General features: G+C 60.3%; 43 protein-coding genes, 4 tRNA genes and 1 riboswitch (1 of these 48 only partly in view). Of the genes, 28 read left to right on the top strand and 19 right to left on the bottom strand.

Translation table 11 applies throughout. From position 1 onward, the window contains the following. The first annotated feature begins 458 nt into the window (after positions 1-458). Complete coding sequence (locus tag ACB035_RS17245; RefSeq protein WP_033138874.1) at positions 459-950, top strand: RNA-binding protein; 492 nt, start codon at positions 459-461, stop codon at positions 948-950. Positions 951-957: 7 nt separating this feature from the next. Here ACB035_RS17245 and murI read toward each other — a convergent pair whose 3' ends face one another. From murI to ACB035_RS17230, 3 genes are all read right to left on the bottom strand, one after another. After that, positions 958-1761: a glutamate racemase gene (murI, locus tag ACB035_RS17240; RefSeq protein WP_371167787.1), complete on the bottom strand. Its 804-nt coding sequence runs from the start codon at positions 1759-1761 to the stop codon at positions 958-960. A gap of 108 nt (positions 1762-1869) precedes the next feature. Further along, the gene (locus tag ACB035_RS17235) at positions 1870-3735 is read right to left on the bottom strand and encodes a TonB-dependent receptor domain-containing protein (RefSeq protein ID WP_371167786.1); all 1866 of its coding nucleotides are present in this window, start codon (positions 3733-3735) and stop codon (positions 1870-1872) included. A 51-nt stretch (positions 3736-3786) separates the two neighbouring features. Continuing rightward, positions 3787-3965, bottom strand: a riboswitch (cobalamin riboswitch). A 35-nt stretch (positions 3966-4000) separates the two neighbouring features. Further along, complete coding sequence (locus ACB035_RS17230; RefSeq protein WP_371167785.1) at positions 4001-4903, bottom strand: LysR family transcriptional regulator; 903 nt, start codon at positions 4901-4903, stop codon at positions 4001-4003. 109 nt (positions 4904-5012) lie between these two features. Here ACB035_RS17230 and ACB035_RS17225 point away from each other — a divergent pair, with 109 nt between their 5' ends. The 4 genes from ACB035_RS17225 to ACB035_RS17210 all read left to right on the top strand — a co-directional run bounded on the left by ACB035_RS17225 (position 5013) and on the right by ACB035_RS17210 (position 7940). Further along, positions 5013-5939: a sodium-dependent bicarbonate transport family permease gene (locus ACB035_RS17225; RefSeq protein WP_064334980.1), complete on the top strand. Its 927-nt coding sequence runs from the start codon at positions 5013-5015 to the stop codon at positions 5937-5939. 4 nt (positions 5940-5943) lie between these two features. Next, positions 5944-6246 carry a P-II family nitrogen regulator gene (locus ACB035_RS17220; RefSeq protein ID WP_005321666.1) on the top strand — a complete coding sequence of 101 codons (303 nt, stop codon included), beginning with the start codon at positions 5944-5946 and terminating at the stop codon, positions 6244-6246. A gap of 63 nt (positions 6247-6309) precedes the next feature. After that, positions 6310-6819, top strand: a complete 510-nt coding sequence (purE, locus tag ACB035_RS17215) for a 5-(carboxyamino)imidazole ribonucleotide mutase (RefSeq protein ID WP_064334981.1) — start codon at positions 6310-6312, stop codon at positions 6817-6819. Then, positions 6816-7940: a 5-(carboxyamino)imidazole ribonucleotide synthase gene (locus ACB035_RS17210; protein WP_371167784.1), complete on the top strand. Its 1125-nt coding sequence runs from the start codon at positions 6816-6818 to the stop codon at positions 7938-7940. The genes purE and ACB035_RS17210 overlap by 4 nt, the downstream gene beginning before the upstream one ends. A 73-nt stretch (positions 7941-8013) precedes the next feature. Here ACB035_RS17210 and ACB035_RS17205 read toward each other — a convergent pair whose 3' ends face one another. The 6 genes from ACB035_RS17205 to fabV all read right to left on the bottom strand — a co-directional run bounded on the left by ACB035_RS17205 (position 8014) and on the right by fabV (position 15082). Next, positions 8014-9204, bottom strand: coding sequence for an MFS transporter (locus ACB035_RS17205; RefSeq protein ID WP_371167783.1), 1191 nt, complete (start codon positions 9202-9204; stop codon positions 8014-8016). A gap of 109 nt (positions 9205-9313) precedes the next feature. Then, positions 9314-10057 carry a LytTR family DNA-binding domain-containing protein gene (locus ACB035_RS17200; RefSeq protein WP_047439826.1) on the bottom strand — a complete coding sequence of 248 codons (744 nt, stop codon included), beginning with the start codon at positions 10055-10057 and terminating at the stop codon, positions 9314-9316. Positions 10058-10186: 129 nt separating this feature from the next. Then, positions 10187-11860: a sensor histidine kinase gene (locus ACB035_RS17195; protein ID WP_005339222.1), complete on the bottom strand. Its 1674-nt coding sequence runs from the start codon at positions 11858-11860 to the stop codon at positions 10187-10189. 81 nt (positions 11861-11941) lie between these two features. After that, complete coding sequence (locus tag ACB035_RS17190) at positions 11942-13126, bottom strand: NAD(P)/FAD-dependent oxidoreductase (RefSeq protein ID WP_005355716.1); 1185 nt, start codon at positions 13124-13126, stop codon at positions 11942-11944. Positions 13127-13277: 151 nt separating this feature from the next. Further along, the gene (gene ftnA, locus ACB035_RS17185; RefSeq protein WP_005339225.1) at positions 13278-13802 is read right to left on the bottom strand and encodes a non-heme ferritin; all 525 of its coding nucleotides are present in this window, start codon (positions 13800-13802) and stop codon (positions 13278-13280) included. A gap of 92 nt (positions 13803-13894) precedes the next feature. Beyond that, positions 13895-15082: an enoyl-ACP reductase FabV gene (fabV, locus tag ACB035_RS17180; protein WP_371167782.1), complete on the bottom strand. Its 1188-nt coding sequence runs from the start codon at positions 15080-15082 to the stop codon at positions 13895-13897. Positions 15083-15483: 401 nt separating this feature from the next. Here fabV and ACB035_RS17175 point away from each other — a divergent pair, with 401 nt between their 5' ends. Next, a complete protein-coding gene (locus ACB035_RS17175; protein ID WP_005339229.1) occupies positions 15484-15921 on the top strand; it encodes a universal stress protein in 438 nt (145 codons plus the stop codon). Between the two features lie 192 nt (positions 15922-16113). Continuing rightward, complete coding sequence (gene trpS, locus ACB035_RS17170; protein WP_371167781.1) at positions 16114-17127, top strand: tryptophan--tRNA ligase; 1014 nt, start codon at positions 16114-16116, stop codon at positions 17125-17127. On the opposite strand, the gene ACB035_RS17165 is transcribed toward trpS, so the two are convergent. Continuing rightward, complete coding sequence (locus tag ACB035_RS17165) at positions 17106-18065, bottom strand: LysR family transcriptional regulator (RefSeq protein WP_005357110.1); 960 nt, start codon at positions 18063-18065, stop codon at positions 17106-17108. The genes trpS and ACB035_RS17165 overlap by 22 nt on opposite strands. 91 nt (positions 18066-18156) lie before the next feature. Between ACB035_RS17165 and ACB035_RS17160 the strand changes: the two genes are divergently transcribed. Then, a complete protein-coding gene (locus tag ACB035_RS17160; RefSeq protein WP_005357113.1) occupies positions 18157-19056 on the top strand; it encodes a DMT family transporter in 900 nt (299 codons plus the stop codon). Beyond that, on the top strand, positions 19041-19202 hold the full coding sequence (locus tag ACB035_RS17155) for a hypothetical protein (RefSeq protein ID WP_005339236.1): 162 nt from the start codon (positions 19041-19043) through the stop codon (positions 19200-19202). Before ACB035_RS17160 ends, ACB035_RS17155 begins: the two co-directional genes overlap by 16 nt. A gap of 123 nt (positions 19203-19325) precedes the next feature. Here ACB035_RS17155 and ACB035_RS17150 read toward each other — a convergent pair whose 3' ends face one another. After that, positions 19326-19787: a DUF6314 family protein gene (locus tag ACB035_RS17150; RefSeq protein ID WP_013723349.1), complete on the bottom strand. Its 462-nt coding sequence runs from the start codon at positions 19785-19787 to the stop codon at positions 19326-19328. A 39-nt stretch (positions 19788-19826) separates the two neighbouring features. Between ACB035_RS17150 and ACB035_RS17145 the strand changes: the two genes are divergently transcribed. Beyond that, a complete protein-coding gene (locus ACB035_RS17145) occupies positions 19827-20681 on the top strand; it encodes a carboxylate/amino acid/amine transporter (RefSeq protein ID WP_236297222.1) in 855 nt (284 codons plus the stop codon). 6 nt (positions 20682-20687) lie between these two features. Here the strand turns inward: ACB035_RS17145 and ACB035_RS17140 are convergent, their stop codons facing one another. Together ACB035_RS17140 and ACB035_RS17135 are read right to left on the bottom strand one after the other, a co-directional pair. Further along, positions 20688-21551 (bottom strand): sensor domain-containing diguanylate cyclase, encoded by an 864-nt coding sequence (locus tag ACB035_RS17140; protein ID WP_201998725.1) that lies wholly within the window; start codon positions 21549-21551, stop codon positions 20688-20690. Positions 21552-21621: 70 nt separating this feature from the next. After that, positions 21622-22335 carry a 3-deoxy-D-manno-octulosonic acid kinase gene (locus tag ACB035_RS17135; RefSeq protein WP_257700680.1) on the bottom strand — a complete coding sequence of 238 codons (714 nt, stop codon included), beginning with the start codon at positions 22333-22335 and terminating at the stop codon, positions 21622-21624. A gap of 222 nt (positions 22336-22557) precedes the next feature. Here ACB035_RS17135 and ACB035_RS17130 point away from each other — a divergent pair, with 222 nt between their 5' ends. The 8 genes from ACB035_RS17130 to ACB035_RS17095 all read left to right on the top strand — a co-directional run bounded on the left by ACB035_RS17130 (position 22558) and on the right by ACB035_RS17095 (position 30524). Beyond that, on the top strand, positions 22558-23610 hold the full coding sequence (locus tag ACB035_RS17130) for a glycosyltransferase family 9 protein (protein WP_371167780.1): 1053 nt from the start codon (positions 22558-22560) through the stop codon (positions 23608-23610). 303 nt (positions 23611-23913) lie between these two features. Further along, the gene (gmk, locus tag ACB035_RS17125; RefSeq protein ID WP_371167779.1) at positions 23914-24540 is read left to right on the top strand and encodes a guanylate kinase; all 627 of its coding nucleotides are present in this window, start codon (positions 23914-23916) and stop codon (positions 24538-24540) included. Between the two features lie 79 nt (positions 24541-24619). After that, positions 24620-24895 (top strand): DNA-directed RNA polymerase subunit omega, encoded by a 276-nt coding sequence (rpoZ, locus tag ACB035_RS17120; protein WP_005307060.1) that lies wholly within the window; start codon positions 24620-24622, stop codon positions 24893-24895. A 131-nt stretch (positions 24896-25026) separates the two neighbouring features. Further along, entirely contained in the window at positions 25027-27144 is a 2118-nt protein-coding gene (spoT, locus tag ACB035_RS17115) for a bifunctional GTP diphosphokinase/guanosine-3',5'-bis pyrophosphate 3'-pyrophosphohydrolase (protein WP_005339255.1), read from the top strand. Between the two features lie 44 nt (positions 27145-27188). Further along, positions 27189-27920: a tRNA (guanosine(18)-2'-O)-methyltransferase TrmH gene (trmH, locus tag ACB035_RS17110; RefSeq protein ID WP_371167778.1), complete on the top strand. Its 732-nt coding sequence runs from the start codon at positions 27189-27191 to the stop codon at positions 27918-27920. Further along, positions 27920-28579 carry a CatB-related O-acetyltransferase gene (locus ACB035_RS17105; RefSeq protein WP_064334995.1) on the top strand — a complete coding sequence of 220 codons (660 nt, stop codon included), beginning with the start codon at positions 27920-27922 and terminating at the stop codon, positions 28577-28579. The genes trmH and ACB035_RS17105 overlap by 1 nt, the downstream gene beginning before the upstream one ends. Further along, complete coding sequence (locus ACB035_RS17100; RefSeq protein WP_371167777.1) at positions 28579-29619, top strand: alpha/beta fold hydrolase; 1041 nt, start codon at positions 28579-28581, stop codon at positions 29617-29619. Before ACB035_RS17105 ends, ACB035_RS17100 begins: the two co-directional genes overlap by 1 nt. An 89-nt stretch (positions 29620-29708) precedes the next feature. Beyond that, positions 29709-30524: a Cof-type HAD-IIB family hydrolase gene (locus ACB035_RS17095; protein ID WP_005339262.1), complete on the top strand. Its 816-nt coding sequence runs from the start codon at positions 29709-29711 to the stop codon at positions 30522-30524. Between the two features lie 34 nt (positions 30525-30558). Here ACB035_RS17095 and ACB035_RS17090 read toward each other — a convergent pair whose 3' ends face one another. The 5 genes from ACB035_RS17090 to ACB035_RS17070 all read right to left on the bottom strand — a co-directional run bounded on the left by ACB035_RS17090 (position 30559) and on the right by ACB035_RS17070 (position 31716). Next, a complete protein-coding gene (locus ACB035_RS17090) occupies positions 30559-31074 on the bottom strand; it encodes a ricin-type beta-trefoil lectin domain protein (RefSeq protein ID WP_199415681.1) in 516 nt (171 codons plus the stop codon). Positions 31075-31253: 179 nt separating this feature from the next. Continuing rightward, positions 31254-31330: transfer RNA gene (locus ACB035_RS17085), tRNA-Pro, on the bottom strand. 76 nt (positions 31331-31406) lie between these two features. Then, positions 31407-31492, bottom strand: a tRNA-Leu gene (locus ACB035_RS17080). Positions 31493-31512: 20 nt separating this feature from the next. Beyond that, a tRNA-His gene (locus ACB035_RS17075) sits at positions 31513-31588 on the bottom strand. 51 nt (positions 31589-31639) lie between these two features. Then, positions 31640-31716, bottom strand: a tRNA-Arg gene (locus ACB035_RS17070). A gap of 232 nt (positions 31717-31948) precedes the next feature. Here ACB035_RS17070 and ACB035_RS17065 point away from each other — a divergent pair. The 10 genes from ACB035_RS17065 (at position 31949) to ACB035_RS17020 (ending at position 48712) form a co-directional block, all read left to right on the top strand. Further along, a complete protein-coding gene (locus ACB035_RS17065) occupies positions 31949-32545 on the top strand; it encodes a TetR/AcrR family transcriptional regulator (RefSeq protein WP_005339267.1) in 597 nt (198 codons plus the stop codon). After that, on the top strand, positions 32542-33675 hold the full coding sequence (locus ACB035_RS17060) for an efflux RND transporter periplasmic adaptor subunit (protein WP_005355753.1): 1134 nt from the start codon (positions 32542-32544) through the stop codon (positions 33673-33675). Before ACB035_RS17065 ends, ACB035_RS17060 begins: the two co-directional genes overlap by 4 nt. A gap of 15 nt (positions 33676-33690) precedes the next feature. Further along, positions 33691-36771: a multidrug efflux RND transporter permease subunit gene (locus ACB035_RS17055; protein ID WP_128815628.1), complete on the top strand. Its 3081-nt coding sequence runs from the start codon at positions 33691-33693 to the stop codon at positions 36769-36771. 118 nt (positions 36772-36889) lie between these two features. Further along, positions 36890-38857, top strand: a complete 1968-nt coding sequence (locus ACB035_RS17050; protein ID WP_371167776.1) for an ATP-binding protein — start codon at positions 36890-36892, stop codon at positions 38855-38857. Positions 38858-38933: 76 nt separating this feature from the next. After that, positions 38934-40283: a glutathione-disulfide reductase gene (gorA, locus tag ACB035_RS17045; protein ID WP_371167775.1), complete on the top strand. Its 1350-nt coding sequence runs from the start codon at positions 38934-38936 to the stop codon at positions 40281-40283. Positions 40284-40845: 562 nt separating this feature from the next. Beyond that, positions 40846-42540 (top strand): potassium-transporting ATPase subunit KdpA, encoded by a 1695-nt coding sequence (gene kdpA / locus ACB035_RS17040; RefSeq protein ID WP_371167774.1) that lies wholly within the window; start codon positions 40846-40848, stop codon positions 42538-42540. Between the two features lie 67 nt (positions 42541-42607). Next, positions 42608-44665, top strand: coding sequence for a potassium-transporting ATPase subunit KdpB (gene kdpB / locus ACB035_RS17035; RefSeq protein WP_047439857.1), 2058 nt, complete (start codon positions 42608-42610; stop codon positions 44663-44665). A 62-nt stretch (positions 44666-44727) separates the two neighbouring features. Next, positions 44728-45255, top strand: coding sequence for a potassium-transporting ATPase subunit C (locus ACB035_RS17030; protein ID WP_371167773.1), 528 nt, complete (start codon positions 44728-44730; stop codon positions 45253-45255). A gap of 126 nt (positions 45256-45381) precedes the next feature. Further along, positions 45382-47970 (top strand): ATP-binding protein, encoded by a 2589-nt coding sequence (locus ACB035_RS17025; RefSeq protein ID WP_371167772.1) that lies wholly within the window; start codon positions 45382-45384, stop codon positions 47968-47970. 58 nt (positions 47971-48028) lie between these two features. Next, on the top strand, positions 48029-48712 hold the full coding sequence (locus ACB035_RS17020; protein WP_047439862.1) for a response regulator: 684 nt from the start codon (positions 48029-48031) through the stop codon (positions 48710-48712). 4 nt (positions 48713-48716) lie between these two features. Here the strand turns inward: ACB035_RS17020 and ACB035_RS17015 are convergent, their stop codons facing one another. Next, positions 48717-49523, bottom strand: partial view of a multidrug effflux MFS transporter gene (locus tag ACB035_RS17015; protein WP_371167771.1) — the 3' portion only. It continues 321 nt past the right edge of the window; the window shows 807 of its 1128 coding nt (coding positions 322-1128); the start codon falls outside the window, past its right edge; the stop codon is at positions 48717-48719.

The raw sequence follows: 49523 nt of genomic DNA, 5'->3' as shown, positions 1-49523 counted from the left end.
TCAAATTGTTAAAGAGCGTCACGCTTGTCGCGTTGAGGAGGCGCATATTACGCTTCTCACTTCGAAAGTCAAGCGATTGTTTTCGCTTTTCTTTCGGCGCCCACTTCGCTACGAAGCTGGCTCATCAGTTCGGCGTGTTCCGCCGTGCTGGTAGGGGCGCATTATAGGGAGCGGCGCTGCGATGACAAGACTTTTTTTGAAGAAAATCACGAAAATTTCAAATTATTCAATTAGAAACAGCTTATTCAGTGTATATATACAATGTTATCCACAATCCGGTTATTTCACTCCCATTTTAGCGTCATTTATGTCGCCTTCAGTGACCTTGGGAATGCCATACTGGAGCCGATAACCTCTCCCGAGTGGTCCATGGTAGCGCCAATCAGGAAAGCTGGTTACCATGGAGGTGAATATAGTGTTGCACCTTTTTTGCTTTCATTTACAAAAGGTCTTTTAAGATGAATTTATCCAAGTTTCCCGTATATATGCAGGCCGCAATCCTTGCTCTGGTATTGGCAGTGGTTGGCTACCTGGTTGCCCAGGCCCTGCAGTTCTCTTTGAAAGCGGAAGTGATTTTTGCAGCAGGTCTGGCCATTGGCGGTTTCGTGGTACCGCTGTTCCTGAAGCGAACCCCGGCTAATGTCGCCGAGTCGATCGCCAATCAGGAGACTTGCACCTTATATGTAGGCAACCTGCCCTATCGCGCCAATGAGATTGCAGTGCGCGAATTGTTTGCCGAACAGGGCCAGGTCATTTCCGTACGGTTGATGAAGGACAAGGCAACCGGCAAGCGCAGAGGTTTCGGTTTCGTGGAGATGCCCGCCGCCGATGCCGCCAAGGCGATTGCCGCTTTGAATGATAAAGAGTACCAGCAGCGCACCCTCAAGGTACGTGAAGCGAATGACAAACGTGATAAAGAGGAAAGGGAAGGTAGCGAAGCTGACGTCTAACCGCTCGTCAGTACCTCACCTCTTCCAGTGATGACAGCCCCCATGCTTGCAAGGGGGCTGTCAGTTTTTGGGCCTCCCCATCCAGCCGGGTACAGTAAGCCCTGGCAATCACCTCTTCTATATGTACAGGCTGCACGGCGGCGTGCCCGCCATTGCTCAGCAACCAGGCCACCCGTTTGGCAACGGCACTGCCCGAGTCAATAAGCTGACATTGCGGCATCAGTTGCCCAATCTCTTCATTAAGTAGCGGGAAGTGAGTGCAACCGAGCACCAGCGTATCCGGTTGCTCTTCCCCCTCCAGCCAGTCGGCCAATACCTCGCGCAGCAACGCCATATTGACCGGCAGGCCCGCCAGCTTGTGTTCGGCTTCTATGACCAGCTCGGTGGTGCCCTTGAGCAGCACCCGCTTGCCAGGGGCAAACTGGGCGATCAGCTCGTGGGTATAGTCGCGGCTAACGGTGCCTGGCGTAGCCAGCAGACCGATACAACCGTTGCGAGTCTGCGCAGCTGCGGGCTTGATGGCTGGCACCACCCCCACCACGGGAATATCCAGTGCCTCGCGCAGGGCCGGCAGCGCTATGGTGCTGGCCGTGTTGCAGGCTATCACCACCAGATCGATATGATGACGGGCCACCATGGTGGTCACCAAGCGGGTGCAGGCAACAATCAGGGCGGGCTCGCTCAATTCACCATAGGGGAAGTTGGCATTATCGAAGCAGTAGAAATAGTTGTGTGCCGGCAGGACGCGGCGGATCTCGCGGTAGATGGTCAGGCCACCCATACCGGAATCAAACACGAGAATATTGGCCACTTGAGCTCCCCTTTGGTGCAAGGCGGCGATCATACTCCCGCCTGCCGCCAATAGAAAAGGCCCTGCCAATGGCAGGGCCCCTGATTTTTCCGCTTGGCCGGGTCCGGCTTAGAGTGAGTAATCCATCGTCACGTAGTAAGCACGCTCATCGGCAGGATAACCCACCGCAGTCTGATACTCCTTGTCCAGCAGGTTGTTGATCTTGCCAGATACCTTGAGCGCCGGAGTTACCTTGTAGCCAACGGCCAGATTCCACACGCTGTAGCCACCAAGTGTTGTGGTGTTGGCTACATCGCCATAGCGCTCACCCTGATAGATCCAGCTCAATGAACCATCAAACTGCTGCCACTGCGCCTGAGTCACCCACTTGGCCCCTTTGCGGGAGATCAGCTGCAACTGCTTGTCAGTCACCTTGTCTTTGGGATCCTTGTATTCGGCAGAGACCCGATGACTCAACCAGCCGGTATCAAACTCCCCTTCCAGCTCGATCCCTTCAATGCGCGCCTTGCCAACGTTTTGTGGTGTCCACATCCCCTGACTGTTGGGTGCCCACTGGATCATCTGCTCGAAATCATTGCGATAACCGGTGGCCCGCCACTCGACACCCGCAGTTTGACCATCCAGCATCAGCTCGCTGCTCTTCGACTCTTCCGGCTTCAGGTTGGGATTGCCAGAGCCCGGATAGTAGAGGTCATTAAAGGAGGGGGCGCGGAAACCGGTGCCATAGCGGGCGCTCAGGCGGTAATCCTCGACAAAACGCCAGCCTGCGCCGGTTTGCCAGGTGTTGTGACGACCAAACTGCTCGTTGTCATCACTGCGGCCGCTCAGCTCGGCCTGCCAGGTCTGGTTGTCGAACTGGGCAAGGGCATAGAGGCCGGTATTGTCCCGCTCTTTGGCGTCGGCCGGATATGTGGCGCCGGAGGAGCGGGAGCGATCATCCAGTCGATCACTCTGCCAATCGGCCCCGCCTCCCAGCGTCCAGCTCTCGTTCAATTTCAAGCTGTTGACCCAGTTCAGGCTGTACTGGCGGGTGTAGGTCCGGTTATTGGCCTGATCGCGGCCACTGTTGTCCTGATAGTCATACGCATCCTGTTTGGAGAAGGCGCCACGCAACTCACTCAGATAGCGATCATCGTGATAGCGCGACCCCAGCTGATAGCTCTGGTTTTCAGTCCAGGTCTCGTTGCGCTGATGGGTGGCAGGCCCCCAGGCGGAAGCCGCAGAAGAGCGGTCGTACTGGGCGACATTGCGGAACCAGCGGGTTGTACCGAACAGATCCCAATTGCTGCCGAGCGCCTGCTGGTAGTCCAGCATGGCGTTGTAGCCCTGATGCCCGTGACGGTCACCATCGTTGATGCCGGGCAAGGGGTGTACGTTGTAACCCTCTTCATCATCAAAACCGCCAGCCACCTTGAGCTGACCCGCCTCACCTACCTGGCTGGCACTACTGAAAGCGGCCTGACGCTGTTGATGGGAACCAGCACCGATATTGAACTTGTGCTGATTTGTCCCCTTGTCGGGACGGGTAATGATGTTGATCACCCCACCGATGGCGTCGGAGCCGTAGATGGTGGCGCGCGGGCCGCGGATATACTCGATCCGCTCGACCTGATTGAGTGGCAGATTGTTCAGTTCGGTCATCCCGGCGGTCAGGGAGGCACTGCGTACCCCATCCACCAGCACCAGCGTCTGGGAAGAGGTGCCACCACGCACCCGCAGCGAGCTGAGCTGGCCTCGGCCACCATTGCTGACCACTTCCACACCGGGCAGGGTCTTGACCACATCGGTCACGGTCTGGGCTTGCAGGCGATCGATCTCGTCCCGGGTCACCACATTGACCGGGGCAAGCACGCTGGAGGCAGGTTGGGCGACACGGGTAGCGGTCACCACCATGGTGGGATTGACGGGAATGGTCAGCTGCTGGGCAAACGCCGCCGTCGGCAACAGGGCAGCCGCCAGAAATTTCTTCGACATGAGAGATCCTTAAGTTCGCGTAAGTATCTACTTCGTGGCCGGTTTCTCTCGGCCCGAAATACGAACTCTGGCAGGTCTTCGGGCTCGGGGGCTGATAGCCTACGGCGACGGCTTCCCGCCTGACGGCAGTGCCCTGATGTCGCTTCGTTCCCCCTTACCGCTGCGCGCCAGCTCCGGATTCTCACCGGATTCCCTATTAAGCATGATGCGCCAAAGCGGGAGGATTATAGGCAGAGCCAAGCTGGATGTATAGCCATCCAGATTTCTATTTGTTACCCGCCAGCGCCGCCAGCCGCTGTTGAGCCCCCTCCATCACCGCCTGCACCCCGGGATGAGAGAGATGGCGCCCTGCCGAGACCAGATAATAAGAGAGGGTAACATCGCTCAGAGTCGCAATCCGCTCCACTCCGTAGAGGCGACCAATCTCGTCAGCCATCGCCAGCGGCGCCGGGAAGATCCCCATCCCCGCCTTGCCGAACGACTTCATAAGGGTGGAGTCATCAAACTGCCCCACCAGATGGGGATGAATACCCTGCTGGCGATACCAGGCCAACAGCCGATCGTGGGTAGCCGACTTCTCTCCGGGGATCAGCAACGGCAACCCCTCCAGCGAGGCGGGAAAGCCATCCCGCGCCCGCGCCGCCAGCTCCGGGCTGGCAAACAGCGCCAGCGGGCTGCGCCCCAGCTCGTGGTTATAGCCACGCACGCCGCTGTCGGGAGGAAGCGGGCGATCGATCAGCACCATGTCGAGCTTGTGGCGGGCCAGCTCGCTGAACAGCTGCTCGGCCCGCTCCTCGTGACACACCAGCCGCAACGGAGTCGCCAGCGCCATGGCGGGGGCCAGCAGCTCGAACGCCAAGGTGCGGGGTACCGAATCGGCGATCCCCACCTGCATAGTCAGCTCCTGACTGGCGTGGCGCAGGGTATGCTCCAGCTCGGCACCGAGCGAGAAAATGGCCCCCGCCTGCTCCTGCGCCTGCCGACCCGCAGCAGTCAGCACCAGACGCCGCCCCACCCGGTTGAACAGCGCCACCCCGAGGGACTGCTCCAGCTCTGCCACCTGACCGCTGATGGTCTGCGGCGTGAGATGCAGCTGTTCGGCGGCCTGCGTCACGCTGCCGCTGCGTGCCACATGCCAGAAGTAGTAGAGCTGTTTGTAGTTGAGCATGCCGTTCCCTATCAATTTTTACCGAACAACCATCAGCGAGAATCTGATTTTATCGAAACATTGCGGGCTCTAGCATGCAACCATTATCTGAACTGCCCTGCGAACCATCATGCTGGACGTTGTTGTACTCTTCTTTCTGTTTGGTCTGCTGGCCGGTCTGGTGCGCTCCGAGCTCAAACTGCCTCCTGCCCTCTACGACACCCTCTCTCTCTTTCTGCTGCTGGCCATCGGCCTCAAGGGCGGCGTCGGTCTGGCCCAACAATCCCTGCAACCTCTGCTGCCACAACTGGCGTTGGTGATCCTGCTCGGCGTGGTGCAGACCCTGCTCGGCTTTGCCGTGCTGCGCCTCAAGATGAACCGGGTGGATGCCGCCGCCACCGCCGCCCACTATGGTTCGGTCAGCGTCGCCACCTTTGCGGTCGGGGTGAACTGGCTCACCGAGCGGGGCATCAGCTTTGAATCCCAACTCTCGATCTTCCTCGCGGTGATGGAGATCCCGGCCATTCTGGTGGGCATAGTGCTGGCCCGCGGCATCAGTCGCGAGACTCGCTGGCGCATGCTGGCCCACGAGACCTTCCTCGGCAAAGGGGTCACCCTGCTGCTGGGCGGCATGGCCATCGGCTATCTGGCCGGGCCGGACGGAATTGCCCCACTCAAACCGCTGTTTGTCGACCTGTTCAAGGGGGCGCTGGCGCTGTTCCTGCTGGAGATGGGCCTCATCGTCGCCCGCCAGAGTCAGGACTTACGCAAGCATGGCTTCTTCCTGCTCGGCTTCGCCCTGTTGATGCCGCTCGCTTCAGCGGGACTGGGATTGGCTGCTGGCCAGCTGATGGGGCTCTCCCTCGGCGGCCTCACTCTGCTGGCCACCCTGGCGGCCAGCGCCTCCTATATTGCCGTGCCGGCCACCCTGCGCATCGCCCTACCCCAGGCCAACCCGGGGCTCTCCCTCAGCGCCGTGCTGGGGGTCACCTTCCCGTTCAACATCATGCTGGGGATCCCGCTCTACCACAGCTGGGCCCGCCACTTCACGGAGTAGCCACATGCAGACCGAGACCCGCACCCTGCTGACAGTCATCACGGAAGCCAATCTGGAGCCGACCCTGCTGCGCACCCTCACCCGCGAGGGGCTGCGCGGCTACACCATCACAGATGCCCGCGGCAGGGGGGATCATGGCGAACGCAATGCCAGCTGGAGCGAGAGCGGCAACATCCGGCTGGAGGCGATCTGCAGCCGGGAGCAGGCGGAGCGGCTGCTGGCCCACCTGCAGAGTCGCTACTACCCCGATTACGCCATGATCGCCTTTCTGCAACCGGTCGAAATCGTGCGACCCGAGAAATTCTGAGCCGGCTTGCCGGCTCTTTTTGTTTACCAAAAGCAAACGTTTGACAGCAAGGAACCAATACACATGAACACCCCTCCCCTGATCGGCCTGGTAATGGGCTCCGACTCCGACTGGCCCGTGCTGCAGGCCGCCGCCCGCATCCTCAAGGAGCACGGCGTGCCCTACGAGGCGCAGGTAGTCTCGGCCCATCGCACCCCGGATCTGCTGTTCGAGTATGCCGCCACTGCCCGCGAGCGCGGACTGCGCGCCATCATCGCCGGGGCCGGTGGCGCTGCCCATCTGCCGGGCATGGTCGCCGCCAAGACCACTCTTCCGGTGCTGGGGGTGCCCATCCCATCACGCCATCTCAAGGGAATGGACTCGCTACTCTCCATCGTGCAGATGCCCAAAGGGGTGCCAGTCGCCACCTTCGCCATCGGCGAAGCGGGGGCTGCCAACGCCGCCCTGTTTGCGGTCTCTCTGCTCTCCGTTGCACAAGACGACGACGCCCCACGCTACCGGCAGCAGCTCGACGACTTCCGCACCCACGAGCAAGATCGAGTGCTGGCACTGCAACTGGAGGAGCCGACATGATCCTGCCCCCCGCCACCCTCGGCATGCTCGGCGGCGGTCAGCTTGGCCGCTACTTTGTGATGGCCGCCCACCGCCTCGGCTACAAGGTGGTGGTGCTGGATCCCGATCCCGCCAGCATCGCCGGTGCCGCCGCCGATCACCATATTGTCGCTTCCTATGATGACCAGACCGCCCTGCATGAGCTGGCTAACCGCTGCGAGGCCATCAGCTGCGAGTTCGAGAACGTGCCCGCCGCCACCCTCGCGCTGCTCGAAAAACAAAAACCGGTACGCCCGGCCGCCAGCGCGGTGCGCATCTGTCAGGATCGCAGCGAGGAGAAAGCCTTTCTGCGCAGGGCCAACATCCCGGTTGCCCCCTCTCTGGCGCTACTGCCGGAAGAGCCCATCCCCGCACAGGCCAGCGAACTCTTCCCCGCCATCCTCAAGACAGCCCGCGAAGGGTACGACGGCAAGGGGCAGTGGCAAGTGAACAATCTGGATGAGCTGGCGACGGCGCTGGCAGCCAGTGGTGTGCCCTGCGTGCTGGAAAAACGGTTGGCGCTGGAGGGGGAGTTTGCCCTGACTCTGGCCCGCAGTCCGAGCGACACCATCAGCGCCCTGCCGCTGGTGCAGAACTGGCACAGCAGCGGCATTCTCGATCAGACCCGCTCCCCTGCCAATGTGCCGGCGCTCGAGAGCGAAGCCAAAGGGATCGCCGAGCGGCTTATCGCAGCCCTCGATTACGTGGGGGTGCTGACGGTGGAGTTCTTTCTGGTGGAAGGCAGATTGCTGGTCAATGAGCTGGCACCCCGCCCCCACAACTCGGGTCACCCCAGCCTCGACAACACCGCATGCAGCCAGTTCGAGTTGCAGGTGCGGGCCCTGTGCGATCTGCCGCTGCCGGAGCAGATCGCCGTGCGCCCCGCCCTGTTAATCAACCTGCTGGGGGATCTCTGGCAGAACGGCACGCCAGACTGGGCCGCCCTGCTGGCGCTGCCCGGCCTGCATCTGCACCTCTATGGCAAGGGCGAACCCCGCCCCGGCCGCAAGATGGGCCATATCACGGTGACCGGTGACGAGTGGTCAACGGTGGAAGAGAGCTGCCGTCAGGCCCGCCAGCTGCTGGGACTGGCGCCACGCTGATCGAGCATCGGAAATGCAAAGACCCGGGCATGGCCCGGGTCTCTGTTTTTGCTTGCTGTGGCAGGGAGACTTATCAGGCCCGCTCGACCGCTACCGGTGCTGGCAGGCGGATGGTGAGGGAGAGCACCAGCGCCACCACCAGCAACACCAGGATCAGGTGGAAGGTCGCCATAAAGCCGCCAAACAGGGAGGCCACGATGGAGCCGATGATGCTGCCCAGACCAAAGCCCAGATAGATGACGCCGTAGTTCTTGGTCAGGTTGTTGAGACCGAAGAAGTCGCTCACCAGCGAGGGGTAGACGGTGATGGTGCCACCGAAGCTGAATGCCACACAGGCGACCGCCACAAAGAACAGGTTGGCGTTGAGCGGCACGAACAGCAGCAGCGCCATGCCCGCCAGGGTAATCAGCTGGGCGATGGTGATAACCCGGATGCGGGACATCTTGTCGGAGAGGATACCCAGCACCAGACGGCCACCCAGGTTGGCCATGGCAATGATGGCGACGGCATTGGCAGCGACGACAGCAGGCAGACCCACCATCTTCTCGCCGATATCCTTGGCCACGCCGATGACGTAGAGGCCGCTCATGCAGGCGGTGAGGAACATCAGCGCCAGCATCCAGTACTGGGGCTTGCGCATCGCCTCGGCCAGAGTGAAGTCACGGCTCTCGCTCTGCTGCACGGAAGCGGCCTGCTTGGGCGCATCCTTCATCAGCATGCCGCCCACCAGCACCATGGACATGGCGATCAGCCCCCACAGCTGGAAGGTGGTCTCAAGGCCGGAGCTGGAGAGCAGCAGCAGGTTAATGTATTTGAAACCGAGACTGCCGAGACCATAGGCACCGATGGAGCAGGCGGAGATCAGCCCCTTGCGCTCCGGGAACCACTTCACGCAGTTGGAGAGGGTCATCAGGTAGCCGGTACCGTCGGCAAAACCAACCAGAATGCCCGCGCAGAGGTAGAGCATGGCCAGATTGCTGGCGTGAGCGGTGAGGAAGAAGCCGATGCCGAGCAGCACGCCAGCACCCAGCGTCACGTTACGCACCCCGAACCGCTCCTGCAGCTTGCCCGCCATGGAGGAGGCGACCGCCAGCGAGAGGCTGAGCAGGCCGAAGGCGAAAGCGACCTGACTCACCGGCTCGTCCAGCTTGTCGGAGAGCTGGGCGTTGAACAGGCTCCAGGTGTAGACGGAACCCAGTGCGAACTGGGTGATGATGGTACCGATCAGTGTCAGGTACCGGGTGCGATTCATCTCTGTGGTCATGATGCGTCTCGGTCGATGGCCTTAAGGAAACTGGGGCCACTATAGGCAAGACGCAGTTCGCGCCGATCGATTAAGGCATGAAATGCAGATCGGCGGGAATGAATGACAATCAGAGCCGCATCAGCTGACGGAACGCCTTGATGTTGCTGCGACTGACCGGCACCTCGAACGGCAGATCATGGAGCCGGATGAGATAGGTGCTGTTGAACCAGGGGACGATTTCGCGGATCTTGTTGATGTTGACGCAGTAGGAGCGGTGGCAACGGAAGAACCCCTCGGCCGGCAGCCGGCTGACAAACTCGCTGATGGTCATGGTCATCACGTAGCGATCATCGCGGGTGTAGACATAGGTGAGCTTCTCGTCGGCTTCCGCGTAGTAGATCTGCTCGCAGGGGGTGACGATGATGCGCTCCCCCTTCACCAGATTGACGGTGCGATTGTGGGGGCTGTTCCCCTCGCCGCTCGCCTCCCCTGTGGTGGCTGGCTGCGACTTGCCCGCATGCTCGAGCTTTTGCAGCAGATTGATGATGCGGGGCTCGTTGTAGGGCTTGAGGATGTAGTCGAACGCCTCCAGCTCGAACGCCTCCACCGCAAATTCCTTGTAGGCGGTGACGAAGACAATGTGGGGCGGATGGCTCGACTTGTGCAGGTTCTTGGCCAGCAGCAGGCCGTCGATGGAAGGGATCTGGATATCCAGAAACACCACATCCACCTCGTGATCCTGCAGGTATTTGAACGCCTCCAGCCCATCCTCGAAGCTCGCCACTATCTCGATCTGGCTGTGCTGATTCACCAGATAGATCAACTCCTCGCGAGCCAGATACTCGTCTTCCACAATGATCGCTTTCAACATGACATTGCCCCCTGAAGGAGCACAGGAGAAGCAAGCTCCTCACGAATCAAACATTCGTCTTCCACAATGATCGCTTTCAGCATGACAACACCTCTCGCGGCACACACTTATCCTCAACCATGATGGCACTCAGCATGGCATCGACTCCTGATCCGGCAGATAGAAACTCACTTCAGTACCCGGTTCCAGCCGCTTGAGATGCAGGCCATCGCCATAGAGCAGCTTGACCCGCTGATGCACGTTCATCAGGCCGATGCTGCGGCTCTCCACCCGACCGGCGGCCACCCCGTCGATCACCGCCTGACTGATGCCGTAACCTGTGTCTCGTACCGATACCCGGATGCCGCCCGCCAGCTGTTTCACCTCGATAGTGACCCGACCCGGCGCGCTGCGGGGCTGGATGCCGTGCAGGATGGCGTTTTCCACCAGCGGCTGCAACAACAGGCTCGGCACCTGAATGTGCACATCGTCCACCTCGAACACCACCTCCAGCTTGTCGCCGAAGCGGGCCTGCTCGATGGCCACGTAGTCGCGCACCTGCTGCAGCTCCTCCTGAATGTCGATGAGTTCATCCCCCTTGTTGAGGTTGTAGCGCAGGTAATCCGCCAGATTGGCGATCAGCTGGCGCGCCTGCTGGGGCCGGATGCGGATCAAGGATGAGATGGCGTTGAGGGCATTGAACAGGAAGTGCGGGTTGATCTTGCTCTGCAGCGCGGTGAACTCCGCCTTGCGGGTCATCTCCTTGAGCTGCTCGATGCGCGACACCTCCATCTGGGTGGAGATGAGCTGGGAGAGGCCCACCGCCATCTCCCGCAGCGAGCTGGTGATGCTGTGGGTACGGCGATAGTAGATCTTGAGGGTGCCGCTCACCGAGCCGTTTTCTCGCAGCGGAATAATGATGACCGAGTGGAAATCGGAGAGGTGATACTGGCGCAGATCGTTGTTGATGATGATCTGGTCGAGCAGCACCGCCTGCTGGGTCATGCCGCTGATGGCGTGGTGCTCATCCAGCTCGTAATAGTCCTTGCCCACCCCGACATAGGCCAGCACGTCATGGGTATCTGTGATGGCCACCGCATCGGCGCTGATGTCGCGCCGGATCACATCGCACACCTGACTGAGGGAGTGGCGATCGATGTTCTGGAAGAAAGGCAGCGTCTTGTTGGCAATATCGAGCGCCAGCTTGGCCTGCTTGGCGGCAATCAGCTCCTTCTCGTCATCCAGATCCTGCACCAGCTTGATGATGAGGCCGATGCAGAGCGCCCCAGCGATCATCGGATAGGCGATATGGTTAACGATCTCCACCCCGACTTCGTGGGGCTCGGTCAGCAGCCAGATCAGCAACATGGTGAGCCCTTCGCAGAGCATTCCCGCCAGAATGCCGTAGAGCCAGAGCCGCGACTTGCGGCAGCGCAGGTGCAGCCAGGTCGCCAGCAGGCCGGCGATGATGCTGGCGATGAGACACGGGATAGAGGTATGACCGTCCATGTCGATGAGGTAGCGGTGCAGACCGGAGATGACCCCGGCCGGAATGCCGACCCAGGGGCCGAACAGGATGCCGCCCGAGATGATGGCGATGATCCGCACGTTGATCAGCGCCCCCTCTACCGGAATGCCGGTGTAGGTGCTGAACACCGCAAACAGGCCGAAGATGGAGGCTACCAGCACCAGCTCTGCGGGGGTGTGATCCCGCTTCTGGAACAGCCGCTGGAACGGCCGGGTGCGGGTCAGGAAGAAGAGAGTCATCAGCATCAGCGCCGCCCGTTCGAACACCGCCAACAACATCATCTGATTCTCAAGCATCTGCGCCCCCTTGCGGCAACCCGACCGATCACCATAACCCTGACCAATAAATCGGGGCCGGATAAACCAGCCCCTGTGACATCAACAGTACTGACCGGCCACCCAGCCGGAGGACCAGGCCCACTGGAAGTTGTAGCCACCGAGCCAGCCGGTCACATCCACCACTTCGCCGATGAAGTAGAGGCCGGGCACCTTGCGCGCCTCCATGGTCTTGGAGGAGAGCTCGTTGGTATCGACGCCACCCAGGGTCACTTCGGCGGTGCGATACCCCTCGGTACCGTTGGGCAGGATCTGCCAGTCACCCAGCAGGTTGGCCACCGCTTCCAGCTCCCGCTCGTTGTACTGGCGCATCGGCTTGCTGACCAGCTGGCCCAGCTCCACCAGCTTGTCGACGAAGCGCTTGGGCAGCTCGCGCCCCAGCACGGTTTTCAGCTCCTGCGCCGGGTGAGCCTGCGCCCACTCGCGCAGGGCGGCCGGAATATCCAGCTCCGGCAGCAGGTTGATGTGGATCTTCTCGCCGGCATGCCAGTAGGAGGAGATCTGCAGGATAACGGGGCCGGAGAGGCCGCGATGGGTGAACAGCATCGCCTCCTTGAAGCGGGTGCCATCCTCGGCGGTCACCGCTACCGGCAGGCTGATGCCCGCCAGATCGGCGAAGGCCTCTTTCTCTGCCTGATGGAGGGTAAAGGGCACCAGACCGGCACGGGTCGGCAGCACCTTGAGACCGAACTGCTCCGCCAGCTTGAAGCCATAGGGGGTCGCCCCCAGCTTGGGCATGGAGAGACCGCCGGTCGCCACCACCAGCGAGTGGCAGCCGATCTCACCCTTGCTGGTGGTCAGCACGAAACCCTCATCCTGTTTGCTGACGGTGAGGATCTCGGTCTGGAACTGCAGGGTCACACCGGCCCAGTCACATTCGGTGAGCAGCACATCGACGATATCCTTGGCACTCTCGAGACAAAACAGCTGCCCCAGGGTGCGCTCGTGATAGTTGACCCCGTGGCGGTCCACCAGATCGATAAAGTCCTGCTGGGTGTAGCGGGCCAGCGCCGACTTGCTGAAGTGGGGATTCTCCGACAGGTAGGCGTGAGCACCCGCCTGATGGTTGGTGAAGTTACAGCGACCACCGCCACTGATGAGGATCTTGCGGCCCGGCTTCTTGGCGTTGTCGAGCACCAGCACGGAGCGGCCACGGTAGCCCGCCTGCGCTGCACACATCAATCCGGCCGCACCGGCCCCGATCACCACCACATCGACCTGCTTCATCATCACTCACTTATCAAAAATAGAAATGGCACCTGGCCAGAACCGAGATTGCCTCTGGCGGAACAGAACCATAGTGGCTGCCCACCAGAATAAACAACGGCCCTTAAAAGGGCCGTTATTGTACTGGCTGAACACTAAGTGTCCACGACTATCAGGCGTTGCTGTCCATGATGCTGGCCGGGGCGCCCTTGGCCAGTTCGGCCAGCTCCTTGTCGATGAAGTAGAGCCCTTTGCCATCTTCACCCACCAGACCCAGACGGTCGACGATGCTCTTGAACAGCTTCTCCTCTTCATGCTGCTCGGCCACATACCACTGCAGGAAGTTGAAAGTGGAGTAGTCCTGAGTGGTGAAGGCCACGTGAGCCAGTCCATTGATGCACTTGGTGATGTGGTACTCGTGCTCCAGGGTGGTACGGAACACGTCGCCCAGCGACTTGAACTCGTGGGGAGGGGCATCGATGGCACCCAGCTTGGGCATGGCGCCGGTCTCGCTCACGTAGGTGAACAGACGCTCCATGTGCTGGCGCTCCTCAACCGCGTGCTGGCGCAGGAAGGTCGCCGCCCCTTCAAAGCCCTTGTCTTCGCACCAGGCGCTCATCTGCAGATAGAGATTGGAGGAGTAGAACTCCAGGTTAATCTGCTCGTTCAACTTCTCGATCATGGCTTGGGCCAGCATCTTGTTTCTCCTCAGTGATTTGGTATCGATTGTCGCCACACTCCCGCCGCGAATCAACCCGCCAACGAGAGGGAGATCCCGTTTCTTTCAGCTCAGGGGGTCAGCTCGCCAAGGGAGGCGACATCCACCGGCGCTGCATAATCGACGCCCGGCAGCTCGAAGCCATTGAGCTGCATGAAATCCTGCCGCAGCCCGGCAAAGTCCCCCAGCCCGTGGAAATTCTCCGGCGTCACCTTGGGCCAGAGTGCCGAAACGGCGGCCTGAATGGCCGGGTCCAGCTCGTGGTCATCCATCCGGATCAGCCGGTTGCCATCGGCCACCACCCCATTGGCCCCGTACATCTTGGCGGCAAACAGTCGCTGCATCTGCTCGATGCAGCCTTCGTGCACACCGCGCTCCTTCATCACCCCCATCAGCAAGCCGAGATAGACCGGCAGCACAGGAATATAGGCGCTCGCCTTTGTCACCAGCGCCTTGCAGACCGACACCCAGGCGTGACCGCCAATCTCGGCTAGTTGCAGGTTGATGGTCTCGGCGGTGGCGTGCAGATGCTCCTTGGCATAACCGATGGTGCCATCCCGATAGAGGGGATAGGTGGATTCTGGGCCGATATAGGAGTAGGCCACGGTTTGCGCACCAGGGGCGAGACAATCCGCCTGCTGCAACGCCTGCATCCAGAGCTGCCAATCCTCGCCCCCCATCACAGTGACGGTATCGCGGATCTCCTCCGGCGTGGCGGGCGCCAGCGACTGCTGCACCAGGGTATCGCTCTCCAGATCCAACCCCCAACCGCTGAACGGCTGGCCGGTGGTCTTGAGCACCGAGCGCACTTGCGTGCCATCGGGCAGCACCCGGATGCCGCTCGCGAGCGAATAGATCACCAGATCCACCTGCCCCAGCTGCTGGCGGATGGTATCGATGGCCTGCTGGCGCATCCCGTCGGAGAAGGCATCACCGATCAGGTTGATGGCGATACGCCCCTCCTGCTCCGCCTCCTTGCGAAACCAGATGTTGTTGTACCAACCGGCGCTGCCCAATCCTTTGTCGGAAGGGCCACGCTCGAAGGAGATGCCGATGGTGTCGGCACCGGCACCGAAGGCGAGTGCAATGCGCGACGCCAGTCCAAACCCGGAGGAGGCACCCAGCACCAGCACCCGCTTGGGGCCGTTGAACGGGCCAGCGGCCTTGATACGTTCGATCTGCTGCTGCACTGCGGCGCGACAGCCGATGGGATGACAGTTGCGGGCAACACAACCTTGAATCTGGGGATGAATGATCATGGGAAGGCCTCCAAAGAAACTGGCTACAGCATAACCAAATCGAAAGAGATTAACTTGATGCCGGATCGCTATCAGTCAGAAAAGCCGCGGGAATTGAGGCAGAAAAACAAAAGGGAGCACGTGGCTCCCCAAAGCGGTATTCAGATGCTTTTTGTTGTTTTGTGTTCATTGCGAAGCACGGGCCCATCCTATGCCTCTCCCCCCTGATCGGCAAGCCGAGGGGTGTGACCGGCGTCAAACTCTTGTTTAATTTATAGGCAAATAGTGGTTAATAACTGAGTGGCTGACCCTGTGTCACACGTCATTAAACTCATTTAAATCCCAAAACTGTGCCTGAGGCACCATTTTAGTTTCAGCAGAGATTGGTATAGTGGGCTGAAGGATCGGTAAGGAGAACCCCCATGAGTGGAACAACCTATTACAAGCATATTCTGGCCGCGATCGACCTCTCTGAAGACAACCGCAAGGTGATCGACAAGGCGGTGGACAGAGCCCGCTCCAACGGCGCCAAGCTGTCGGTTATCCATGTCGATGTGGACCTCAAGGATCTCTACACCGAGATGATCGATATCGACATCGACAACGTGCAGGATCAGGTGATTGCCGAAGCGAAAGAGAAGCTGGAGGCATTTCTGGCCTCGGTGGACTATCCCATCGAGAAGAAGCTGGTGATCTGCGGCGATCTGAGCGAGCGGGTCAATCAGGCAGTCAAGGAGTACGAGATCGACCTGCTGGTGTGCGGCCATCGCCAGAGCTTCTGGAGCCTGCTCACCTCCAGCGCCCGTCAGCTGATGAATACGGTGCCCTGCGATCTGCTGGTCGTCCCCTTGCAGAAGTAATGAAACCGGCGTAGTTTGATTTGCTATGAATATGACCGCATTAAATCACAACTACTGGTGGTGCTGCTCCTAAACAGGCGGCACCGCGTTTCTATTGTAAATTTCCCAAAGAAAACACCGTGACCGCCGAGAGGCGGTCAACTGTTTTTATCCCTTTGTCGCCTCCCGGCTCACCCAACTGGAGAGAGTGACATGCACAACCCCGTAATCCTGACTGGCGATCGTCCCACCGGCAAACTGCACATCGGCCACTATGTCGGCTCGCTGCGCCAGCGCGTCGAGGCCCAGCACCACTACCGTCAATTCGTGATGATCGCCGATCTGCAGGCGCTGACCGACAACGGCCACAACCCGGCCAAGGTGACCGACAATGTGCTGGAGGTAATGGCCGACTATCTGGCGGTCGGCCTCGACCCGGCCAAGACAACCTTCTGTCTGCAAAGCGCCCTGCCCGCCCTCGCCGAGCTCACCTGCTACTACCTCAATCTGGTCAGCGTCGCCCGGCTGGAGCGCAATCCCACCGTCAAGGCGGAGATCCAGCAGAAAGGGTTCGAACGCACGCTGCCAGCCGGTTTTCTGGTCTATCCGGTGAGTCAGGCCGTCGACATCACCGCCTTTCGCGCCAGCCATGTGCCGGTCGGGGAAGATCAGCTGCCGATGCTGGAGCAGACCAACGAAATCGTCCGCCGCTTCAACTCGCTGGTAGGCAAAGAGGTGCTGACCGAATGCCAGCCGATCCTGAGCGACACCGGCCGCCTACCCGGCATCGACGGCAAGGCCAAGATGTCCAAATCCCTCGGCAACACCATAGAACTCGGCATGTCGGCGGAAGAGGTCAAACAGGCGGTGTTCGCCATGTATACCGACCCCAACCACCTCAAGGTGAGCGATCCGGGTCAGGTGGAGGGAAATACGGTGTTCGCCTATCTCGATGCTTTTCACCCCGACAAGGCGCTGGTCGCCGAGATGAAGGCGCACTACCGGCGCGGCGGACTGGGGGACATGCGCTGCAAACAGGTGCTCAACGACTGCCTGCAGACCCTGCTCGCCCCGATGCGGGAGCGCCGGGCCGCGGCTATCGCCGACAAGAAGATGCTGCTGGAGCTGCTCTATCAGGGCACCGAGCAGGCCCGCATCATCACCGATGAGGTCTTGGCGGAGGTGAAAGGCGCCATGGGACTCGACTACTTCGCCAGCATCCGTTGAGCGGGAGTACCGAGCGCATCGTCGCCGTAGAGGTCGAACACCAGCTGGTGCAGCAGGCTCTTGAACCAGCCGATCGCCTCGTCATGGGCGGTCAGCGGGTGCCCCGCCATCAGGTAGACGATGGGGATAGCGGGGTCGAGCTGGTGCATCCGCAGCGGGTAGTAGCGGCAGAAGTGGCGTCCGATCATCTCGGGCACCACCACCAGATAGCGGCCGGTCGCCATCAGCGGCGGCACCGCCATAAAGCTCGGCAACCGCACGCCCAGCTCCCGCTCCACCCCGAAGCGGGCCAGCCAGAGCTCCACCATCGCCTGACTGTGACCCCAACTGGAGGTATGGATGTGGGGACGGCTCACCAGCTCGACCGGAGTCAGCACATCGGGCAATTCGCTGCCAAGCGGCGACAGGCAGACCAGCGGGTTGTTGAACCACTCCTCCCGCCACAAGCGGGGTGAGAGATGATTCGCCCCGGCGAAACCAATCACCAGATCCAGCTCCCCCTTCTCCAGCTCCCGCTCGTAGTCGCTGTCCGCCAGCTCACACACCTCAAGCCGACAGTGAGGGGCCTGCCGATGGAGCCTCTCCACCAGCACCGGCACCAGCCCGTGCTCCACCGAGCCCGGGGTGGCGATCCGGAAAATCCGCCGTGCGGTAGCGGGATCAAACCCCTTGGCCTGCCGCAATCCCTGCTCCAGCATCGCCAGCGCCTGCCGCACCGGACCGGCCAGCGCCTTGGCTCGCTCGGTCGGCATCATTTCGCGCCGACTCATCACAAACAGCGGGTCATCCAGCGCCACTCGCAGCCGCCCCAAGGCGTGACTGACGGTGGATTGGGAGAGATGCAGCCGTTCGGCGGCACGGGTGACATTGCGCTCCTGCATCAGCATGTCGAATACGGCGAGCAGGTTGAGGTCGAGACGGGCGAGCGAGCTATCCATCGATATTAGCCATAGTTAAATGCCAACAATTCATTTTTACCATAGTAACAGATTGCCTAGAATGCGCTGGCTTAATACATCGGAGATTCAAATGCGTAGCTATCTGTTATTGCTGGCCATTGGCCTGCTGTGGGGTTCCCAATTCATTTTCATGCACCAGGCCGTTGCCGAGTTGCCCCCCATTCTGGTGGCTGCCGGTCGTGCCCTGTGCGGCAGCCTGACCCTGGGTCTGCTCTGCCTGTTCATGCGGCTCAAGAGTGAGCACACCCCGTGGCGCACCTATATGCTGATCGCCCTGCTGGATGCCACCATCCCCTTCATCATGGTCGCCTGGGGCCAACAGTATGTGGATAGCGCCATCGCCGCCGTGGTCATGGGTTGTATCCCGTTTGTGACCATTCTGGCTGCACCGCTGTTTATTTCTGGTGAAAGAATCACCAAAACCGGTCTGCTTTCCGTGATCATCGGCTTTGCCGGTGTACTCACACTGTTCTGGCCGAAACTCTCCCAGGGCATGAACGCCGGTCTGCTCGGTGCCATGGCCATCCTGCTGGGTGCCAGCTGTTTCGCCATCGGTCTGCTGATGATCAAGCGCTTCGCCAAAGACCATCCGGTCGTGGTCGCCCGCAATATCCTGATCTCCTCGGCAATCCAGTTGCTGCTGGTCGCCCCCTTCATGGTTGATCTCGGCAGCCTGACCCTGCCGAGCACCCAGGCCCTGAGCGCGATCACCGTGCTGGGTACCCTCTGTACCGGTCTGGTCTACTTCCTCTACATGGCGCTGATCCAGAAGGCCGGCCCGACGTTCGCCTCCTTCAGCAACTATCTGGTACCGCTGTTCGGCGTGATGCTGGGTGCCCTGTTCCTCGGCGAGCAGATCCATCCCACCACAGGTGTTGCTCTGGCCCTGATCCTCGGCTCGGTCGCCATGAACCAGTGGGCGCAACAGCGTCGCATGCAGCGCGAGGTCTCCCTATGTCAGGCATCCTGACCACACTGTGCGGTGGTCTGGTTCTGATTGCCGGCTGGCAGTATCGCCAGCGACTGGCCGGGATCCTGGGCCTGCTGATGGTACTGCTGCCCTGGTTCTTCGATAGCAAGCTGCAAGCCATGCTGAGCTATGCCCTGAATGCCTGAAGTCCATCTCTGAATGTGTGACGAGAGTCTATCTCTCCTGTTTTGGGACTGTTTTAAAAAACCTCCGATTTGTCCCCCGCTACCGGCGCTCTGCGCCGGTTTTTTTATGCCTGCCAGCCGGCGTCAGATCAGATAGCGATAGCTGAGTCGCTCGTTCTTGCGCGGCCCGGTGATCTGCCAGCTCAGCAGAAAACCGCCGTCGATCTCGGTCAACTCGGCGCTGTAGTGATCCGCCCCGCACAGATGGGGTTCGGCGGTCAGCCAGCGGCCATCCCCCTGCGGCAGCAGCTCGAACAGTTCGACCGGCGCCTCATAACGCAGATGGGAGAGACGGATCCCCCGCTCGCTACGCTGCCACCAGAAGCGGTTGTGCATGGCGAGTTCCTTGCCATGAGGCGTGGTGTAGCGACCCTGCTCGTTATACAGCCACCCCCCCTGATGATCGGTCACCTGCACACGCCCCTCGCCCCGACCACTCCAGTCGGTCGCCGACCCCTCGCCATTGCTGGCGGTAAAGGAAAATGCTCCGACCTGTGGCAATCGCGCCCATAAACGCTGGATTGCCGCTTCCATCTCGGCCATCATAGCCCCCTTAAAATTGACAACTGACGATAAATCAAACACATGAACTACTTGATAGGGGTCACCCTGCTCTGGTCATTCTCCTTCAGCCTGATCGGGGTCTACCTCGCCGGTCAGGTGGATGCCTACTTCTCGGTGCTGACCCGCATCGCCCTCGCCAGTCTGGTGTTTCTGCCCTTCCTGCGCCGCCGCTGGCTGCGCCCCGATCTGGCGGCCAAGCTGATGGCGCTGGGCGCCATCCAGCTCGGCATCATGTATCTTTTCTACTACCACTCCTTCCTGCTGCTGACAGTGCCGGAAGTGCTGGTCTTTACCATCTTCACCCCCATCTACGTCACCCTGCTCCACGACCTGCTGGAAGGGCGCTTCAAGCCCACCTATCTGTGGGGCGCCCTGCTGGCGGTGATCGGGGCAGCCGTCATCCGCTTCGACGGCCTGACCGAAAGTTATGTGCTGGGATTTCTGGTGGTGCAGGGGGCCAACCTCTGTTTCGCGCTGGGTCAGGTGGGCTACAAGGTACTGCTGGCGCGGGAGGCGGAGCAACCACCGCAACTGGCGGTGTTCGGCTGCTTCTATCTGGGGGCGCTGATGATCGCATTGCCCGCCTGGTGGCTGCTGGGCAAGCCACAATACCCAACGTCAGGGTTGCAGTGGGGCATTCTGCTCTGGCTGGGGGTAGGTGCCTCCGGCCTCGGCTACTTCCTCTGGAACAAGGGGGCGACGCTGGTCACCAGCGGGGTGCTGGCCATCATGAACAATGCGCTCATTCCGGCCGGCTTGCTGGTCAATCTGCTGCTCTGGGGCAAGGATACTGATCTGACCCGACTGACCATCGGCGGCCTGCTGATGCTGGCCTCGCTCTGGGTCTGCCAGCGTGACAAAAGCGGCCAACCCTGACCTCACTCAGCCGACGACGGTGTTGTGCTCCCGTCTGGCCTGACTGTGACAGCTGGCCAGCCGGGCCAGCAGATGATCGAGCTGCTCGCCAGCCTGACTCTGCACCAGCCCGATGCTGACGGTGACCGGCCGCTGTGACAGCAGGCTGGCATCGGCAATCTCGAGGCGCAGCCGCTCGGCGATCTCCAGCGCACTCATCCGCTCGGTTTGGGAGAGCATCAGGATAAAACCGTCCTCATCCCAGCGGGCGAAGGGATCTTCCCGCCGCAGCTCGTGGCGCACGATACGCGCCAGCTTGGCCAGCATGGCGTCGCAAGCCGCTTCACCAAACAACTGTTGGATTTTGGCCATGTGATCGACCGAAAACTGCAGCAGACTGAAAGTGCCGCTCTCGGTCGCCAGCCGCTCTTCAAGCAGTTGCTCGAAACGGCCACGGCTCTCCAGTCCGGTCAGCGGATCGGTGCCATGTCGCTCCTCCACCAGCACGGCAGCGGGATCGAGGTGACGGACGACCCCCAGCAGATAACCCCGCTCATCACGACGCATCCGCTCTTCCAGCCGGATGTAGTGACCGTGATGATGCAGAATGCGGTATTCGAGGCGCAGACCGCTGCTGCGGCCGCTCTGGCAGGCGAGCAGGGCATCTTCCAGCAGGGCAACATCGTCGGGATGAACCCGATCCAGCCAGCCGAGATCATCCGGCCAGCACTCTCCCAATCCCAACAGGCGCAGGCAGGAGGGATCACGCTGCAGTCCATGTTGGGCTGACCAGCTCCAGATCCCCGCCTCCAGCAGCGCCATGGCATCAGACAGCAGACCCGGATCAAGCCGGGCAGTCACATCGACCAAAGGTGTCTTGAGCATTTCCATGGGGCGCCTCGAAACAGGATCTGAATACCTGCTCAATAAGTAACATTGGCGTTCACGCCGAGCAACAGGGTCAGATCGCTTTTCCCTGATACCCGTTCATCAAGGTCTGCCAGTTCTCCGGTACGAAGTGGAAACTGGTGTGCAGTTGAGACTCTTTATTGAATGAACGGAGCAAGCGTTCCAGATTGGCCTTCTGCCATTCGCCGGGGGAGCGGATCGCCCCCTTGTCAAAATCGATCACCCACACCTTGCCCTCTTTATCGAGCAGCAGGTTGTGGCTGTTGAGATCGGCGTGATAGACCCCGGCATCGTGCAGCTGACGCACTGTCTGACCTATCTTGTGCCACACCTCGGTCGCTACCGGCCCCTGCTTGAGCAACGCCACCATATCCTTGGCACCGCGAATTCGCTCGATCAGGATATCGGCACGATAGAAGGGTCCCTGTTTGACCATGCGGGCACCAAACGGACGCGGCACCGGCAGCCCCAGCCCGCACAGCTTGGCCAGCAGGGTGTATTCGGCCATGGCGCGGCTCGACTCGACCCCTTCGAACCAGAAACGATCCCGCACCACCTTGCCCACCATGCCGCCACGATAGTAGTGGCGCAGCACCAGATGGCGGGACTCATCCTTGACGAACCAGGTCACTCCCCGTCCGATGGAGGTTCCCACCACCTGACGGTTGTTCTGCCACCAGGCAGGATCGAATAACTGGGGAGAAGGGTCGCGAAAGGCCCCTTCGGCATACCAGCAGATCTGGTTGTGTTCGGTCTGTACTCGCATCGTGGAGATCCCGCTCGGTGGGTCATGGATCGCAATTTTTCAATTGGCGATGAGGCTGCCGCTCTGGCATGCCCGCAATAGTGGCCTTTAATCAACAACGTGCAGAGACAGGTCATGGCGCTGGGCCCGGCCTATCCCGGCTGACGATTGTGCGCAATTTTACAATCCAGAGGGGAGTTTGCATAATGCCATCCACCCTTTTTGCCAGTCGTGCGCCACAACATGCCGCTATTTCAAACGCCCCCCTCCTCCATCTGCATCCTGCGGCTCTCCGCCATCGGGGATTGCTGCCACGCACTGGCGCTGGTGCGCGTCATCCAGCGGGAGTGGCCACAAACCCGCATCACCTGGATCACCGGCAAAATCGAGGCAACCCTGTTTGCTGATCTGCACGGCGTCGAAGTAATCCCCTTCGACAAGAGCAAGGGGTGGCGCGGCTATCGCGATCTCTGGCATACCCTCAAGGGGCGCAAATTCGATGCCCTGCTCCACCTGCAGGCAGCGATGCGAGCCAGCATCGCCACCCTCGGCATCAGCGCCAAGGTCAAACTCGGGTTTGATCGGGAACGGGCCAACGACGGCCAGTGGCTGTTCACCAACCACAAGGTGCCTTCGCCTGCCTCTCCCCACGTGCTGGACGGTTTCCTCGCTTTCGCCAAAGAGCTCGGCATCCAGGATCTGACCCCGGATTGGCAGTTGCCCATCAGCGCCGAGCATCAGGCTTGGGCAAGGGAGAAGATTGGCGGCAAACCGACCCTGCTGATCTGCGCCGCCGCCAGCAAGGCGTTCAAGAACTGGACGGCCGCAGGCTATGCCGCGCTGGCGGATCACGCCGCCAGCAAGGGCTTTCAGGTCTATCTCTGTGGCGGGCCGGCCAAGCTGGAGCGGGATCTGGCTGCCGATATCCGGCAACTCAGCCAAAGCAAACCAGTCGATCTGGTTGGCCAGACCAACCTCAAGCAGCTGCTGGCGCTGATTGGTGAGGCGAGTCTGGTGCTGGCCCCCGACACAGGCCCCACCCATATGGCCACCATTGTCGGCACGCCGGTGGTCAGCCTCTATGCCCACCACAATCCGGCGCGCACCGGCCCCTATCTCTGCCGGGATTATGTCGTCAGCGTCTATCAGACCCTGATTGAGCAGGAGACCGGCAAGCCGCTGGCCGAATTGAGCTGGCGCACCCGTCTCAAAGACCCGGAGGCCATGCGAAAAATCACCAGCGAGCAGGTGATCGCCGCCTTCGATCGGCTCTGTGCCGATCGTCAGCTGCCGTAGTGACAGGGCACCTCGGGAATTCCGAGCCATCAGGCAGGGATAACCTGATAGCCTCTGCCCTCAGCCAAAGGCACAATGCAGGCTGATGTGGGTTACGCTCCCGCAGCAAGCTACGAATACTTTGATCGGCTGGAATATGATTCCGGCCGTTTTTTTATTCGCCGCATTCTGGTAAAATTCGCCGCCTTTACATCCTCCTGACTCAAGAATTTTCCGCGTTTTGCGTTTGGCTGTCTCCCTTTCGGGCACAAGACGGCGGTCTCTGCTACAACCAAAACAGCGGTTTCGATTAAAGGTAATAATATGGCGCAACAAGGCACTCTCTATATCATCTCTTCTCCGAGCGGCGCTGGTAAATCCAGTCTGCTCAATGCCTTGCTGACCAACCACAATCAAGCTGGCAAGATGCAGCTGTCGGTTTCCCACACCACTCGCGCCACCCGCCCGGGCGAAGAGCACGGCGTGCACTACCACTTCGTTCAGGTGGAAGAGTTCAAGGCGCTGATCGAACGCGGTGATTTTCTGGAGTGGGCCGAAGTGTTCGGCAACTACTACGGCACCTCCCGCGCCGCCATCGAAGCCTGTCTGGCCAAGGGGATCGACGTATTCCTCGACATCGACTGGCAAGGTGCCCGCCAGATCCGCGAGCAGATGCCGACCAAATCCATCTTCATCCTGCCCCCCAGCCGCGAAGAGCTGGAACGCCGCCTGATTGGGCGCGGTCAGGACAGCGCCGAAGTGATTGCCGGCCGGATGGCGAAAGCCATTGCCGAAATGGTGCACTACGAAGAGTATGACTATGTCATTATCAATGAAGACTTCGAGCAGGCGCTGTTCCAGCTCAGGTCCATTATTGAGTGCCAACGGCTGGAGATGCGTCACCAGCAACAGGCTCAAAAAAACTTGCTGCAACAGCTACTGGCAGAGTAAGCCAAAAACAAGTAAACTTTTGCGTCATTTTTAAACACTGCTTTTCTAAATACAGAAAGCCCAAACACTGGAGTCCTGCATGGCACGCGTTACTGTAGAAGATGCTGTAAAACAGGTAGGTAACCGTTTTGACCTGGTGCTGGTCGCCGCGCGCCGCGCTCGTCAAATCGCGGTACAAGGCAAAGATCCCCTGGTCGACGAAGAGAACGACAAGCCGACTGTGATCGCCCTGCGTGAGATCGAGCTGGGTCTGGTGAACAATCAAGTGATGGACACCCAGGACCGCTACGAACAGCAAGAGCAGGAAGCCGCCGAGCTGGCTGCCGTTGCTGCCATCGCCGAAGGCCGCGGTTAAGTTATTCCTCCGGTTGGCACCCTCCCGGGTGCCGACTGTTCATCCCCATTTACAACCGCTCGAAAACCTCGCAAACTCAGGGCTATACCCTCAATTCCACGAATTGCCGTTTCACCGCTGCGGGGACTGTCTTGTATTTATTTGAAAACCTTAAAGAAATAGCCAGTTCCTACCTGCCGCCAGAGCAGGTTGAGAAGCTCAAGCAAGCCTATGTGGTGGCCCGTGATGCCCACCAGGGTCAGATGCGTTCCAGTGGCGAACCCTATATCACCCACCCCGTTGCCGTTGCCCGAATCCTGGGTGACATGCGCCTCGATCATGAAACCCTGATGGCCGCCGTGCTGCACGACGTCATCGAAGACACCTCTGTCACCAAGGCCGATCTGGCCGAACAATTCGGCAATGCGGTTGCAGAACTGGTGGCCGGGGTCTCCAAGCTCGACAAGCTGAAATTTCGCGATCGCAAAGAGGCGCAGGCCGAGAACTTCCGCAAGATGGTGATGGCGATGACCCAGGATATCCGGGTCATTCTGATCAAGCTGGCCGACCGCACTCACAACATGCGCACGCTAGGCTCGCTGCGCCCTGACAAGCGCCGCCGCATCGCCCGGGAAACCCTCGAAATCTTCGCCCCCATCGCCAACCGCCTCGGTATTCACACCATGAAGAACGAGCTGGAAGAGCTGGGTTTCGAGGCGCTCTATCCGATGCGATCCCGCGTACTGCGCGAATCGGTGCGCCGCGCTCGTGGCAATCGCCGCGAGATCATCGACTCCATCCAGAGCGAAATCAGCGGTCGCCTGAAGGAGGCGGGGATCGAGCATCAGGTCAGTGGCCGCGAGAAGAATCTGTTCTCCATCTACAACAAGATGGAGAAAAAAGAGCTGCAATTTCATGAGGTAATGGATATCTACGCCTTTCGTGTCAAGGTGAAGGACATAGATACCTGTTACCGGGTGCTGGGACAGATGCACAGCCTCTACAAACCGCGCCCCGGCCGCTTCAAGGATTACATCGCCATCCCCAAGACCAACGGCTACCAGTCGCTGCACACCTCGCTGGTGGGGCCGCACGGGGTACCGGTCGAGGTGCAAATTCGCACCGAGTTCATGGATCAGATGGCCGACAAAGGGGTTGCCGCCCACTGGGCCTACAAGCAGGATGGCGACAGTTCGGGCACCACTGCCCAGATCCGCGCCCAGCGCTGGATGCAGAGCCTGCTGGAATTGCAGCAGAGCGCCGGCAGCTCGTTTGAATTTATCGAAGGGGTTAAGACCGACCTCTTCCCCGACGAGATCTACGTGTTCACGCCGGAAGGACGCATCATGGAGCTGCCCGCTGGCGCCACTCCGGTGGACTTCGCCTACACGGTGCACACCGATATCGGCCATGCCTGCGTCGGTTCGCGGGTCGACCGCCACCCCTACCCGCTCAGCAGCCCGCTGCACTCGGGCCAGACGGTGGAGATCATCACGGCGCCGGGCGCCCGCCCCAACGCGGCCTGGCTCAACTTTGTGGTGACCACCAAGGCACGATCCAAGATCCGCCAGTTCCTCAAGAACCTGCGCACCGAAGAGTCGGTGGTGCTGGGTCGCCGCCTGCTCAACCATGCGCTGGGCGCCAAGAATATAGAAGACATCCCCGAGCCGCGCATCAAGCAGGTGCTCGCCGATACCAAGCATGAGAACCTGCAGGGGCTGCTGGCCGATGTGGGCCTTGGCAACGCCATGAGCGTCATGGTGGCGCGCCGCATGCTGGGGGATGAACTGCCGCCGGAAGAGCAGCCCAAAACTAGCAGCAAGAAGATGCCGATCAAGGGTGCCGACGGCATGCTGGTCACCTTCGCCAACTGCTGCCGTCCGATCCCGGGGGATGCCATTATCGCCCACATCAGCCCGGGCAAGGGTCTGGTGATCCACCAGGAAGCCTGCCGCAACATCAAGGGCTACAGCAAGGAGCCGGACAAGTACCTGCCGGTGCAGTGGGAAGTGGACAAGGAGCAGGAACAGGAGTTCCGCACCGGTATCAGCATCGAAATCGTCAACCATCAGGGTGCGCTGGCCGAGCTGGCCAACGTGATTGCCGCCACCGGCGCCAACATTCACGCCATCAGCACCGAAGAGAAGGATGGCCGGGTCTATCAGGTCAGCCTGCTCATCACCACCAAGAGCCGCATCCATCTGGCCAACATCATGCGCAAGATCCGCGTGATGCCCAACGTGCTCAAGGTGAGCCGACAGAAGAACTGAACACAGGCGGCGCAAGCCGCCTGCTGCTTTTATAGAGACAAGCCATGACCCCCGAACGCTTCAAGCGCATCACCGACATGCTGGCCCAGCGTCAGCTCGATTTGACCGTCTGCATGGAAGAGGTCCACAAACCTCACAATCTGGCCGCCATCGTGCGTACCGCCGATGCCATCGGCATCCACCGGGTACACGCCGTCTGGCCCAAAACCTGGATCCACAAACGCAAGGGCACCGCCCGCGGCAGCCAGAACTGGGTGGATGTAAAACTGCACCCGGATATCGGCACAGCCGTTGCCGAGCTGAAAGCTTCAGGCATGCAGATCCTGGCAACCCACCTCTCCGACAGCTCCGTCGATTTTCGCGCCATCGACTACACCAAACCGACCGCCATTCTGGTGGGTCAGGAGAAGCACGGCATCGGTGAAGAGGCGCTGGCGCTGGCCGACCACCATATCGTCATCCCCATGGTGGGCATGGTGCAATCCCTCAACGTCTCGGTGGCTGCCGCCGCCATCCTCTACGAGGCGCAGCGCCAGCGCGAGCTGGCCGGATGCTATCAACGCGGCTGCCCGCTCACGCTGGAGGAGCAGAACAGCATCCTGTTCGAGGGGGGTTATCCTGTCTATGCCCAGCTCTGCAAAGAGAAAGAGATGCTCTACCCCCAGCTCGGCCCGGCCGGTGAAATTCTGGCGGACGAAGAGTGGTGGCAACGGATGCAGCTGACCCGCAAAGGGTGGGCACAGCAGAGCGAGCAAGACGATCCGCAGGAGGAGTGATGGAGAACCCTTTTGGCAGCTGGCTGGAATCGCAAATCATCCGGGATCACCTGACCAACCCGAACATAGAGGCCGGCGACTACAGCTACTACTCCGGCTACTACCACGGCAAACCGTTCGAGGATCACTGCGTCCGTTACCTGCTCGGCGATGGCTCGACCCGCGACACCTGGGAGAGCGGCCTCTGGGGCGAGGTGGATCGGCTGATCATCGGCAAATTCTGCTCCATCGGCTCGGGCGCCACCTTCATGCTGGCGGGCAATCAGGGCCACCGGCTGGATTGGGTCTCCACCTTCCCGTTCAACCCCGACACCTTTGGCGAAGGGGCCCGCAGCGGCTTTCTGCGCAAGGGAGACACCCGGATTGGCAACGATGTCTGGATCGGCTCGGAAGCGATGATCATGCCCGGCATCACCATAGGTGACGGCGCCGTCATCGCCACCCGCGCCGTGGTGACCAAGGATGTGGCCCCTTACACCATAGTCGGCGGCAACCCGGCCCAACCGATCCGCCGCCGTTTCAGCGATGAGCAGATCCTCATGCTGCAAGAGATGCAGTGGTGGGACTGGCCCCTGCCTCGCTTGCAAGCCTGCATGGCGCTACTCTGCTCGGGGGATATCGCCGCCCTTTATCACCATTGGCAACAGGAGTGTGCCTGATGAAATCCCTCTCTCTTTCCTTGTTGGCCCTGACCCTGTTTTCTGCCGGAGCCCTTGCCGTGACCAATACCTATCAGCTCACCAGCGAAGCCGATGTACCCAGCCTCTACCAGCAAACCCTGCCCGACTTCTGGCGCCAGCATGCGGTGGAAGGAGAGTTCAAGGGCAAGGATGGGGTGACCATCCGCTATGCTGCGCTGCGGCAAGCCAAGGTTGATCGCGCCATCCTGATCGTCAATGGCCGGGTCGAGAGCTACCTCAAGTATCAGGAGCTGGCGTGGGATCTCTGGCGTCAGGGCTACAGCCTCTATCTCATCGACCATCGTGGTCAGGGGATGTCCGACCGGATGCTGAATGACCCGCAGAAGGGATATGTCGACCAGTTCGACGATTACGTGGTCGATCTGAAACAGTTTCACGACCAGATCATCATGGCGGACCAACCTGCCAAGCTGTTCCTGCTGGCCCACTCCATGGGCGGCGCCATCTCGGCCCGCTATCTGGAACGCTGGCCCGATGATATCAAGGCAGCCGTGCTCTCCTCCCCCATGCTGGGCATCAATCTCGGCGGTCTGCCCAAGTGGCTGGCCAAGGGATTGGCGAGCACCATAGGCACGGTCGGCGGCTGGATTGGCGAGCCTCCCTACGGCCCCGGTCAGGGCGCCTATCAGGATCACGGCTTTGCCGATAACGAACTGACTCACAGCCAGCCCCGCTATCAGGCCTTCCGCCAAATCTACGAGCAGCACCCGCAGATCAAGCTGGGTGGCGCCACCGCCCACTGGATTTATCAAGGGATCACAGGTGCCGATGCCGCCATCGCCGATGCGGGCGCCATCAAAACCCCGCTGCTGGTGCTGCAGGCTGGCAACGACAGCGTGGTGGACAATGCCGCACAGGATCGCTTCTGCACCATTGCCAAGTGCGAAGGGGGTAAACCGCTGCGCATCGAGGGTGCCTGGCACGAGCTGTTTATCGAATCCGATGACAAGCGCCAGCCCGCCCTGACCGCGATGGTCGACTTTTTCGCCCGCTTCTGAGCTGGCTATTTTTTGTAACCCTAAATAAATGGGGTGACAGTGCGGGCTAAGGTAAACTGCCCCTGTTTTCAATCGATGCCGAGGTAATGATGTTCAAGGTAGTTGTATCCGATCTCGATGGCACTCTGCTCAACAAGCAGCACCAGATCTCTCCCCGTACCCGGGATACCCTGCACCGCCTGGTAGAGCAAGGTGTGAAATTCGTGGTCGCCACCGGCCGTCATCACGTTGACGTTCGCAGCTTCCGCGATGCGCTGGGGATGGACATCTACCTTATTACTTCCAATGGCGCCGTGGTCCATGACAAACAGGATCAGCTGATTTTCAACCAGCCGCTGCCGACCGAGATCGCCGCCGAGCTGATTGCACTGGAGCGAGATCCCTCTATCCACCTCAATGTCTATCAGGGTGATGACTGGGTGGTGGAAGAAGAGCTGCCCTGGCTGCTGCAGTTCCACGACGAGTCAGGGTTCACCTACCGCCTGGTCGATGACCTGAAACAGGAACCGAAAGAGCAGATCAACAAGGTGTTCTACATCGGCGACCACGAGAAACTGCTGAAGATTGAGGCGCACCTCAACCAGCGCTATGGCGATCAGCTCAACGTCACCTTCTCCCTGCCGGACTGTCTCGAAGTGATGCACGCCGGGGTGCACAAGGGCAATGCTGTGCGTGCCGTGCTGGAGCAGAACGGGTTCGATATGTCGGAGGCGATCGCCTTCGGCGATGGCATGAACGACTTCGAGATGCTGACCATGGTGGGACGCGGCATCGTGATGGGCAACGCCCATGACCGCCTGAAAATGGCGCTGCCGGAGTATGAGCAGACCCTCACCTCCGACGAAGATGGCGTCGCCGTCTATCTGGAGAAGCTGTTCGAGCTGGAGAGCGTCAGCGCAGCCTGATCCTCTTCATCCCGACATTCGATTCAACAAAGCCTCACCATGTGAGGCTTTGTTTTTTCAGTGTTTCCAGCCAGGGATTGGGCCGCTGCCAGCTGAAGCTCTGGTTCGCTCCACCGTAGCATTCGGCCAGCCGCAGCGGCGTGCCGGGGGTATGGCGTCGCCCTGCCACATCGAGGCAACGGGAGACCTTGCTGTTGAACAGCCTGTCTTTCTGCCACTCCCACTGCGCCTGACCGTCACAGGGTGCCAGCATCACTTCGCTGTCGTTTTTGGCTTGCAAACAGAGCTCCTGCAGGCGCAACTCACCCAGATCCCACTCGAACAGTTGATCGTCTTTTCCGCTGCAAGGTTGTGCCAACACCTTCTGTTGGGACACCGCAACGCAAAAATCACCGCTGGTCAGCAAGGGGGAAAGAGAGCGCTCCTCCTGCGGTTGTGAAGCAATGGAGCCCATCATCACATCGGTGGATGGCGGCTTGATGGTACAGCCACCCAGCAGCAAGGCAGCCAGCAGGGCGGGAGAGCAAGCAAAGGAAATTTTGTTATTCATGGAAAAATGCCTGAAATGGGCCGATGACATCCGGTTGTCAGTGACTCGAGGCTGAAGCATAACCGAAAGGCGGGGCGCGCTGCCCAAATAGAGTGTAAACAGACGTAACAGGGAGAGAGTGCTGGCCCAGCGGAGGCCGGAAAGCAAAAAACCCCGCCGAAGCGAGGTTTTTCTAAATGTGGTCGGTGATAAAGGATTCGAACCTTTGACCCTCTGGTCCCAAACCAGATGCGCTACCGGACTGCGCTAATCACCGAGGCTATTTCTTTCAAAATAGTTTACTTCAAAAAAACAAAGACGACCTGATGGTCATCCTCGTCATACAGCAAGTATGGTGCGAAGAGAGGGACTCGAACCCTCACACCCGGGGGGCACTAACACCTGAAGCTAGCGCGTCTACCAATTCCGCCACCTTCGCGTACCTGACAAGCTGTAAAATGGGGTGGCTGATGGGGCTCGAACCCACGACAACCGGAATCACAATCCGGGACTCTACCAACTGAGCTACAGCCACCACAGCTGTTTTCGTTCCACAACAACGCCCGTTTAACCGACGCACTTTTGATGGTGCGCCCGACAGGATTCGAACCTGTGACCTCTGCCTCCGGAGGGCAGCGCTCTATCCAGCTGAGCTACGGGCGCTACGCTGTCGAACGGGGCGCATTATTAATGATGGTTGCCGGTTTGTCTACACTTTTCTGTCACCGAAGCACTATTCGTTGTTTTTTCAAGCATATTGCGCACTTTTCTTCCACTATTCCCCTGCTGACAACCGAAAAGGGGCAGATCGCAGTCGCAAATCGCCTTGCTACCTTGACTTGATTTGATGCCCATCTAGAATGAATGAACGTTCATTCAATCGAAAGTCACACTGATGATTCTGGATAAAAAAGAGAGCATCTTCAACGCGGCCCATGAGGTGCTGGGTGAACGGGGTTTTCATGGTCTGTCGATTGCGGAAGTCGCCAAGAAGGCCAATGTTGCCACCGGCACCATCTATCGCTACTTCGGCGACAAGGATGATCTGATCCGGCAACTGCACCAGCACACTATCTTGCAGTGTGTGCCCATGGTCATGGCAGATGTAGCAATCGATAAAGTTTCATTTCAACAATTTCGCCAATTATGGCTCAATATTCATGCCATTTTTGTTAACGAACCCAACGCTATCCGGTGCAAATTGCAGTACGAGAGCTCTCCGCTAGGAGCAGAATTGGAGACCAATCCTGTCATTCTGGCTGCCTGGGAGCCTCTGGACCGATTTTTTGAACAGGGCGTTGAACAAGGATTGTTTATTGATTTACCGATACGGGCACTGCAGGTGTTGAGTCTGGACAGTGTCATGCATCTGGCCCTGCAGTGCAGGGTTCACAACATCACGCTGACCGAATCGCAGTTGGAAACCGCGATCCGGGCCAGCTGGAATGCCATTTTATCCCCCAATCTTTCCACCTCAGGAGCCTGTTCATGAAAAAGTGGATGGCCATTATGTTGCTGATAGCGATCGCCTTGTTTGGCAGCGTCATCGGCTTCAATTTGTTCAAACAGAAGATGATTGCCCAATATATGGCCAACCGGCCGGAACCCGAGTTCCCCGTCACCGCCATGGTGACCAAGGCGCAGGATTGGGTACCGACCATCGAAGCGATCGGCTTCATCGAGCCGAATCAGGGGGTGACCCTCTCCACCGAACTGGCAGGCACCATTGATGCCATCACCTTCGAGTCGGGTAAACCGGTCAAGGCAGACCAGCTGCTGCTGAGCCTGGACTCCACCGTGGAGCGGGCCAATCTGCGCGCCTCCCAGGCCAAGCTGCCGGCGGCAAAAGCCAAGTTCGATCGCTTCCAGAACCTCTACAAGACCAGCTCCATCTCCAAAGAGCAGCTGGATGAAGCCGAAGCGGCCTATCGCTCACTGGAAGCAGATATCGAGAGTCTGAAGGCGACCATTGCCCGTCGTGAAGTGCGAGCACCCTTTAGCGGCGTGGTCGGCCTGCGCAATGTATTCCTCGGTCAGTATCTGCAGCCGGGCACAGATATCGTGCGCCTGGAGGATACCAGCGTGATGCGCCTGCGCTTCACCGTGCCCCAGACCGATATCTCCAAAATCAAGCTGGGCCAGACCATCAAGATCAATGTGGATGCCTATCCGCAAACCCAGTTTGACGGTCATATCACCGCCATCGAGCCTGCGGTCAACTTCCAGAGCGGCCTGATCCAGGTACAGGCAGACATTCCGAACAACGACGGTCAGCTCCGTTCCGGTATGTTCGCCCGCGCCAGCATCATTCTGCCGACGGTGAAAGATCAGATCGTGATCCCGCAGACCGCTATCTCCTTCACCCTTTACGGTCAGAACGTCTACGTGCTCAAAGAGGGCGAAGAGACCGACAAAGAGGGTAACAAGGTGAAAGTGCTGCGAGCCAAGCAGGTTGTGGTCAAGGCCGGTGAGCGCCGTGGCAACGATGTGCATGTGCTCTCCGGCATCCAGGCCGGTGACCAGATCGTACTGTCGGGTCAGGTTCGCCTGAGCAACGACACCAAGGTGCATGTGGTCGAGAACGACGCCCTGGCCGTTCCGGCACAAACCCCGATGCTGTAAGCGCGGAGATCTGCGATGCGATTTACTGACATATTTATAAAACGGCCTGTGCTGGCGATCTCGCTCAGCTTCCTGATCGCCTTGCTGGGCTTTCAGGCCATCTTCAAGATGCAGGTACGGGAATACCCCGAGGTGACCAACACGGTGATCACCGTCAGCACTGGCTACTATGGCGCCAGTTCTGATCTGATCCAGGGGTTCATCACCCAGCCGCTGGAACAGGCGGTCGCGCAAGCCGACAACATCGACTTCATGACCTCCTCCAGCCAGCTGGGCAGTTCCACCATCACTGCGTACATGAAGCTCAACACCGACCCCAACGCCGCGCTGTCCGACATCCTGGCGAAGGTGAACTCGGTGCGATCCCAGTTGCCGAAAGAGGCGGAAGACCCGTCGGTCACCTCCTCCACCGGTTCAACCACGGCGGTGCTCTACCTCGGCTTTACCAGCCCGGAGCTCAATTCCAGCCAGATCACCGACTATCTGGAGCGGGTTATCAAGCCGCAGCTCTTTACTGTCGGCGGGGTCTCCAAGGTTGACCTCTACGGCGGTGTCGAGTTTGCCCTGCGGGTATGGCTGGATCCGGCCAAGATGGCGGCCTTCAACCTGACTGCCAGTGACGTGATGACGGTGCTCAACAGCAACAACTATCAGTCCGCGACAGGTCAGGCGACCGGTTACTTCACCCTGTTCAACGGCAACGCCGAGACCCAGGTCAAGGATGTCGACGAGCTGAAGCGTCTGGTTGTTGCTACCCGTGACGGCAAGGTGATCCGCCTTTCCGACATTGCCAAGGTGACCCTCGAGAAGAGCCACGACATCTATCGTGCCAGCGCCAACGGCCGCGAAGCAGTGGTCATGGCGGTCAACGCTGCGCCGACAGCCAACCCCATCAACATCGCCCACGATGTGCTGGCGTTGCTGCCGAGCCTTGAGCGCAATATGCCGAGCACCATGCGTCTCAACGTGATGTATGACTCAACAGTGGCGATCAACGAGTCCATCCACGAGGTTATCAAGACCATCCTGGAGGCAGCCGCCATCGTTCTGGTGGTCATCACCCTGTTCCTCGGTTCGTTCCGCGCGGTCATCATCCCGATCATCACCATTCCGCTCAGTCTTATCGGCGTAGTGATGATGATGGATATGTTCGGCTTCTCGATAAACCTGATGACCCTGCTGGCGATGGTGCTGGCGATCGGTCTGGTGGTGGATGACGCCATCGTGGTGCTGGAGAACGTCGACCGCCATATCAAGGAGGGGGAAGAACCGTTCCGGGCCGCCATTATCGGTACCCGTGAAATTGCGGTGCCGGTTATCGCCATGACGGTCACCCTGGCGGCGGTATACGCGCCTATCGCCCTGATGGGTGGTATCACCGGCTCCCTGTTCAAGGAGTTTGCCCTGACGCTGGCTGGCGCCGTGTTCGTCTCGGGCATCATCGCCCTGACTCTGTCCCCGATGATGTGTTCCAAGATGCTCAAGGCCAACGAGCAGCCGGGCAAGTTCGAGAGCACAGTCCACCACCTGCTGGAACGGATGACCGATCGCTACGACAGCATGCTGCACGCCGTGATGAAAAAGCGCCCCGTCATCGTGGTGTTCGCCGTCATCGTCTTCGCCAGCCTGCCGCTGCTGTTCAAGTTTATCCCGAGCGAACTGGCACCGTCAGAGGACAAGGGGGTAATGGCCGTGCTGGGTACCGCACCGTCCAACGCCAACCTGGACTACATCGAAAACACCATGGCGGATGTGAACAAGATCCTGGACGACCAGCCCGAGATCGCCTTCTCCCAGGTCTTCTCGGGGGTGTTCAACGCCAACCAGGCGTTCGGTATCGCCTCCATGGTGCCCTGGAGCCAGCGTGAAGCTAGCCAGAAAGAGGTGCTGGATCGGGTTGCCAATCTGGTGAAAGACATCCCGGGTATGGCAATCACCACCTTCCAGTTCCCGGAACTGCCGGGTGCATCGAGTGGTCTGCCTATCCAGTTCGTCATCACCACCCCGAACAGCTTCGAAAGCCTGTTCCTGGTGGCCGGTGAAATTCTGGCAGCGGCGCAGAGTAACGGTCAGTTCGTCTATTCGGATCTCGATCTGAACTACGACTCCGCCACCATGAAGATCCGCATCGACAAGGACAAGGCGGGTGCCTACGGCATCACCATGCAGGATATCGGAATCACCATGGGCACCATGATGGCGGACGGTTACGTCAACCGTATCGACCTGGATGGCCGCTCCTACGAGGTGATCCCGCAGGTCGAGCGCAAATACCGTCTCAATCCGGAGTCCATCAAGGGCTATTACGTGCGGGCCGCAGATGGCAAGTCGATCCCGCTCGGCAGCCTGATCAGTATTGAAGTGGTTGGCGAGCCCCGCGCCCTACCCCACTTCAACCAGCTGAACTCCGCCACCATCGGCGCCGTTCCGGCTCCGGGCGTGGCCATGGGTGATGCGATCAACTGGTTCCAGACCACCGCAGACGAGAAGCTGCCGCAAGGCTATCGTTACGACTTCATGGGTGAAGCCCGTCAGTTTGTCACCGAAGGCAATGCGCTCTATGCCACCTTCGCGCTGGCACTGGCCATCATCTTCCTGGTGCTGGCAATCCAGTTCGAGTCGGTGCGTGACCCGCTGGTCATCATGGTCTCTGTACCACTCGCCATCAGCGGGGCCTTGATTGCCCTGGCATGGGGACTGGCGACCATGAACATCTACTCCCAGGTGGGCCTCATCACCCTGGTGGGTCTGATTACCAAGCACGGTATCCTGATCTGTGAAGTAGCTAAGGAAGAGCAGCTGCTGCGCGGCATGAACCGGATGGAAGCCGTGATGCAGGCTGCCAAGGTGCGTTTGCGTCCGATCCTGATGACCACGGCCGCCATGATTGCCGGCCTGATCCCGCTGCTCTACGCCGCTGGCGCCGGTGCGGCACAGCGTTTCAGTATCGGTATCGTCATCGTGGCAGGTCTTGCCATCGGCACCCTGTTCACTCTGTTCGTGCTGCCGGTGATCTACACCTATCTGGCTTCCGAGCACAAACCCTTGCCGGTATTCGATGAAACCATTCCGCCCAAAGCAAACGGTGGACATTAATCATCAATCACATGCAAAGGCCCCGTATCGGGGCCTTTTTTATGCTTCGCAGGAAAGACGACATAAGTGCATGAAGCAGTTAAACTAAAAAACACCACATCCAGACCGCAAGGACGCCATGTCAGGACTCTTCACCAAGACCGCCAGGGCCGTAGGCCACAACGGACTCTCATATCGCCTGCTCTCCTACATTCTGGTCTGCAGTACCGTATTGGCGATGATCATTACGGCGCTGCAACTCGCGTGGGATTACCGCAAGGATGTCGCCGTCATCGAAGACAGCATCGGCCAGATCGAGGCCTCGTTCCTGCAACCCATCGCCGCCAGCTTGTGGAACCTGGATGAAGAGCAGGTCAAAGTGCAAATTGAAGGGATCATGAACCTGCCCAACATGCAGTTCGTGATGGTCAAGGAGATGCTTGGCAACTCCGAAGTCCCGCTGCTGACCCAGGGGGTCGAGCGGGAAAGCTATGATATCTCCCGCGAATTCAACCTCACCTATCAGGGTGAAATCGTCGGCAAGCTGTTCGTTGCCGCCTCTCTCGAACAGATCTACCAGCGCCTCATCGAAAAATCGGTGCTGATCATGGTCAGCCAGACCATCAAGACCCTGGTGGTCTCATTTTGCATCCTGATCATCATTTACTATCTGGTGGTCAGGCACATCAACCGCATCGCCAACTACGCCCAGAAGTTCAACCTCGATCGGCTCGACATGGCGCTGGAGCTGGAAGGCCGCCCGCAGCCACGCAAGAAACCCGATGAGCTGGATACCCTGGTATCCACCCTCAACCAGATGCGTACCCGGCTGCGTGACGAGCTGGTTGCCCGCCATCAGGCGGTCGAACAGCTGCAAAAGGAGCGGGACTTCTCCGCCACCCTGATCAACTCCGCCAACATGGTCATCTGCTGCATGGAACCGGATTTGACCATCGCCAGCATCAACCCGGCAGCCATACTGCTGACCGGCTACCACCAGCAAGAATTGTTGCAGCACAACTGGCTGGATCTCTTTGTCAGCCCGGCGCAACGGGAAGAGCTGAACGATATTCTGGCGGCGGAAGGTTCACTGGCTGACAAAGAGGTCATCATGCATGACCAGCAGGCCCATGAGCTGGTACTGCAATGGACCTTCGTCCCCTTCTACGATGGTCCCAACCTCAAGTACCAGATCGGCTTCGGCTACGACATCACCCAGCTGAAAAAGGTCGAGCGGGAGATTATCCAGCTCAACGAACAGCTGGAAGGCAAGGTGGTGGAGCGTACCCGCAGCCTGAGTGAAGCCAACAACCAGCTCGGCAAGGCGTACGACGACCTGAAACAGGCCCAGCAGACCCTGGTGGAGTCCGAGAAGATGGCCTCCCTCGGCTCGCTGGTGGCCGGGGTGGCACACGAGATCAACACTCCGATCGGCATCAGCGTGACCGCCTCCTCCTACCTGCAGGAGCGGGTCGCCGACTTCAAGTCCCATATCGACTCCAAGCAGCTGTCGCGCTCCTATCTCAACGAGTTTACCGTCAACCTCGACGAATCGATGCAGCTACTGCAGAGCAACCTGCGGCGCGCCTCCGAGCTGATTGCCAGCTTCAAGCAGGTGGCTGTCGACCAGTCATCGGAAGCGCGCTACAACTTCAGCCTCGCCGACAATCTCCATCAGGTGGTGGTCTCGCTTGGCCACAAACTGAAGAAGAGCCAGTGCGAAGTGGATATCCAGTGCGATCCCAAGCTGTCGATCTTCTCCTTCCCGGGCAGTTTTACCCAGATCTACTCGAACCTGATCCTCAACTCCATCAACCACGGGTTCGACAGCTGGGATAAACCGAAGAAGATCACCATCAAGGTGGAACAGCAGGGAGAGGAGCTGTTTATCGACTATTCTGACAATGGCCGCGGCATCCCGCCCGAAATATTGCCGCGAATCTTCGATCCCTTCGTCACCTCCAAGCGGGGTCAGGGCGGCAGCGGTCTGGGCACCCACATCATCTACAACCTGGTGGTGCAACTGCTGAAAGGCCGTATCAGCTGTGCCAGCGAACCGGGCCAGGGCGCCCAGTTCCATATTCGCCTGCCGATCCAACATAACTGAGCGCTGGCTCTTGTGAGCCAGCCGCTTTATCCCCATCATGCTGTGATTGCATTCTTAATGAGCGGAGAACCTCGCAATGGCACAGCATTTTGACTATATCGCCATCGGCGGCGGCAGCGGCGGTATTGCTTCTGCCAACCGGGCTGCCATGTACGGTAAGAAAGTTGCCCTGATTGAAGCCAAAGAGTTGGGTGGAACCTGCGTCAACGTAGGCTGCGTACCGAAGAAGGCTATGTGGTATGCAGGCCAGATCGCCGATGCCCTGAAATATGGCGCCGACTACGGCTTTGACACCACCCTCAACCACTTCAACTGGGCCAAGCTGGTCGAGTCCCGCCAGGCCTACATCGGCCGCATTCACCAGTCCTATCAGAACGTGCTGGGCAAGAACCAGATCACCGTCATCAAGGGCTTCGCCCGCTTCGTCAGCAGCAACACCATCGAGGTTAATGGCGAGCACTACACGGCCGATCATATCCTGATCGCTACCGGTGGCCGCCCGGAAATTCCGGCGATCCCGGGTGCCGAGCTGGGTATCGACTCCGACGGTTTCTTCGATCTGCAAAGCCAACCCAAGCGGGTTGCCGTAGTGGGTGCGGGCTACATCGCAGTCGAGATCGCAGGGGTGATGCAGGCGCTCGGCTCAGAGACCCATCTGGTGGTGCGCAAGCACGCGCCGCTGCGCAACTTCGACCCCATGATCCACGAGACACTGGTCGAAATCATGGCGCAGGAAGGGCCCAAGCTGCACATCCACGCCATTCCCAAAGCCGTGCTCAAAAACGCTGACAACAGCCTGACCCTGCAACTGGAAGATGGTCGCCACCTCACCGTTGACTGCCTGATCTGGGCCATCGGCCGGGTACCGGCTACCGACAACCTCAATCTGGCTGCCGCAGGCATCGCGCTGGACGAGAAGGGCTTTATCCCGACCGACAAGTTCCAGAACACCGCCGTCGCCAACATCTATGCGGTGGGTGACAACACGGGTCGCATCCAGCTCACCCCGGTGGCCGTCGCTGCGGGCCGTCGCCTCTCCGAACGGCTGTTCAACAACAAGCCGAACGAGCACCTCAACTACGATCTGGTGCCGACCGTGGTGTTCAGCCACCCGCCCATCGGCACCATAGGCCTGACCGAACCTGAAGCCATCGCCGAATACGGCGAGGACCAGGTGAAGGTCTATCGCAGCCAGTTCACCGCCATGTACTCGGCACTGACCCAGCATCGCCAGCCCACCCGGATGAAGCTGGTCTGTGTCGGCCCGGAAGAGAAGGTGGTCGGTTTGCACGGTATCGGCTTTGCAATGGACGAGATCCTGCAAGGTTTCGGCGTCGCCATGAAGATGGGTGCCACCAAGGCGGACTTCGACAACTGCGTGGCTATCCATCCGACCAGTGCTGAAGAGTTCGTGACAATGCGATAAGCACGTTTGAAGCAGGCCTGTCATTATCAGGCCAACTTCAACAACTGCGTTCCCACGCCTCATCCCACCAGTGCTGAAGAGTTCGTGACAATGCGATAGGTACGTTTGAAGTTGGCCTGTCACGAGCAGCCTGCTTCTACAGCCATGTAACCCCTTCCCCCAAACCCGGCTCAGGCCGGGTTTTTTGATCCCTCCTCGCTATTTCTCTCGCAAATCCGTCGTTCTTTACGCCGATTTTACGCCTGCCACATGGCGCTTTATGGCGCCTTTACGCCTGTTTTACATACCCTTTCCAGCGTCAATGACACCAACAGAGTCGATATGGTCTTACATCGGCTCTCGCAGCTAATTATCTCAATGGAGTCGATATGAATTGGCTATATCTGCTGCTCGTCCTCGCCTTGATGGCCTATCTGATGCGCGCACTCACGCGCAGTCACGAGTGAGGGACTACCTATATGCAGCAAGAAATTATCTACCCGGTGGCCAGCAAACTGCCGAGCCTCGTGAGCAATCCAATGCGTGCCCTGACGCACCGTGACCACGAGTGAGGAACTAGAACATGTGGCAAGAAATAATCTATCCGGTGGCCTTCGTGCTGCTGGTTCTGCTGCCGGCACCGCTGCTGGGTAACTACATCTACCGGGTATTTGAAGGCAAAATCCGCTGGTTGGCACCGGTCGAGCGCGCCACACTGGCTTGCTGTGGCACCGATGGGCGGGAGCAGGACTGGAAGTCCTACGCCCTCAGCCTGCTGGCCTTCAACGGCGCCGGTTTCGGTCTGCTGTTCCTGATCCTGATGGCGCAGGGGTTGCTGCCCCTCAACCCGCAACAACTGCCGGGTCTGAGCTGGCAACTCGCCTTCAACACCGCAGTCAGCTTTATGACCAACACCAACTGGCAAGCCTATTCCGGTGAGGCCAGCCTCTCCTACTTCAGCCAGATGGTGGGCCTGACCACCCAGAACTTCGTCTCCGCAGGGACGGGCGCCGCCGTCGCCATTGCCCTGTTCCGCGGTATCGCCCGCCAGCAGACCATCAACCTTGGCAACTTCTGGCAGGATCTGGTGCGTTTCTGCCTCTATGTGCTGCTGCCCATCGCGCTGATCATGGCGCTGGTGCTGGTGTGGCAAGGGGTGCCGCAAAGCCTCTCCGCCTATCTGCCGTTCCACGGTGTGGAAGGTCAGGAGCAGCTGCTGCCCCTCGGCCCGGCAGCTTCACAAATTGCCATAAAGCAGCTCGGCTCCAACGGCGGTGGCTTCTTCGGCATCAACTCCGCCCACCCGTTCGAGAACCCGACCGCCCTATCCAACTGGCTGGAGATGGTCGCCCTGCTCACCATCGCCGCCGCCATGGTCTTTACTCTGGGCCGCTATGTGAAGGATATGGCCCACAGTCGCGCCATTCTCGGTGCCATGACCCTCATGCTGGTGCTGGGGCTCTTCGTCTCCCTCTCCCAGGAGCTGAAACCGGATCCCGCCCTCGCCCAGCTCACCACTGACGCCAGCAACATGGCTGGCAACTGGGAAGGCAAGGAGAGCCGCTTCGGCCCTGTGCTCTCCAGCATCTGGGAAGTGGCGACTACTGCCGCCTCCAACGGTGCCGTCAACGCTATGCACGACAGCTTTACTCCGCTCGGCGGCATGGTGGGCATGATCAACATGCTGCTGGGTGAGGTCATCTTCGGCGGGGTCGGCTCCGGTATCTACGGCATGATGCTGTTCGTACTGCTGACCGTGTTCCTGTGCGGCCTGATGATAGGACGCACCCCGACCTATCTGGGCAAACGGCTCGGTATCACCGAGATGAAGTGGGTCGTCGCCAGCATGCTGGTCATGCCGGTCGGTGTTTTGGTGATCGGTGGTGTCACCCTGCTGATGCCGGATGCCAGCACCATCATCGGCCATGATGGCCCGCACGGTCTGTCACGCCTCATCTATGCCTACGCCTCGGCTGCCGGCAACAACGGCTCCGCCTTCGCCGGTTTTGCCGCCGGTGACAACTGGCAGTGCATCGCCATCGGTCTGGCCATGCTGCTCGGTCGCTTCGGCTACATCATTCCGGTACTGGCCATCGCCGGTCAGCTGGCCCGCGCGCCCCGTCAGGAGACAAGCGAAGGGGACTTCCCCATCAGCGGCCCGCTGTTCGTTACCCTGCTGATCATCACCGTCCTGCTGATAGGTGGCCTCTCCTTCCTGCCGGTGCTGGCACTGGGCCCGGTGGCCGAACATCTGAGTCTGATCGGAGGAGCATTCTGATGAACCTGACCCTGTCGATCACCATCCGGATGCCAATGGCCAACTATCTGATGCTGGGAGCTTTCCAATGAGCAAGTCCACTGCAATGAGCACTGACACCATGTTGGTGAAGGGCAAAAAACAGAAATCACAAATCATCCAGGCAATGGTTGAGGCCCTCTATCGCTTCAATCCCAAGGCGCTGTTTGGCAGTCCCATCCTGTTCACCCTCTGGCTGGCCGCAGTCATGGCGACCGTGGAGTCCCTGCTGGGGCAGCCTTTCTCCGGCGTCGCCCCCTCGCTGGCCTGGCAGCTGACCGCCTGGCTCTGGCTGACCCTCTGGTTTGCCAACTTCGCGGAAACCCTGGCCGAGGGACGCGGCAAGGCTCGCGCCGACAGCCTGAAGGCGGGCATGAGCCAGCTCAAGGCCCGCCGGGTAGCTAATGCAAAAGATGGTCAGGGCGAATGGGTACCCGCCACCAGCCTGATGAAGGGGGACCTGGTGCTGGTACGCAGCGGCGAGATGATCCCGGCCGATGGCGAAGTGGTCGCCGGTATCGCCTCGGTCAACGAGGCGGCCATCACCGGTGAATCCGCCCCCGTCATCCGCGAGTCGGGCACCGACCGCAGCGGCGTGACCGGCAACACGACGGTCGTCTCCGACGAGATCTGGGTGCGCGTCAGCAACAATCCGGGCGAAAGTACGCTGGATCGGATGATCGCACTGGTGGAAGGGGCCAAGCGCCAGAAGACCCCCAACGAGATGGCGCTCGACGCCCTGCTGGTGGGCCTGACCCTGATCTTCCTGTTGGTGGTCGCCACCCTGCCCTGGTTCCTCGACTACAACGGCACCCAGGTACCGCGCCTCTACCTGATCGCCCTCTTCATCACCCTGATCCCGACCACCATCGGTGGCCTGCTCTCCGCCATCGGTATTGCCGGTATGGATCGATTGGTGAAGCTGAACGTCATCGCCAAGTCTGGCCGTGCCGTCGAAGCGGCCGGTGACGTGCGCACCCTGCTGCTGGACAAGACCGGCACCATCACCTTCGGCAACCGGATGGCCGACGAGTTGATCCCGGCACCGGGCGTCGACCCCGCCCTGCTGGCACAAGCCGCCATGCTGGCCTCGCTGGGTGACAACACCCCGGAGGGCAAATCCATCCTGACTCTGGCCAGCAAGAGCATGGCCAAGCCGAGCCAGCTGGAGAGCGACAAGGTAATCCCCTTCAGCGCCGAAACCCGGCTGAGCGGACTGGATCGCAACGGTCATCAATATCGCAAGGGGGCGGTAGATGCCGTGCTGAACTACCTCAGCCTCGACCGCAAGGCGGTACCTGAGCTGGTGCTCAAGTCAGTCGACAGCATCGCCCGTCAGGGTGGGACTCCGCTGCTGGTCTGCACTCAGGAGAAACTGCTGGGGGTGGTCTACCTCAAGGACATCATCAAGCCCGGTATCAAGGCTCGCTTCCAGATCCTGCGCCACATGGGGATCCGCACCGTGATGATCACCGGCGACAACCCGAAAACCGCCGCCGCCATCGCCGCCGAAGCCGGGGTGGATGACTTCATCGCCGAAGCGACGCCGGAGAAGAAGCTCGCCTACATCCGGCAGGAGCAGGCCGATGGCCGTCTGGTCGCCATGTGCGGTGACGGCGCCAACGATGCGCCCGCACTGGCGCAGGCTGACGTGGGTCTGGCCATGAACGAGGGCACCCAGGCCGCCAAGGAGGCGGGCAATCTGGTGGATCTCGACTCCAACCCCACCAAGCTGCTGGATGTGGTGCTGGTCGGCAAACAGTTGCTGGTGACCCGTGGCGCCCTGACCACCTTCTCCATCGCCAACGACGTGGCCAAGTACTTCGCCATCCTGCCAGCCCTGTTCATCGCCGCCTACCCGCAACTGGGGGCACTGAACCTGATGCAGCTGGGCAGCCCGCAGAGCGCCATCCTGTCGGCCATCATCTTCAACGCCCTGATCATTGTGGCGCTGGTGCCGCTGGCACTGCGTGGTGTCGACCTGAAAGGCTCGGCCGCCAGCCTGCTGCGCCGCAACCTGCTGATCTACGGTGTCGGTGGCCTGCTGGTGCCGTTTATCGGCATCAAGCTGATCGATCTGGTCATTACCGGCCTGGGTCTGGTGTAACGACATAATCGGGATGCGGGTCAGACCCGCATCCCCTGCCATCCATTTGGAGCAAGAGAATCATGATAGCAATCAGAACCCTGTTGACCCTGACCCTGCTGCTGGGAGTGGGTTATCCGCTGGCGGTGACCGGGCTGGCCCAGCTGCTCTTCCCCTGGCAGGCCAACGGCAGCCAGCTGACCGACAGCAAACAACAGCTCATCGGCAGCGCCCTGCTGGGGCAGAAATTCGAGCGGGCTGACTATTTCCATCCCCGTCCCTCCGCCAGCGACTTCAACACCATAGGCGGCAGCGCCAGCAATCTGGGGATGAGCTCACCGCTGCGGGCTGAGTTTGCCGAACAGGCCGCCAAGGCACAGCCGGGAACCAGCTCCCCCGCCATGCTGACCCGCTCCGCCTCTGGCCTCGATCCCCACCTGCCACTGGATGCGGTGCTGGCTCAGGTCGACCGCGTCGCCAAAGAACGTGGACTGGATCCCGCCCAACTGACGGAGCTGGTCAAGTCGGCCACACAAGCTGGTATCCTTGGCCCGCAGGTGGTCAACATTCTCCAGCTGAATCTGCAACTGGATCATAAAAAGGGCGCCTGATGGCGCCCATTCCGGTTTGGTGATGACCTCGATTTTCGAAACGGGCGGTTGGCTCGATAGGGATAACAATGGCTGATGTAGCAAGCGCCGACGCCCTGCTGGCGAATCTGATGCAGGAGCATGGGGATGCGTGATGAGGTAAGGGCCGACGCCCTGCTGGCGAGCCTGGAACAGGAGCACAAGGGCAAGCTGAAGGTGTTTCTCGGGGCCGCTCCCGGCGTGGGCAAGACCTACGCCATGCTGCAGGCGGTGCGGGAACAGGCCAAAGAGGGGGTCGACATCCTGATCGGCGTGGTGGAGACCCATGGCCGGCAGGAGACCCTGGCCCTGCTCGACAAGCTCGCCATCATGCCGCGCAAGATCCACATGCACCGCCAGCAGCGACTGGAAGAGATGGATCTCGACGGCCTGCTCGCCCGCAAACCGGCCATCGCCGTGGTGGACGAGCTGGCCCACAGCAACGCCCCCGGCAGCCGCCACGAGAAGCGCTGGCAGGATGTGGAGGAGCTGCTGAACGCCGGGATTGACGTCTACACCACCCTCAACGTGCAGCATCTGGAGAGCCTCAACGATCTGGTGTGGCAGCTGACCGGGGTCAGGGTGAAAGAGACCCTGCCCGATCAGGTGCTGCTGGAAGCCGACAGTCTGGTGCTGATCGACCTGCCCCCCAAGGAGCTGCTCGGCCGCCTCAAGGAGGGCAAGGTCTATGTGCCCCATCAGGCCAAGGCGGCACTGCAATCCTTCTTCTCCCTCAACAACCTCACCGCATTGCGGGAGCTGGCGATGCAGACTGCCGCCAGCCATGTGGAGGGGGATCTGCAATTGCAGTGGCAGGCCGCCGGCAAGACCACACTGCCGCTGCGGGGCAAGCTGATGGTCTGCCTCGGCGATCAGCACGGCGCGGCCCTGGTGCGCTACGGTCACCGCTTTGCCCAGCGCCGCCAACTCCCCTGGCTGGTAGTGCATGTCGACAGCAATGGCCGCCGCTCGGCCGATGTGGAGCAGGCGCTGGCGCTCGCCTCCCACCTCGGTGCCAAGGTGCTGACGCTATCCAGCCCGGCGGTCGCCAACACCCTGCTGGAGACCGCCGAACAGCAGCAGGTCTCCCAACTGCTGCTCGGCAAACCGCACAAGGCGCCGTGGCGTCGCTCGCTGGTGCAGCACCTGCTCAAGCAGGCACAGGGGCTGGAGATCACCCTGGTCGATACCGAGAAGCAGAAGCCCGAAGTGGGGATGCGCGTCCCGACCCCGAAGGATATTCACCACAGCCTGCTGGCGGTGACCATCATGGGGATCACCTCGGCCGCCGCCTGGGGCCTCTCCTACTGGCTGCCGCCAGCAGCGTTGCCGCTCATCTTTGTACTGGGGGTGCTGGCGACAGCCCTCACCACCAGTCTAGTGCCCGCCACACTGGCGGCGGTGCTGGGCTTTATCGCCCACAATCTGCTCTTCACCGCCCCCTACTTCTCCCTGAGCGTTGCCAACCACAGCGACCTGCTCACCCTGTTTGTGCTGCTTATCGTCGGCATGACCGCGGGACGCCTCGCCTCCCGCCAGCGGCAACAGCTGATCGGTCTGCGCGAGACCCAGCAGCTGGGCAATGCCCTGCTCTCCCTCAGTCAGGGGCTGGCCACTGCCAGCAGCCCGGAGGAGGTGCTCAGACAAGGTGCCCAGGCCATTTCACTGGCGCTCGGCCAGCCGACCGTGGTGATCGACAAAGAGTTCAACGATCGGCTCGGCAACGAGAAGCACAGGCCCGGCCAGACCGACAAGGCGGCCATCGACTGGTGTCTGGCCCAGAAGCAGAGCGCCGGAGCCCACACCGCCACCCTCAATGCTGCCGAGGCCCAGTATCACCATCTCAGCGACGATCTGGTGATCGGCATAACGCTGGCCAATCCGCTCTCCTCCTCCGCCGAGCATCAGCTGCAGGCGCTGCTCACCGATATTCGCGCCGCGCTGGCGCGGATCGACCTCAACGAGCGGCTGGCCGACAGTCAGTTGCAAGCGGAGACCGACCGGATGCGCGCCGCCCTGCTCTCCTCGGTCTCCCACGATTTGAAGACGCCGCTGGCGACCATCATGGGGGCTGGCAGCACCCTGCTGGAATATGGTGACCGGATCCCCGCCGAAGACCGCGACGAACTGCTCCACTCGGTGCAGGAGGAGGCGCGCCGCCTCCACAGCTATGTGCAAAATCTGCTGGATATGACTCGTATCGGCTCCCCCGACTTCCAGCTGAAACGGGACTGGGTCGATCTGGCGGATCTGGTGGAGAGCGCCCGCAAGCGGCTCGAATCCTCCTGGCGCCAGCACAAGCTGCTGGTCCATTTCGATCAGCATGTGCCCCAGCTCTATGTGCACGGCGCCCTGATCGAGCAGGTGCTGGTCAATATCCTCGACAACGCCTCCCGCTACTCGCCGGCTGGCACCCCCATCGAGTTCAAGGTGATGGTGGCCGAACCCGACCTCATCATCGACATCATCGATATCGGGGTCGGTATCGCCGAGTCGGATCGGGAGAAGATCTTCAATCTCTTCTACACCCAGCCGGTGGGCGATTGCGGCAGCCGTGGCACCGGGCTTGGCCTCGCCATTTCCCGCGCTATGATAGAGGCCCACGGCGGCAAGATTTGGGCCTTCTCCGGCCCCAATGGCAACGGCACCTGCATGCGCATCTCTCTGCCGCTAGCCCTCAATTCACCGGAGGTCTGATGGCTGACCGCCAGCTCGGGTCACTCAGCCCCTCCCACCATTCACCTCTGGAGGTTAGATGGCGCACATTCTGGTCATAGATGATGAAGCGGCGATCCGTCGCTTTCTGCGGATCAGCCTGATTGCCGAGGGGCATCAGGTGAGTGAGGCGGTGGGGGTCAATGAAGGGCTGGAGCAGTATCGCCACCTCAATCCCGATCTGGTGATCCTCGATCTCGGTCTACCGGATGGCGATGGTATTCAGGTATTGCAGGCCATTCGCGAGCATCACCCCAATCCTGTGCTGGTGTTGTCGGCCCGCGATTCGGAGCAGGAGAAGGTGCGGCTGCTGGATGCCGGCGCCAACGACTACATGAGCAAGCCGTTCGGCATCGGCGAGATGATGGCTCGCATTCGCGTGCTGTTGCGCCAGCGGGCTGGCGTCAGCAGCGGCGAGCGGCGCCACTTCCCCCAATGCGGCCTGACGCTTGATGTCAGCAGCCACAAGGTGACCATGAAGGAGGAGGAGATCCCCCTCTCTCGCAAGGAGTTCGCCCTGTTGCAGGCGCTGGTGTGCCACCCCGGCAAGCTGGTGATGCAGACCCAGCTGCTCAACGACATCTGGGGGCCGAGCCACAAGGAGGACACCCACTACCTGCGCATCGTCATCGCCAGCCTGCGCAAAAAGCTGGGGGATAACCCCCAGCAACCGACGCTTATCGAGACCGAATCAGGTATCGGCTACCGCTTTATCGGCAACTGATGTTTCACGTGGAACGGCGCCCGCAGCAAATCAGCGCCAGCAGACCGCAGCCACTCAGCAACAGGCCGAGATCCTGCAATCCGGCCGCCACCGCCAACCCCAGACTGAGCAGCAGGTAGTAGCCAAGCCCGAACAGGGCGCCGGCACTGCCCGCCACCTCGCGATAGGCCAGCAGCGCCTGACTCAGCACATTGGGGATCGCCACCCCATAGGCCACCACGATTCCCATCATGGGCAACAGGAACCAGAGGTTGCCCTGAGTCACCCATACCAGCAGCCCGGCAACCAGCGCCAGAGCGCAAGCCAGTCTGACCAGAGAGGACGGCAGCCACCCTCTCCCCAGCAGATGCTTGTTGAGCAGGCTGCCGAGCAGAGTCGCCAGCGCCAGCAAGATCCCCGAATAGCCAAACTCGCCGGTGCTCAATCCCAATCCGGCAAACAGGAATGGGGCCAGACTGTAGTAGCCAAACAGCATGGTGTTGAACAAGGCGACCAGCATGGCACTGCGCCAGAGCCCACCATCCTTCATCATCCGGCACGCCAGCGGCCAGAGTTCGACTTGCCGGGTGGTGGCCGGACGGGTTTCCGGCAACTGCCAGCAGGTCACCAGCAGCAAGCCTACCGCCAGTATCAGCAGACCGCTGAACACCCCGAGATAGCCAAACCAGCTCGCCAGCTGACTGCCACTGAGCAGCCCCAGCACCGGACTGAGTGAGAGCGCAATGCCCATCACCGAGAAGACCCGCGCCAGATCGCTCCCCTGATAGCTATCGCGCAGCATGGTCTGGGTCACCACGGATCCCACCGCAGC

Source organism: Aeromonas sp. S12(2024), assembly GCF_041402305.1.
Taxonomy (GTDB): Bacteria; Pseudomonadota; Gammaproteobacteria; order Enterobacterales; family Aeromonadaceae; genus Aeromonas; species Aeromonas veronii.
This window is presented reverse-complemented; position numbering and strand designations above follow the sequence as displayed.

Coding starts and splice junctions, on each gene's coding strand:
- ACB035_RS17245 (WP_033138874.1), top strand. CDS start 459: ATGAATTTATCCAAGTTTCCCGTATATATGCAGGCCGCAATCCTTGCT.
- ACB035_RS17235 (WP_371167786.1), bottom strand. CDS start 3,735: ATGTCGAAGAAATTTCTGGCGGCTGCCCTGTTGCCGACGGCGGCGTTT.
- ACB035_RS17230 (WP_371167785.1), bottom strand. CDS start 4,903: ATGCTCAACTACAAACAGCTCTACTACTTCTGGCATGTGGCACGCAGC.
- ACB035_RS17225 (WP_064334980.1), top strand. CDS start 5,013: ATGCTGGACGTTGTTGTACTCTTCTTTCTGTTTGGTCTGCTGGCCGGT.
- ACB035_RS17220 (WP_005321666.1), top strand. CDS start 5,944: ATGCAGACCGAGACCCGCACCCTGCTGACAGTCATCACGGAAGCCAAT.
- purE (WP_064334981.1), top strand. CDS start 6,310: ATGAACACCCCTCCCCTGATCGGCCTGGTAATGGGCTCCGACTCCGAC.
- ACB035_RS17210 (WP_371167784.1), top strand. CDS start 6,816: ATGATCCTGCCCCCCGCCACCCTCGGCATGCTCGGCGGCGGTCAGCTT.
- ACB035_RS17205 (WP_371167783.1), bottom strand. CDS start 9,204: ATGACCACAGAGATGAATCGCACCCGGTACCTGACACTGATCGGTACC.
- ACB035_RS17200 (WP_047439826.1), bottom strand. CDS start 10,057: ATGTTGAAAGCGATCATTGTGGAAGACGAGTATCTGGCTCGCGAGGAG.
- ACB035_RS17195 (WP_005339222.1), bottom strand. CDS start 11,860: ATGCTTGAGAATCAGATGATGTTGTTGGCGGTGTTCGAACGGGCGGCG.
- ACB035_RS17190 (WP_005355716.1), bottom strand. CDS start 13,126: ATGAAGCAGGTCGATGTGGTGGTGATCGGGGCCGGTGCGGCCGGATTG.
- ftnA (WP_005339225.1), bottom strand. CDS start 13,802: ATGCTGGCCCAAGCCATGATCGAGAAGTTGAACGAGCAGATTAACCTG.
- fabV (WP_371167782.1), bottom strand. CDS start 15,082: ATGATCATTCATCCCCAGATTCAAGGTTGTGTTGCCCGCAACTGTCAT.
- ACB035_RS17175 (WP_005339229.1), top strand. CDS start 15,484: ATGAGTGGAACAACCTATTACAAGCATATTCTGGCCGCGATCGACCTC.
- trpS (WP_371167781.1), top strand. CDS start 16,114: ATGCACAACCCCGTAATCCTGACTGGCGATCGTCCCACCGGCAAACTG.
- ACB035_RS17165 (WP_005357110.1), bottom strand. CDS start 18,065: ATGGATAGCTCGCTCGCCCGTCTCGACCTCAACCTGCTCGCCGTATTC.
- ACB035_RS17160 (WP_005357113.1), top strand. CDS start 18,157: ATGCGTAGCTATCTGTTATTGCTGGCCATTGGCCTGCTGTGGGGTTCC.
- ACB035_RS17155 (WP_005339236.1), top strand. CDS start 19,041: ATGTCAGGCATCCTGACCACACTGTGCGGTGGTCTGGTTCTGATTGCC.
- ACB035_RS17150 (WP_013723349.1), bottom strand. CDS start 19,787: ATGATGGCCGAGATGGAAGCGGCAATCCAGCGTTTATGGGCGCGATTG.
- ACB035_RS17145 (WP_236297222.1), top strand. CDS start 19,827: ATGAACTACTTGATAGGGGTCACCCTGCTCTGGTCATTCTCCTTCAGC.
- ACB035_RS17140 (WP_201998725.1), bottom strand. CDS start 21,551: ATGGAAATGCTCAAGACACCTTTGGTCGATGTGACTGCCCGGCTTGAT.
- ACB035_RS17135 (WP_257700680.1), bottom strand. CDS start 22,335: ATGCGAGTACAGACCGAACACAACCAGATCTGCTGGTATGCCGAAGGG.
- ACB035_RS17130 (WP_371167780.1), top strand. CDS start 22,558: ATGCCGCTATTTCAAACGCCCCCCTCCTCCATCTGCATCCTGCGGCTC.
- gmk (WP_371167779.1), top strand. CDS start 23,914: ATGGCGCAACAAGGCACTCTCTATATCATCTCTTCTCCGAGCGGCGCT.
- rpoZ (WP_005307060.1), top strand. CDS start 24,620: ATGGCACGCGTTACTGTAGAAGATGCTGTAAAACAGGTAGGTAACCGT.
- trmH (WP_371167778.1), top strand. CDS start 27,189: ATGACCCCCGAACGCTTCAAGCGCATCACCGACATGCTGGCCCAGCGT.
- ACB035_RS17105 (WP_064334995.1), top strand. CDS start 27,920: ATGGAGAACCCTTTTGGCAGCTGGCTGGAATCGCAAATCATCCGGGAT.
- ACB035_RS17100 (WP_371167777.1), top strand. CDS start 28,579: ATGAAATCCCTCTCTCTTTCCTTGTTGGCCCTGACCCTGTTTTCTGCC.
- ACB035_RS17095 (WP_005339262.1), top strand. CDS start 29,709: ATGTTCAAGGTAGTTGTATCCGATCTCGATGGCACTCTGCTCAACAAG.
- ACB035_RS17090 (WP_199415681.1), bottom strand. CDS start 31,074: ATGAATAACAAAATTTCCTTTGCTTGCTCTCCCGCCCTGCTGGCTGCC.
- ACB035_RS17065 (WP_005339267.1), top strand. CDS start 31,949: ATGATTCTGGATAAAAAAGAGAGCATCTTCAACGCGGCCCATGAGGTG.
- ACB035_RS17060 (WP_005355753.1), top strand. CDS start 32,542: ATGAAAAAGTGGATGGCCATTATGTTGCTGATAGCGATCGCCTTGTTT.
- ACB035_RS17055 (WP_128815628.1), top strand. CDS start 33,691: ATGCGATTTACTGACATATTTATAAAACGGCCTGTGCTGGCGATCTCG.
- ACB035_RS17050 (WP_371167776.1), top strand. CDS start 36,890: ATGTCAGGACTCTTCACCAAGACCGCCAGGGCCGTAGGCCACAACGGA.
- gorA (WP_371167775.1), top strand. CDS start 38,934: ATGGCACAGCATTTTGACTATATCGCCATCGGCGGCGGCAGCGGCGGT.
- kdpA (WP_371167774.1), top strand. CDS start 40,846: ATGTGGCAAGAAATAATCTATCCGGTGGCCTTCGTGCTGCTGGTTCTG.
- kdpB (WP_047439857.1), top strand. CDS start 42,608: ATGAGCAAGTCCACTGCAATGAGCACTGACACCATGTTGGTGAAGGGC.
- ACB035_RS17030 (WP_371167773.1), top strand. CDS start 44,728: ATGATAGCAATCAGAACCCTGTTGACCCTGACCCTGCTGCTGGGAGTG.
- ACB035_RS17025 (WP_371167772.1), top strand. CDS start 45,382: ATGCGTGATGAGGTAAGGGCCGACGCCCTGCTGGCGAGCCTGGAACAG.
- ACB035_RS17020 (WP_047439862.1), top strand. CDS start 48,029: ATGGCGCACATTCTGGTCATAGATGATGAAGCGGCGATCCGTCGCTTT.